The sequence below is a fragment of the Cupriavidus sp. SS-3 genome, assembly GCF_035818815.1.
Taxonomy (GTDB): Bacteria; Pseudomonadota; Gammaproteobacteria; order Burkholderiales; family Burkholderiaceae; genus Cupriavidus; species Cupriavidus taiwanensis_C.
Genome location: NZ_JAYLVT010000028.1, coordinates 1 through 55,806 on the forward strand (window position 1 = coordinate 1; position 55,806 = coordinate 55,806).

Annotated in this window: 51 protein-coding genes (1 of these 51 only partly in view); 19 read left to right on the plus strand and 32 right to left on the minus strand. The window is 69.3% G+C overall.

The features are described from left to right. From pgk to U9J39_RS28345, 5 genes are all read left to right on the plus strand, one after another. On the plus strand, positions 1-274 hold a 274-nt coding region (pgk, locus tag U9J39_RS28325; RefSeq protein WP_326348696.1), incomplete at its 5' end, for a phosphoglycerate kinase. A 38-nt stretch (positions 275-312) separates the two neighbouring features. Continuing rightward, positions 313-1,350 carry a class II fructose-bisphosphate aldolase gene (fba, locus tag U9J39_RS28330; RefSeq protein ID WP_116314152.1) on the plus strand — a complete coding sequence of 346 codons (1,038 nt, stop codon included), beginning with the start codon at positions 313-315 and terminating at the stop codon, positions 1,348-1,350. 142 nt (positions 1,351-1,492) lie between these two features. Further along, positions 1,493-3,766: an FdhF/YdeP family oxidoreductase gene (locus tag U9J39_RS28335; protein ID WP_326348697.1), complete on the plus strand. Its 2,274-nt coding sequence runs from the start codon at positions 1,493-1,495 to the stop codon at positions 3,764-3,766. A gap of 114 nt (positions 3,767-3,880) precedes the next feature. Beyond that, entirely contained in the window at positions 3,881-6,670 is a 2,790-nt protein-coding gene (locus tag U9J39_RS28340; protein WP_326348698.1) for an ATP-dependent Clp protease ATP-binding subunit, read from the plus strand. A gap of 58 nt (positions 6,671-6,728) precedes the next feature. Next, positions 6,729-6,926, plus strand: a complete 198-nt coding sequence (locus U9J39_RS28345) for a hypothetical protein (RefSeq protein WP_115713651.1) — start codon at positions 6,729-6,731, stop codon at positions 6,924-6,926. Positions 6,927-6,998: 72 nt separating this feature from the next. Here the strand turns inward: U9J39_RS28345 and U9J39_RS28350 are convergent, their stop codons facing one another. The 5 genes from U9J39_RS28350 to fdnG all read right to left on the minus strand — a co-directional run bounded on the left by U9J39_RS28350 (position 6,999) and on the right by fdnG (position 13,570). Beyond that, a complete protein-coding gene (locus tag U9J39_RS28350; protein ID WP_116314155.1) occupies positions 6,999-7,955 on the minus strand; it encodes a Dyp-type peroxidase in 957 nt (318 codons plus the stop codon). Positions 7,956-8,047: 92 nt separating this feature from the next. Continuing rightward, complete coding sequence (gene fdhE / locus U9J39_RS28355; protein WP_326348699.1) at positions 8,048-8,911, minus strand: formate dehydrogenase accessory protein FdhE; 864 nt, start codon at positions 8,909-8,911, stop codon at positions 8,048-8,050. After that, positions 8,908-9,570, minus strand: a complete 663-nt coding sequence (locus U9J39_RS28360; RefSeq protein WP_442784929.1) for a formate dehydrogenase subunit gamma — start codon at positions 9,568-9,570, stop codon at positions 8,908-8,910. Before U9J39_RS28360 ends, fdhE begins: the two co-directional genes overlap by 4 nt. Further along, the gene (fdxH, locus tag U9J39_RS28365) at positions 9,570-10,484 is read right to left on the minus strand and encodes a formate dehydrogenase subunit beta (RefSeq protein ID WP_326348701.1); all 915 of its coding nucleotides are present in this window, start codon (positions 10,482-10,484) and stop codon (positions 9,570-9,572) included. Before fdxH ends, U9J39_RS28360 begins: the two co-directional genes overlap by 1 nt. Continuing rightward, entirely contained in the window at positions 10,481-13,570 is a 3,090-nt protein-coding gene (fdnG, locus tag U9J39_RS28370; RefSeq protein WP_115713648.1) for a formate dehydrogenase-N subunit alpha, read from the minus strand. The genes fdxH and fdnG overlap by 4 nt, the downstream gene beginning before the upstream one ends. A 461-nt stretch (positions 13,571-14,031) precedes the next feature. On the opposite strand from fdnG, the gene U9J39_RS28375 reads away from it, so the two are divergent. From U9J39_RS28375 to U9J39_RS28385, 3 genes are all read left to right on the plus strand, one after another. After that, entirely contained in the window at positions 14,032-14,961 is a 930-nt protein-coding gene (locus U9J39_RS28375) for an IclR family transcriptional regulator (RefSeq protein ID WP_116314769.1), read from the plus strand. A gap of 48 nt (positions 14,962-15,009) precedes the next feature. Continuing rightward, positions 15,010-15,822, plus strand: a complete 813-nt coding sequence (locus U9J39_RS28380; protein WP_115713647.1) for an SDR family oxidoreductase — start codon at positions 15,010-15,012, stop codon at positions 15,820-15,822. 96 nt (positions 15,823-15,918) lie between these two features. Further along, entirely contained in the window at positions 15,919-16,896 is a 978-nt protein-coding gene (locus tag U9J39_RS28385; protein ID WP_115713646.1) for a Bug family tripartite tricarboxylate transporter substrate binding protein, read from the plus strand. Between the two features lie 97 nt (positions 16,897-16,993). Here the strand turns inward: U9J39_RS28385 and U9J39_RS28390 are convergent, their stop codons facing one another. The 3 genes from U9J39_RS28390 to U9J39_RS28400 all read right to left on the minus strand — a co-directional run bounded on the left by U9J39_RS28390 (position 16,994) and on the right by U9J39_RS28400 (position 22,572). Beyond that, complete coding sequence (locus U9J39_RS28390; protein ID WP_115713645.1) at positions 16,994-18,385, minus strand: MFS transporter; 1,392 nt, start codon at positions 18,383-18,385, stop codon at positions 16,994-16,996. Positions 18,386-18,517: 132 nt separating this feature from the next. Further along, entirely contained in the window at positions 18,518-21,913 is a 3,396-nt protein-coding gene (locus tag U9J39_RS28395) for an ATP-binding protein (RefSeq protein WP_326348702.1), read from the minus strand. 11 nt (positions 21,914-21,924) lie between these two features. Beyond that, positions 21,925-22,572, minus strand: a complete 648-nt coding sequence (locus U9J39_RS28400) for a response regulator transcription factor (RefSeq protein ID WP_115683365.1) — start codon at positions 22,570-22,572, stop codon at positions 21,925-21,927. Positions 22,573-22,992: 420 nt separating this feature from the next. Between U9J39_RS28400 and U9J39_RS28405 the strand changes: the two genes are divergently transcribed. Together U9J39_RS28405 and U9J39_RS28410 are read left to right on the plus strand one after the other, a co-directional pair. Further along, positions 22,993-23,157: an FmdB family zinc ribbon protein gene (locus tag U9J39_RS28405; RefSeq protein ID WP_018008406.1), complete on the plus strand. Its 165-nt coding sequence runs from the start codon at positions 22,993-22,995 to the stop codon at positions 23,155-23,157. A 144-nt stretch (positions 23,158-23,301) separates the two neighbouring features. Next, complete coding sequence (locus tag U9J39_RS28410) at positions 23,302-23,556, plus strand: hypothetical protein (RefSeq protein WP_115714270.1); 255 nt, start codon at positions 23,302-23,304, stop codon at positions 23,554-23,556. An 18-nt stretch (positions 23,557-23,574) separates the two neighbouring features. On the opposite strand, the gene U9J39_RS28415 is transcribed toward U9J39_RS28410, so the two are convergent. Together U9J39_RS28415 and folE are read right to left on the minus strand one after the other, a co-directional pair. Further along, positions 23,575-24,018: a BLUF domain-containing protein gene (locus U9J39_RS28415; protein ID WP_326348703.1), complete on the minus strand. Its 444-nt coding sequence runs from the start codon at positions 24,016-24,018 to the stop codon at positions 23,575-23,577. A 51-nt stretch (positions 24,019-24,069) separates the two neighbouring features. Further along, positions 24,070-24,828, minus strand: a complete 759-nt coding sequence (gene folE / locus U9J39_RS28420) for a GTP cyclohydrolase I (RefSeq protein ID WP_326348704.1) — start codon at positions 24,826-24,828, stop codon at positions 24,070-24,072. A 297-nt stretch (positions 24,829-25,125) separates the two neighbouring features. Here folE and U9J39_RS28425 point away from each other — a divergent pair, with 297 nt between their 5' ends. Further along, positions 25,126-25,317: a hypothetical protein gene (locus U9J39_RS28425; protein ID WP_062803446.1), complete on the plus strand. Its 192-nt coding sequence runs from the start codon at positions 25,126-25,128 to the stop codon at positions 25,315-25,317. A 10-nt stretch (positions 25,318-25,327) separates the two neighbouring features. Here U9J39_RS28425 and U9J39_RS28430 read toward each other — a convergent pair whose 3' ends face one another. From U9J39_RS28430 to U9J39_RS28440, 3 genes are read right to left on the minus strand one after another with little or no spacing between them, the layout of a single operon-like run. Continuing rightward, complete coding sequence (locus tag U9J39_RS28430) at positions 25,328-26,581, minus strand: arsenic transporter (RefSeq protein ID WP_326348705.1); 1,254 nt, start codon at positions 26,579-26,581, stop codon at positions 25,328-25,330. A gap of 34 nt (positions 26,582-26,615) precedes the next feature. Continuing rightward, complete coding sequence (locus U9J39_RS28435) at positions 26,616-28,733, minus strand: penicillin-binding protein 1A (protein WP_326348706.1); 2,118 nt, start codon at positions 28,731-28,733, stop codon at positions 26,616-26,618. A gap of 44 nt (positions 28,734-28,777) precedes the next feature. Continuing rightward, positions 28,778-29,743 carry an alpha/beta hydrolase gene (locus U9J39_RS28440; RefSeq protein WP_116314160.1) on the minus strand — a complete coding sequence of 322 codons (966 nt, stop codon included), beginning with the start codon at positions 29,741-29,743 and terminating at the stop codon, positions 28,778-28,780. A gap of 190 nt (positions 29,744-29,933) precedes the next feature. Here U9J39_RS28440 and U9J39_RS28445 point away from each other — a divergent pair, with 190 nt between their 5' ends. Further along, entirely contained in the window at positions 29,934-30,176 is a 243-nt protein-coding gene (locus U9J39_RS28445; protein ID WP_010812795.1) for a hypothetical protein, read from the plus strand. Between the two features lie 166 nt (positions 30,177-30,342). Here the strand turns inward: U9J39_RS28445 and U9J39_RS28450 are convergent, their stop codons facing one another. The 4 genes from U9J39_RS28450 to U9J39_RS28465 form a co-directional block, all read right to left on the minus strand. Beyond that, a complete protein-coding gene (locus tag U9J39_RS28450) occupies positions 30,343-31,437 on the minus strand; it encodes a CaiB/BaiF CoA transferase family protein (RefSeq protein ID WP_326348707.1) in 1,095 nt (364 codons plus the stop codon). Between the two features lie 78 nt (positions 31,438-31,515). After that, positions 31,516-32,508 (minus strand): tripartite tricarboxylate transporter substrate binding protein, encoded by a 993-nt coding sequence (locus U9J39_RS28455; protein WP_326348708.1) that lies wholly within the window; start codon positions 32,506-32,508, stop codon positions 31,516-31,518. Positions 32,509-32,585: 77 nt separating this feature from the next. Then, positions 32,586-33,767 (minus strand): acyl-CoA dehydrogenase family protein, encoded by a 1,182-nt coding sequence (locus U9J39_RS28460; RefSeq protein ID WP_115713635.1) that lies wholly within the window; start codon positions 33,765-33,767, stop codon positions 32,586-32,588. A gap of 27 nt (positions 33,768-33,794) precedes the next feature. Beyond that, complete coding sequence (locus tag U9J39_RS28465) at positions 33,795-35,348, minus strand: acyl-CoA synthetase (protein WP_326348709.1); 1,554 nt, start codon at positions 35,346-35,348, stop codon at positions 33,795-33,797. 133 nt (positions 35,349-35,481) lie between these two features. On the opposite strand from U9J39_RS28465, the gene U9J39_RS28470 reads away from it, so the two are divergent. Beyond that, a complete protein-coding gene (locus U9J39_RS28470; RefSeq protein ID WP_326348710.1) occupies positions 35,482-36,375 on the plus strand; it encodes a LysR family transcriptional regulator in 894 nt (297 codons plus the stop codon). 9 nt (positions 36,376-36,384) lie between these two features. Here U9J39_RS28470 and U9J39_RS28475 read toward each other — a convergent pair whose 3' ends face one another. From U9J39_RS28475 to U9J39_RS28490, 4 genes are all read right to left on the minus strand, one after another. Next, on the minus strand, positions 36,385-37,386 hold the full coding sequence (locus U9J39_RS28475; protein WP_326348711.1) for a tripartite tricarboxylate transporter substrate binding protein: 1,002 nt from the start codon (positions 37,384-37,386) through the stop codon (positions 36,385-36,387). 62 nt (positions 37,387-37,448) lie between these two features. Then, on the minus strand, positions 37,449-38,615 hold the full coding sequence (locus U9J39_RS28480; RefSeq protein ID WP_116314178.1) for an acyl-CoA dehydrogenase family protein: 1,167 nt from the start codon (positions 38,613-38,615) through the stop codon (positions 37,449-37,451). A gap of 18 nt (positions 38,616-38,633) precedes the next feature. Then, complete coding sequence (locus U9J39_RS28485) at positions 38,634-39,827, minus strand: CaiB/BaiF CoA transferase family protein (RefSeq protein ID WP_326348712.1); 1,194 nt, start codon at positions 39,825-39,827, stop codon at positions 38,634-38,636. An 11-nt stretch (positions 39,828-39,838) separates the two neighbouring features. Further along, positions 39,839-40,609 (minus strand): enoyl-CoA hydratase/isomerase family protein, encoded by a 771-nt coding sequence (locus U9J39_RS28490; RefSeq protein WP_326348713.1) that lies wholly within the window; start codon positions 40,607-40,609, stop codon positions 39,839-39,841. Between the two features lie 148 nt (positions 40,610-40,757). On the opposite strand from U9J39_RS28490, the gene U9J39_RS28495 reads away from it, so the two are divergent. Beyond that, complete coding sequence (locus U9J39_RS28495) at positions 40,758-41,555, plus strand: IclR family transcriptional regulator (protein WP_240987797.1); 798 nt, start codon at positions 40,758-40,760, stop codon at positions 41,553-41,555. Positions 41,556-41,560: 5 nt separating this feature from the next. Here the strand turns inward: U9J39_RS28495 and U9J39_RS28500 are convergent, their stop codons facing one another. The 3 genes from U9J39_RS28500 to flhC all read right to left on the minus strand — a co-directional run bounded on the left by U9J39_RS28500 (position 41,561) and on the right by flhC (position 43,808). Next, positions 41,561-42,439 (minus strand): lipid A biosynthesis lauroyl acyltransferase, encoded by an 879-nt coding sequence (locus U9J39_RS28500; protein WP_116314181.1) that lies wholly within the window; start codon positions 42,437-42,439, stop codon positions 41,561-41,563. A 356-nt stretch (positions 42,440-42,795) separates the two neighbouring features. Continuing rightward, a complete protein-coding gene (locus U9J39_RS28505) occupies positions 42,796-43,176 on the minus strand; it encodes a hypothetical protein (RefSeq protein WP_116314182.1) in 381 nt (126 codons plus the stop codon). A 113-nt stretch (positions 43,177-43,289) separates the two neighbouring features. Next, positions 43,290-43,808, minus strand: a complete 519-nt coding sequence (gene flhC / locus U9J39_RS28510) for a flagellar transcriptional regulator FlhC (RefSeq protein WP_240987798.1) — start codon at positions 43,806-43,808, stop codon at positions 43,290-43,292. A gap of 402 nt (positions 43,809-44,210) precedes the next feature. Between flhC and U9J39_RS28515 the strand changes: the two genes are divergently transcribed. Both U9J39_RS28515 and U9J39_RS28520 read left to right on the plus strand, forming a co-directional pair. Continuing rightward, positions 44,211-44,414, plus strand: a complete 204-nt coding sequence (locus tag U9J39_RS28515; RefSeq protein ID WP_062803430.1) for a hypothetical protein — start codon at positions 44,211-44,213, stop codon at positions 44,412-44,414. Positions 44,415-44,622: 208 nt separating this feature from the next. Beyond that, a complete protein-coding gene (locus U9J39_RS28520; RefSeq protein ID WP_326348714.1) occupies positions 44,623-45,465 on the plus strand; it encodes a BON domain-containing protein in 843 nt (280 codons plus the stop codon). A gap of 7 nt (positions 45,466-45,472) precedes the next feature. On the opposite strand, the gene U9J39_RS28525 is transcribed toward U9J39_RS28520, so the two are convergent. The 8 genes from U9J39_RS28525 to U9J39_RS28560 form a co-directional block, all read right to left on the minus strand. After that, on the minus strand, positions 45,473-46,312 hold the full coding sequence (locus U9J39_RS28525) for an SDR family NAD(P)-dependent oxidoreductase (RefSeq protein WP_326348715.1): 840 nt from the start codon (positions 46,310-46,312) through the stop codon (positions 45,473-45,475). A gap of 61 nt (positions 46,313-46,373) precedes the next feature. Beyond that, positions 46,374-46,646, minus strand: a complete 273-nt coding sequence (locus U9J39_RS28530) for a hypothetical protein (protein WP_062803427.1) — start codon at positions 46,644-46,646, stop codon at positions 46,374-46,376. A gap of 84 nt (positions 46,647-46,730) precedes the next feature. Continuing rightward, positions 46,731-47,222: an NAD(P)H-dependent oxidoreductase gene (locus U9J39_RS28535; protein ID WP_115683345.1), complete on the minus strand. Its 492-nt coding sequence runs from the start codon at positions 47,220-47,222 to the stop codon at positions 46,731-46,733. A 77-nt stretch (positions 47,223-47,299) separates the two neighbouring features. Beyond that, positions 47,300-48,322 (minus strand): Bug family tripartite tricarboxylate transporter substrate binding protein, encoded by a 1,023-nt coding sequence (locus U9J39_RS28540; protein ID WP_116380469.1) that lies wholly within the window; start codon positions 48,320-48,322, stop codon positions 47,300-47,302. Positions 48,323-48,390: 68 nt separating this feature from the next. Next, a complete protein-coding gene (locus tag U9J39_RS28545; RefSeq protein WP_326348716.1) occupies positions 48,391-49,371 on the minus strand; it encodes a Bug family tripartite tricarboxylate transporter substrate binding protein in 981 nt (326 codons plus the stop codon). Next, the gene (locus tag U9J39_RS28550; protein WP_326348717.1) at positions 49,368-50,684 is read right to left on the minus strand and encodes a DUF1254 domain-containing protein; all 1,317 of its coding nucleotides are present in this window, start codon (positions 50,682-50,684) and stop codon (positions 49,368-49,370) included. Before U9J39_RS28550 ends, U9J39_RS28545 begins: the two co-directional genes overlap by 4 nt. A 12-nt stretch (positions 50,685-50,696) precedes the next feature. Next, positions 50,697-52,010: a DUF1254 domain-containing protein gene (locus U9J39_RS28555; protein WP_326348718.1), complete on the minus strand. Its 1,314-nt coding sequence runs from the start codon at positions 52,008-52,010 to the stop codon at positions 50,697-50,699. Then, positions 52,007-54,193: an acetate--CoA ligase family protein gene (locus U9J39_RS28560; RefSeq protein ID WP_326348719.1), complete on the minus strand. Its 2,187-nt coding sequence runs from the start codon at positions 54,191-54,193 to the stop codon at positions 52,007-52,009. The genes U9J39_RS28555 and U9J39_RS28560 overlap by 4 nt, the downstream gene beginning before the upstream one ends. Before the next feature lie 153 nt (positions 54,194-54,346). Here U9J39_RS28560 and U9J39_RS28565 point away from each other — a divergent pair, with 153 nt between their 5' ends. The 3 genes from U9J39_RS28565 to U9J39_RS28575 all read left to right on the plus strand — a co-directional run. Further along, positions 54,347-55,084 (plus strand): GntR family transcriptional regulator, encoded by a 738-nt coding sequence (locus tag U9J39_RS28565; protein ID WP_115683339.1) that lies wholly within the window; start codon positions 54,347-54,349, stop codon positions 55,082-55,084. A 113-nt stretch (positions 55,085-55,197) separates the two neighbouring features. After that, positions 55,198-55,551 carry a DUF2880 domain-containing protein gene (locus tag U9J39_RS28570; protein ID WP_326348720.1) on the plus strand — a complete coding sequence of 118 codons (354 nt, stop codon included), beginning with the start codon at positions 55,198-55,200 and terminating at the stop codon, positions 55,549-55,551. Between the two features lie 144 nt (positions 55,552-55,695). After that, a protein-coding gene (locus tag U9J39_RS28575; RefSeq protein WP_115683338.1) for a DUF1579 domain-containing protein crosses the window boundary here: on the plus strand, positions 55,696-55,806 show its start. It continues 372 nt past the right edge of the window; only the first 111 of its 483 coding nucleotides appear in the window; the start codon lies at positions 55,696-55,698; its stop codon lies beyond the right edge, outside the window.

The following is a 55,806-nucleotide window of genomic DNA, read 5'->3' on the forward strand; positions in this document are numbered from 1 at the left end:
GCTCAAGGCCGCCGGCACCATCGTCTGGAACGGCCCGGTGGGCGTGTTCGAGTTCGACCAGTTCGGCAACGGCACCAGGGTGCTGGCCCAGGCCATCGCCGAATCGAAGGCGTTCTCGATCGCCGGCGGCGGCGACACGCTCGCCGCCATCGCCAAGTACGGCATTGCCGACCGCGTGGGCTACATCTCCACCGGCGGCGGCGCGTTCCTGGAATTCCTGGAAGGCAAGACGCTGCCCGCGCTGGCCGTGCTGGCGCAACGCGCCGCCGCCTGATCGCTCACCCAATCCGCATCAAGCCAAGGAGACTCATCATGGCACTCATATCCCTGCGCCAGCTGCTCGACCACGCGGGAGAGTTCGGCTACGGCGTGCCGGCCTTCAACGTCAATAACCTGGAACAGATCCACGCGATCATGGAGGCGGCGGAGGAAACCGACAGCCCCGTGATCCTGCAGGCCTCGGCCGGTGCTCGCAAATATGCGGGTGAGGCCTACCTGCGCCATATGGTGCTGGCCGCCGCCGAGACCCATCCCGACATTCCCATCGTGCTGCACCAGGACCACGGCTCCAGCCCGGCCGTGTGCCAGGCGTCGATCCGCTCCGGCTTTACCAGCGTGATGATGGACGGCTCGCTGCGCGAGGACATGAAGACGCCGTCCGACTACGACTACAACGTCGACGTCACGCGGCGCGTGTGCGAGATGGCGCATGCGGTCGGCGTCTCGGTGGAAGGCGAGCTGGGCTGCCTCGGTTCGCTGGAGACCGGCCAGGCGGGCGAGGAAGACGGCGTCGGCGCGGCGGGCACGCTGTCGCACGACATGATGCTGACCGACCCGGCGCAGGCGCGCGACTTCGTCGCTCGCACCGGCGTGGATGCGCTCGCCATCGCCATCGGCACCAGCCATGGCGCCTACAAGTTCTCGCGCCAGCCTACCGGCGACATCCTGGCGATCGACCGCATCCGTGCGATCCACGAGCAGATTCCCGACACCCACCTGGTCATGCACGGCTCCAGCTCGGTGCCGCAGGAATGGCTGGAAATCATCCGCCAGTACGGCGGCGACATCAAGGAGACCTACGGCGTGCCGGTCGAGGAGATCCTGCGCGGCATCCGGAACGGCGTGCGCAAGGTGAATATCGACACCGACATCCGCCTGGCCATGACCGGCGCCATCCGCAAGTCGCTGGCCGAAGACCGCAGCGAGTTCGATCCGCGCAAGGCGTTGCTGGCGGCGAAGAAGGGCGCGCGGGGCGTGGTCAAGTTGCGCTTCGAGGCCTTCGGCTGCGCGGGACAGGCGGCGCGGATCAAGCCCGTGGCGATGGAGAGGATGGCGGGGCTCTACCGCTAACGGTGCTCGCCGCGGAGTGCCACGGACCCACGCATAGGCTCCCCTCTCCCGCTTGCGGGAGAGGGGAGCACACCAGCAGCAAGCGGTAACAGTAACGCGCGTGATCCACTGCAACGCCGCCCCCTTCGCACAAGGAGCAATCATGGCCAAGCTACGCGATGTACCCGGTATTCGCAAATACGACGGCCCCGCCGGAGGATGGGGAGCGCTGAAGGCAACCGCCACGGCGATCCGGCTGCAGATGGATACCGTCAAGGCCCCGATCACGCTGCTGCGCACCAACCAGCCCGACGGCTTCGACTGTCCCGGCTGCGCGTGGCCCGACAAGGAGCACCGGTCGACCTTCCAGTTCTGCGAAAACGGCGCCAAGGCCGTCACCTGGGAAGCCACGACCAAGCGCGTGACGCCGGAATTCTTCGCGGCCAACACGGTGTCGGCGCTGCTGAACCGCACCGATTTCGAACTGGAAGACCAGGGCCGCCTGACGCATCCGCTCGTCTATGACCGCGCCACCGACACCTTCAGGCTGGTGGAGTGGGAAGCTGCGTTCGCCCGCATCGGCGAAATCCTGCGCGGCCTGGCGCCGGATCAGGTCGAGTTCTATACGTCCGGCCGGGCCTCCAACGAGGCCGCATACCTGTACCAGCTGTTCGCGCGGGAGTACGGCACCAACAATTTCCCTGATTGCTCGAACATGTGCCACGAGCCGACCAGCGTCGGCCTGCCGCGCTCGATCGGCATCGGCAAGGGCACCGTGTCGCTGGACGACTTTGACCAGTGCGAGCTGATCATCTCGATCGGTCACAACCCCGGCACCAACCATCCCCGCATGATGGGAACGCTGCACGAGGCATCGCGGCGCAACGTGCCGATCCTGGTGTTCAACCCGTTGCGCGAACGCGCGCTCGAGCGCTTCGCCGACCCGCAGAATATGCTGGAGATGGCGACCTACGGCTCCACCCGGATCGCGTCGTCGTACTTCCTGGTGCGGGCCGGGGGCGATGCCGCCGCCATCAAGGGGGTCATGAAAGCACTGCTGGAACTGGAAGCCAGCCAGGGCAACGTGCTGGACCACGACTTCATTGCCGGCCACACCCAGGGCTTTGCAGCGCTGGCGGAGGACCTGGCGGCGACCGAATGGGCGGATGTCGAACAGACCAGCGGACTTGCGCGTGCCGACCTGGAACGGGTCGCGGCGGCCTATGCGAAGTCGAACGCCACCATCGTCACCTATGGCATGGGCGTGACGCAGCACAACGAAGGCACGGCCAATGTCCGCCTGCTGTGCGACCTGCTGATGCTGCGCGGCAACTTCGGCAAGCCCGGCGCCGGCATCTGTCCCTTGCGCGGCCACTCCAACGTGCAGGGCAACCGGACCGTCGGCATCACCGAGAAGCCCTCTGCGGATTTCCTGCAGCGGCTCGCGGACACGTTCGGCTTCCGTCCGCCGGCGGCGCACGGGCACGATGCCGTCCGGGCCATGCAGGCGATGATCGACGGCAGCGCCAGGGCGCTGTTTTGCCTGGGAGGAAACTTCGCGGTCGCGCTGCCTGATCCGGACCAGTGCTTCCCTGCCATGGGCAAGCTTGACCTGAGCGTCCATGTCGGCACCAAGCTCAATCGCACGCACCTGCTGGTGGCCAGGGAGACCTACCTGCTGCCCTGCCTCGGCCGCACGGAACTGGATTTGCAGGAAACCGGGCCGCAATCGGTCACGGTGGAGGATTCGATGTCGATGGTCCATGCCTCGGCCGGCAAGCTCACGCCGGCATCCGCGTTGCTGCGCTCGGAGCCGGCCATCGTTGCGGGCATTGCCACCGCAACCCTGCCGGACAGCAGGGTTCCGTGGCTGGAGCTGGTTGCCGACTATGACCGGATCCGCGACCTGATCGAGCAGACCGTGCCGGGCTTCGACGACTTCAACACGCGCGTGCGCGTGCCTGGCGGATTCCGCATGCCGTTGCCGCCCACCGAACGCAGATGGGAAACACCGTCGGGAAAGGCGGAGTTCTACGTGTTCAAGGGACTGCAGGAAGACAAACAGGTCCAGGCCCACGATGTGCTGCGGCTGGTGACGATCCGCAGCCATGACCAGTACAACACCACGATCTATGCCATGGATGACCGCTACCGGGGCGTGTTCGGGCGCCGCGATGTGCTGTTCATGAACGCGGCCGACCTGGCTGCGCGCGGCCTGGAACATGGGGACCTGGTTGATATCGAGACCATTGCAGCGGGCCGGCAACTGCGCTTCGACAAACTGACCGCGATCGAATACGAGATTGCGCCGGGATCGGTCGCCGCCTACTATCCGGAGGCCAACAGGCTGGTGCCGCTCGACTACATTGACGAGGACAGCGGCACGCCGTCCTACAAGTCCGTCCCGGTGCGCGTGCTGCGCTCGACGGTGACGTAATGGCACGTCACGCCTCTTTTCCTTGATTCCACGCGCCGTTGCAAGCCGCGCAGGCGGCGTGCCGCGGCATTTCGTTGACGCTAAACGCGACCTGTCTGTGGAGGAAAGCCCATCATGCCGACCCTATGTGAAATCTGCAATGCGCGCCCGGCCGTGGCGCGCGTGACGGTGGTTCAGGACGGCCAGCGCAAGTCCATGTCTATTTGCGACTACGACTACCGGCAGCTGCTGCGCCACCAGGACATGCTCAACCCGTTCGATTCGCTGCTGGGCGGGGGCGGCCTGTCGCGCTTCTTCGGCGGCCTCGGCAATGGCGCGGACGACGAGGCGCAGGGCGGCTTCGCGGCCGAAGTACCGCGTGAATCCGTCGACGTGACCGACGCCTTCAGCGAACAGACGCTGGAGTTGCTGCAGCGCGCGGCGGAAAAGGCCCATGAGCTGCGGCGCAATGAACTGGACACCGAGCACCTGCTCTATGTGCTGTCCGATACCGATGTCTGCGTTGCGCTGCTCAAGGAGCTCAAGCTATCGCCGCAAGACCTGCGCGGCTATATCGACGCGCATGCGCAAACCGGCAGCGCCGCGCCGGACGCCGCGGTCGACCGGATGACGATCTCGCCGCGCCTGAAGAAGGCGTTCCAGTATGCGTTCCAGGCGTCGCGCGAGCTGGGGCATTCCTATGTTGGCCCGGAGCACCTGCTGATCGGGCTGGCCTCGGTGCCCGACAGTATCGCCGGGACGCTGCTGAAGAAGTACGGCGTCACGCCTGAGGCGCTGCGCCAGAAGGTGGTGAAGGTGGTGGGCAAGGGCGCGGAGGATGGTCGCGTCGACACGCCAACGGGCACGCCCACGCTGGACAAGTTCGGGCGCGACCTGACGGCGATCGCGCGTCAGGGCAAGCTTGACCCGGTGCTCGGCCGGGCACAGGAGATCGAGAACACGATCGAGGTGCTGGCGCGGCGCAAAAAGAATAACCCGGTGCTGATCGGCGAGCCCGGCGTGGGCAAGACCGCCATTGTCGAGGGGCTGGCGCAGCGCATCGTCAACGGCGACGTGCCTGAAGTGCTGCGCGGCAAACGCCTGGTCGAGATCAACCTCAATGCCATGGTGGCGGGGGCGAAGTACCGGGGCGAGTTCGAGGAACGTGCCAAGCAGCTGATCGATGAGGTCACTGCCAGGAACGATGAGCTGATCCTGTTTATCGACGAACTGCACACCATCGTCGGCGCGGGACAGGGCGGCGGCGAGGGCGGCCTGGACATTGCCAACGTGCTCAAGCCCGCGCTGGCGCGCGGCGAACTGAGCCTGATCGGCGCGACCACGCTGAACGAATACCAGAAGTACATCGAGAAAGACGCGGCGCTGGAACGGCGCTTCCAGCCGGTGCTGGTGCCGGAGCCCACCGTGGAGCAGACCATCGTCATCCTGCGCGGCCTGCGCGACAAGCTCGAGGCGCACCACCAGGTCACCTTTGCCGACGATGCATTCGTGGCCGCGGCAGAAATGTCGGACCGCTACATCACGTCGCGCTTCCTGCCAGACAAGGCCATCGACCTGATCGACCAGGCCGCGGCGCGCGTGCGCATCGGTTCGACCTCGCGGCCAGCCGACATCCAGGAACTGGAGGCGGAGATCACGCAGCTCAGGCGCGAGCAGGACTATGCCGCGTCACGCAAGCGCTTTGACGAGGCCAAGGCCTTCGAGGACCGCATCACCGACCAGCAAAAGCGGCTCGATGAGCTGACGGAGGCGTGGCAGCGCAAGACCGGCTCGGAGACGCTGGAAGTCACGGTCGCGGCCATTGCCGAGGTGGTGTCGCGCCTGACCGGCATCCCGGTGACCGACCTCACGCAGGAAGAACGCCAGAAGCTGCTGAAGATGGAGGAGCGGCTGCGCGAGCGCATCGTGGGCCAGGATGACGCGGTGGTCGCGGTGAGCGACGCGGTGCGCCTGTCGCGCGCGGGGCTCGGCCAGGCCAACCGGCCGATTGCGACCTTTCTCTTCCTCGGGCCGACTGGCGTGGGCAAGACCGAGCTGGCCAAGGCGCTCGCGGAAACCGTGTTCGGCGACGAGCAGGCCATCATCCGCATCGACATGTCCGAATACATGGAGCGCCATGCGGTGGCACGGCTGATTGGCGCGCCCCCGGGCTATGTCGGCTACGACGAGGGCGGGCAGCTGACCGAGCGCGTCCGCCGCCGGCCCTATAGCGTGATCTTGCTGGACGAGATCGAAAAGGCCCACACCGACGTGTACAACGTGCTGCTGCAGGTCTTCGACGACGGACGCCTGACCGACGGCAAGGGCCGCGTGGTGGATTTCAGCAACACCGTCATCATCGCCACCAGCAACCTGGGCGCACCGATCATCATGGAGAACCTCGAGAAGCCTGATGCATCCCGCATGGACGACAAGGCGCTGCACGAAGCGCTGATGAAGGTTCTGAAGGGACATTTCCGGCCGGAGTTCCTCAATCGCATCGATGACATCATTGTGTTCCATGCGCTCTCGCGCGAGAACATCCGCGCGATCGTGCAGATCCAGCTTGATCGCGTCGCGCGCACCGCCGCCGCGCAGGACATCGCGGTCAGGTTCGATGAGGCGCTGATCGATCATCTGGTGGAGGTGGGCTACCAGCCAGAATTCGGTGCGCGCGAGCTGCGGCGCCAGATCCGCCAGCAGGTCGAAACCGCGCTGGCGCGGCAGATACTGGGCGACAAGCTGAAGTCCGGGGACAGTGTCGAGGTGGGCTTCGACCGCGAGCGCGACGCGGCGAGCTTCAGGAAGCTGGAAGCGGCGCGCAAGCCGAAGGCCGGCAAGGCGAGTGCCAAGGCTGCTTCGCCCGGTAAGGGGAATGGCGGAAAGGGGGATGGCGCCGTTGCTGCCGGTGATGCCGCAGCCTGAGCGCGGCAGGCAACAACGCAGGCGATAGTGCAGGGACTTTTACGCCGGAGGTTCAACCATGCAGGAGTTCGACTTTTACCTCAACCTGAAGAAGCCGACGCTGGGACTCTATGTGCGCAAGGGGGCGGGGCTTCCCGACCTTGCCGATGCCGCGCAGTGGCGGCTTGAAGGAACCGTCGCCGAGACCGATGTGCCGCCCGATGTCCTGAAAGGACTCGGTGCCAACGGTCACGCCTTCCAGGAACTGGGCGGCTGACCGCGCCAGGCGCGGCCGCGATGGGCCCGGGGGATCGCGGCCGCCAATCGGAGGGGAGGGCAGGCGGCCACGTCAATGCCCGGAGCCGCTGCGGTCCGCCAGCGCTTCGAGCAGGTCGGCCGAGGGGACAAAGAACAGGCCGCCGGTGACAGCCCGGCTGAAATCGAGCAGCCGGTCGTAGTTGCCGGGCGGCCGGCCGACGAACATGTTCTCGAGCATTTGCTCGATCGGGGCCGGCGAGCGGGCGTAGGCGATGAAGTAGGTGCCGAATTCGCCCGCACCGGGGCGGCCAAACACCATGTTGTTGCGCAGGATCTTGACTTCCTGCCCGTTGTCGTCGAGCGTGGTCAGCGCGCTGTGCGAGTTCGATGGCTTGACACTGGCGTCCAGCTCGATGTCCGACAGCTTCCTGCGGCCAATGATCAGTTCCTGCGCCTCGACCGGCAACGCGTTCCACCCGGCCATGTCGTGCAGGTACTTCTGCACCATGACGTAGCTGCCGCCGGCGAACCCGGCGTCTTCTTCCCCGATCACCGTGAAGCCCGCGGCTTCGCGGCCGGTCGGATTTTCTGTGCCGTCCACGAAACCGATCATCGCGCGCATGTCGAAGTTGCGAAAGCCATGCACCTCGTCGACCACCCGCACCGCGTCGCCCAGCTTGCCGAGCAGCTGCGTGGCCAGCTCGAAGCAAAGGTCCATCGCTTCGGCGCGGATGTGCAACAGCAGATCGCCCGGCGTTGCCGGGGCCATGCGCTCGCCGGCACCGAACTCGCGGAAGCGGTGCAGCGCAGCGGGACGGGGCGCGCCGAAGAGCCGGTCCCAGGCGTCCGAGCCGAAGCCGCAGACACAGGACAGGTTGCCGTCCGGTACGCGATGGCCGACTGCACGCACCACCGCCGCGACGTCGGCGCACCATGCACGCACGGTTTCGGCGTGGTCATCGCCATCGGCAAGCGTTGCGACGAGGAATATCGCGCTGCGGGTGACGGGGTTTGCAACGGCCTGGGGTTCGGGGAGACTGGTGGGCATCGGTATCTGTTGTGTTCGGGCCAATCCGTCGGTGCGCAGACGGGCGAGAATTCCGCGCATAAGCGTACACGAACTGCGTGCCTGCCCGGGTCTCATCCCGGCAAGGCGAACGGGTTTAACCCGGTACGTTGAAAGCCTTCGCCCGCCACGGCATCGTCCAGCGCCAGCGTGGCCAGATCATCGGCCACCGCTTCGGCATGCGGATCCCGCTCCAGTGACACCACCTTCAGATAGCCGTGGCACACGCCGCAGCTCTCCGCCCGCACCGTGGCTTCGACGGTATCGAGGCTCAGGTAGTCGAGCTCGGCGGCGGAGCCGCAGTTGCTGCATTTGGCCCGCACCATGTGCCACGCGCTCTCGCAGAGCGGGCAATGCAGGTAGCGCATGCCGTGGCGCTCGCCGGTCAGGATCAGGCTTGCCACCGGGGCGGTGCCGCACAGCGGGCAACCTGGCGGCTCGGCGCTGCCGCCGACGGGCACCGGCGCCGCGCGCGCGGCGGTGGCGCATTGCAGCGACAGCGCGGCCCAGAGCAATGGTGCGATCGCCGCCGGCACGGCGTCGAAGCGGCCCGCGGCCAGCGCCTGCGCGGCCGCCAGGCGTTCGACCGCGGCCAGGCCGCGCAGTGCCGTGAGATGGGGTGCGGCCGGCGCGGGAATGTCATGCGCAAGCCGCTCGATCAGACGGTCGAGCAGGGCAATGCAACGCCCCGCATGCGCAATCGCGCCGGCTGCCAGCGGCCCGCATGCGCCGGCGTCGGGCAGCACGGTTGCCTGCGCCTCGGTCACGCGGGCGGCCCAGTGCAGGTAAGCGGCATGGTCGTGGCCTTCGGCCAGCGCATGCAGGCGCGCGGCGCGCCGGCTGTAAAGCTGGAACAGGTCGGGCTGGATCAGCGGCGTGAAATGCCGCGATGCCTCATCCGGCGGCAGCGCCCCCTGCATCTTCGGATGCGGGTTCATTGCCCATGCCCCCTTGCGCTTGCCGCCTGCGCGTCTTTCGCTTCCAGTTCGCCATGCCACCGGTCATGGTGTTGCCTGGCCCACGCGCGCGAGACGTAGCCCGTCACCATGCCGGTGATCGAGCCGCGGACCCAGATTGCCAGATAGATATGCCCGATGATCAGCAGGATCAGCCCGATCCCGACCACGGCATGGGCCAGGATCGCCAGGCGCAATACCGGAATCGGGAAAAATTCGGCGAAATACGCGCGCCACATGACCAGCCCGGAGACCAGCAGCACCAGTATCGAAGCCATGATCAGCCAGAACAGCACCTTCTGGCCGGCGTTGTACTTGCCGATCTGCAGCGGTTCGCCACCATGCCGGTTCATCAGGACGTCACGGATGCGGCGAAACCAGATCGCATCCGTGCGCGCCGGCAGGTTGTAGCCCACGAAGCGCGCGAACATGTAGCAAAGCCCGCCAAATACCGCGATGCCGAGGAACGGGTGCAGCAGCCGCGCCAGTTGCGGCGTGCCAAGCAAGCCGCTCATCCAGCTCACAGTGGGGAAGAACCATGAAATCCCCGACACCGCGGCAAGGAAGAAGCACAGCACGACCGCCCAGTGGCACAGCCGCTCGGCGAGCTTCGTGCGCAGGATCCTGCCTTCGTGGCGCATCATTTGCCGTCTCCGTTTGCCGTGTCGTCGGTGGCGGGGTCACTCGCGCCGTCGTGGCTGGTGTCGGTGGTATTCGGGCCGACCGCCATGAAATGCGCGGCCATGCCTGCGACCGCGGCTGCGCCGATGACCGCGGCGGCGGGTTTCAGGTCATCCTTCCACCCGGCGACCAGCGCGCTGATCTCGGGGTCCTTCGGCAGGCCCGCGTAGCGCTCGGCATCGTCGGCATGCTGCAGCACGTACATCACGTGGGTGCCGCCCACCCCCGCCGGGTCATACACGCCGGCATTGGCATAGCCGCGCTCGTTCAGCTCGGCCACGCGCTCCGCGCCAAGCGACTGCATCTCCGCCTTCGAGCCGAAAGCGATGGCGCCGGTGGGGCAGGTCTTGACGCAGGCCGGCTCCTGTCCGACCGCGACGCGGTCGGAGCACAGCGTGCATTTGTAGGCCTTGTTGTCCAGCTTCGAGATGCGCGGCACGTCGAACGGGCAGCCGGCGACGCAATAGCCGCAGCCGATGCACAGGTCGGACTGGAAATCGACGATGCCGTTCGCATACTGCACGATGGCGCCGGGCGCGGGACAGGCTTTCAGGCAGCCGGGATCCTCGCAATGCATGCAGCCGTCCTTGCGGATCAGCCATTCCAGCTTGCCAGCCTGGTCCTCATGCTCGGTGAAGCGCATCAGGGTCCAGGTGTTGGGCGACAGGTCGCGCGGATTGTCGTAGATGCCGACGTTTTCCTGCACGTCGCCGCGCAGGTCGTTCCATTCGTTGCAGGCGACCTGGCACGCCTTGCAGCCGATGCAGATCGACACGTCGATCAGCTTGGCCACTTGCATCTGGTGGTCGCGGATGCGCGGCGCCGGCGTCAGCTCGGACGAGGCCGAGCGGCGGATGATGTTCTGTGAGTTCATGCCCGGGCTCCGGCCATCTTTTCAATATTGACGAGGAATGCCTTGAATTCCGGCGTTTGCGAGTTGGCGTCGCCCACGCCGGGCGCCAGGGTGTTGGCGAGATAGCCCTTGCGGGTCGCGCCTTCGAAGCCCCAGTGGCAGGGGATGCCGACCTGCTCGACCGTTTGCCCCGCCACCTGCAGCGTGCGCATGCGCTTGGTCACCACGGCCTTGGCCGTGATGTAGCCGCGCCGGGTGGTGATTTTCACGGTATCGCCGTGCGTGATGCCCTTGTCCGCGGCCAGCTTCTCGCCGATTTCGACGAACTGCTCGGGCTGCAGCATGGCGTTCAGGTGCGAGTGCTTGGTCCAGTGGCGGAACAGCTCGGTCACCGAATAGGTCGTGGCGACATAAGGAAAATCGGTGCGGTTGCCCAGCCGCTGCGCATCGTTCTGGAAGATGCGCGCGGTCGGGTTGTGGGTGACCCTGGCATGCAGCGGGTTGTTTGCGATCGGGCTCTCCACCGGCTCGTAGTGCTCGGGGAAGGGGCCGTCGATCATGCCGCCGGCGGAGAACAGCCGGCCCACGCCTTCGGGCAGCATGATGAACGGCCCAACGGGTGTGCCGGGCGCCGCGGTCAGCGGAAAATCGGGCACGTCGGCGCCCGTCCATTGCTGGCCGTTCCAATGCAGGATCTGGCGCCTCGGGTCCCAGGGCTTCCCCATCTCGTCCATCGAAGCGCGGTTGTAGAGGATGCGGCGGTTGGCGGGCCAGGACCAGGCCCAGCCGGGCGTATTGCCGAGCCCGGTGTCGGTGTTGTCGCGCCTGGCCATCTGGTTGCCGGCCTCGGTCCAGGAGCCGCTGAAGATCCAGCAGTAGCTCGAGGTGGTGCCGTCGTCCCGCAGCTGCGCGAACGAATCCAGCAGCTGGCCTTTGCGCAGGATCTTGTTGCCGCGCTCGTCGAAAACGTCCGCCAGCGCGTAGCCGTTGGCCTCCTTGGCCATTTCCTCGGGATGCGGGTGGTGGGGATCGTGATAGGTGTCGGCGTCCCAGGTCATGTGCAGCACCTGCTCGGGACACGCGCCGCCTTCGGTCTGGTACAGCCTGCGTAGTTCCATCATGATGCCGGCGAGGATGGCGGGGTCGTGGCGCGCCTCGCCCGGCGGCTGCTGGCCGGCGTAGTGCCATTGCAGCCAGCGGCCCGAATTGACCACGGTGCCGTCCTCTTCGGCAAAGCAGCTCGACGGCAGCCGGAACACCTCGGTCATGATTTCCTCGGTCCTGACGTCGTTGAACTTGCCCTCGTTGCGCCAGAAGTTGGAGGTCTCGGTCACCAGCGGGTCGATCACCACCAGGAACTTCAGTTTCGACAGCGCGGCGGAGGACTTGTTCTTGTCCGGCATCGCCGCCAGCGGGTTGAAGCCCTGGACGATATAGCCGTTGACCTTGCCCTCATACATCAGGTCGAAGTACGCCAGCATGTCGTAGCTGCGGTCCCATTTCGGCAGCAGGTCATAAGCCCAGTCGTTCTGCGCCGTGGCATGCTTGCCGAACAGGTTTTTCTGCAGCGAGACGAAGAACTTGGGCAGGTTCTTCCAGTAGTTGACCTGGTCGGGCAGCAGCGCCCTGGGCGTGGCATCGGCCAGGTATTTCTTCAGGGTCTGCTGTCCGTCCGTGGGCAGGTCCATATAGCCCGGCAGCCGTACCGACAGCAGGCCCAGGTCGGTATAGCCCTGGATATTCGAGTGCCCGCGCAGCGCGTTCACGCCGCCGCCGGCCATGCCGACATTGCCCAGCAGCAGCTGGATCATCGCCGCGCCGCGGATGATCTGCGCGCCGCCGGTGTGGTGCGTCCAGCCCAGCGCATACAGCCACGTCAGGGTCCTGTCCCGCGCCGCGCACGTGCCCACGATCTCGGCGATCCGCAGGAAGTCGGCCTGCTTCACGCCGGTGATTTCCTCGACCTTCTCCGGCGTGTAGCGCGATACGTGCTGCTTCAGCAGGCTCAGCACGCAGCGGGGATGGCGCATCGACGGATCGCGCCGGGCGTTGCCCGCGCCGTCGAGTTCATAGGTCCACGACGACTTGTCGTAGCGTTTGGTTTCGGCATCGAAGCCCGAGAACAGCCCCTCGTCGAAGCTGAAGTCCTCGCGCACGATCAGCGCTGCGTTGGTGTACGCGCGCACGTAGTCGTGCTGGATCTTGTCGTGCTGCAGCAGCCAGTTGACCAGGCCCATCAGGAAGGCCGTGTCCGAGCCCGCGCGGATCGGCGAGAAGATGTCGGCCACCGCGGCCGTGCGGTTGAAGCGCGGATCGACGACGATGACCCTGGCCTTGTTCTTGATCTTGGCTTCGATCACCCACTTGAAGCCGACGGGATGGGCCTCGGCGGGGTTGCCGCCCATGATCATGACGACATCGGCGTTCTTGATGTCCACCCAGTGGTTGGTCATCGCGCCGCGCCCGAACGACGGGCCCAGTGCGGATACCGTGGGCCCGTGGCACAGCCGTGCCTGGCAGTCCAGCGCCAGCATGCCCAGCGAGCGGGCAAACTTGAAGTCGAGCACGCCGGTTTCGTTGGACGCCGCCGACGAGGCGAGCATGCCCGAACTGAGCCAGCGGTTCACCAGCTGGCCTTTCTCGTTGCGCGCGATGAAGTGCTGGTCGCGGTCGTCCTTGAGCAGGCGCGCGATGCGCCGGGTCGCGTCGTCCCAGCTGATGCGCACCCATTCCTTCGACCCCGGCGCACGGTATTCCGGGTACAGCAGCCGGTTTTTCGAATGGACGATGTCGAGCAGCCCCGCGCCCTTGGGACACAGCGAGCCGCGGCTGACCGGATGGTCGGGATCGCCCTCGATGTGGAAGATGCGTGGCTTTGCGTTCCTGGCACCATCCCCCAGCGAATACATCAGCAGGCCGCACCCGACCGAGCAATAGGTGCAATTGTTGCGCGTCTCCTTGGCACGCAGCAGCTTGTAGGGCCGCACGCCCGCCGGGGTTTGCGCCCATGCCGGCGCCATGCCCAGGGCCGCGGCCGAAGCGGCGAACGAACCGGCGCCAAGGATCTTGAGGAACCGCCGGCGTCCAATGCTGGTGGGTGTAGTCATCGTGGTCTCATCGTCATTTTTTCCGCCGGCCCGCGGATGAACAGGCCGGGGGTCTCCGCCTTTTTTATGTCCGACAAGGAATGAACGCGCGCGCAGGCCCGCTGCGCGGGGTGGGCGCAGTGGCGGTGAGAGCCATCCTTGATGGGAATTGCCGCCTTGGGCAGCGTGTCAGGTCGTCTCCGGGCGTCGGGTCAGCGTTGCCGTGACGGGCAGCGTCGCCGGCATGATCCGCGCCTTTTGCGCAAAGATATCCGCGTGCCAACCGAAGGACAATTCAGCGATTCTTTGCCAGCCCATAAGCAATCCGTTAAGTGACGCCTCTGGCGCCACAGATGTGACAGGCGCCGGCCTGTCGAATGGTGTCCATGAACACCGTTTCTAGGGCACATGCTTTCCCTACATAGCGCCCCTGCGGCCGCCGCCTTTGCTGCAATCTAATGGGCCTGCCCGAACCGCTGCCCATGAGACGCACCACCACCATTCCCACGCCGCCGCCCGATGCCGCGCACATCCTGGTGCCGGCCGACGTGCCGGGGGGCAATGGCTGTGCCGATGACCGCAATTTCGTCACGGCGCTGGCGCGCGGCATGGAGCTGCTGCGCGCGTTCGGGCCGCAGGACGATTACCTGGGCAACGCGGAGCTGTCGCGGCGCACCGGCATTCCGCGGCCGACGGTGTCGCGGCTGACCTATACGCTGGCCACGCTCGGCTACCTGACTTATATCGAGGCGACGGAAAAATACCGGCTGGGGCAGGGCGCGATGGTGCTGGGACATCGCTATGTCGGCGCTGCCGGCATCCGCGAGATCGCGCAGCCGCTGATGCAGTCGCTGGCGTTTGCGACGGATTGCACGGTGGCGCTGGCGATGCCGGACCGCCATGCCATGGTCTACCTGGAAAGCTGCCAGCCGCGCGGCGCGCTGGTGATCCGGCTGGCGCCGGGCGCGCGGCTGCCGATGGCCACCTCGGCGATCGGGCGGGCGTGGCTGGCGGGTCTGGATGCGGATCACCGCGAAGCCGCGCTGGCGGAACTGGCCCGGCACTACGATGCACGCTGGCCGGCGGTGCGCGCGGGCGTGGAGCGTGCGCTGCGTGACCATGCGCGGCGCGGCTTCTGCGTGGCGCATGCCGAATGGGACCGCACCGTCAGCGGCGCGGCCGCGCCGCTGCGGCTGGCAGGCAGCAGCGAGGTGCTGGCGCTGAATATCGGCGGCGCCGCGGCGCGGCTGTCGCCGGAAATCCTGGAAGCCAACCTGGGGCCGCGCGTGCGCGAGCTGGCGCAGACCCTGCAGGCGCGGCTGTGGCAGCCGGGCGGTGCGCGCGCGACCGCGCGCTTTGCCTCGGCGCAGCCAGAACCGGGGCCCGAGCCCGACGCGGCGAAGCGGGCCTGATGCGTCCGGCGCAGATGCCGGCATTCGAATTCAACGAGGAGACCACCCATGGAAGTACGCAACAAGACCGTCGTGGTGACTGGCGCGGCTACCGGCATCGGCCGCGCGCTGGCACTGGCCTTTGCGCAGGCTGGCGCGCGCGGCGTGGCCGTGGCTGACCTGAACGCGGCCGGCGCCGCCGCGGTGGCGGCCGAGGTCCAGGCCGTCGCGCCCGCCTGCCAGGTGTTTGCCCAGCCGGTCGACGTGGCCGACGCAGCCGCGGTGCAGGGGCTGGCCGACCTGGCCACGCAGCGCTTCGGCCAGGTCGATATTTTCTGTTCCAACGCCGGCATCATCCTGCGCAAGGGCCTGGACGCCAGCGCCGGCGACTGGCAGCGCATCTGGGAAATCAACGTGATGGCGCACATCCATGCGGCAAAGGCGGTGCTGCCGCAGATGCTGGAGCGCGGCGACGGCTACTTCGTCAACACGGTGTCGGCGGCGGGCTTGCTGTCGCAGATCGGCTCGGCACCGTATGCGGTGACCAAGCATGCCGCCATCGGCTTTGCCGAGTGGCTGTCGATCACCTACGGCGAGCGCGGCATCAAGGTCAGCTGCATCTGCCCGCAGGGGGTGCAGACCAATATGCTGTTCGGCGAGAACGGCGAGCGCAAGGGCTTCCTGCAGGAAGGCTCGGTCACCGCCGAGCATGTCGCCGCGGTGACGCTGGAGGGCGTGGCCGACGAGCGCTTCCTGATCTTGCCGCACCCCGAAGTGCTTGAGTACTATCGCCGCAAGGGCCAGGACTATGACCGCTGGCTGCGCGGCATGCGCCGCCTGCATGACAAGGTGATGCAGGAGTTCGGCGGCATCGCGGTCTGAAAGAGGCGGGCAGCCTGGCAGGTTCCGGCGGCGGCATTGCCGCCGCCTTCACAATGCGCGCGGCCACGCAGCCGCGCGCAACCGGAGGAGCATCCCATGCGTTTCGGTACCGTTGCCGCGGCGGCAGTGCTTGCCGCATCCGTCCTGACCGGCCCCGCTGCCGCGCAGGCACAGGGCTATCCCGCCAAGCCCATCCGCATCGTGGTGGGCTTTCCCACCGGCGGCGCGCCTGACACGCTGGCGCGCATCGTCTCGGAGAAAATCTCGCCCGCCTGGGGCCAGCCGGTGGTGGTCGACAACAAGCCCGGCGCAGGCGGCAATATCGGCGCCGAGGCCGTGGCCCACGCGCCGGCCGACGGCCATACGCTGGCGCTCGGCACTGTCGGCACGCATTCGATCAACGGCGCGCTGTACAGCAAGATGCCGTACGACATGGTCAAGGACTTCACGCCGGTGATCCTGATCGCCTCGACGCCCAACGTGCTGGTGGTCAATCCGGGCGTGCCGGCGAAGAACGTGGCGGAGCTGATCGCGCTGGCCAAGGCCCGGCCCGGCGGCCTGACCTTCGGCACGCCAGGCATCGGCACCTCGCCGCATGTGGCCGGGGAAATGTTCAATACGATGGCGGGCGTCAAGATCACGCACGTTCCCTACAAGGGCCGCGCCATGGCCATTCCCGACCTGCTTGGCGGCCATATCACCATGATGTTCGACAACCTGCCCTCGGCCCTGCCCGTGGTGCGCGAGGGCAAGCTGCGCGCGCTCGGCATCACCAGCGCGAAGCGCTCGGCCTCGGCGCCGGATATCCCGACGCTGGCCGAGCAGGGCCTGCCGGGCTTCGAGGCGGATTCCTGGTTCGCGGTGTTCGCGCCGGCGAATACGCCGAAGGAGGTGGTGGCCAAACTGAATGCCGAGCTCAACCGCATCTTCACGCTGCCCGAGGTGCAGGCGAAGCTGAAGACGCTGGGACTGGACCCGGTGCTGGGCACGCCGGAAAAGCTGGCGGCCTATCAGCGCCAGGAAATCGCCAAGTGGGCGAGGGTGGTGAAGGAGTCGGGGGCGAAGGCGGAGTAACACCATTTGCCACCGGCTTTCCAACTACTGCTGGTGTACTCCCTCTCCCGCAAGCGGGAGAGGGGAGCAAACCGGCCGCGTCTCAGCGCATTCCCATCTACGCATCCGGCTCCACCGCCTCCCGCACCGCCGTCTCTCCTCCGGGATCGCGCAACCGGCTCAGGCTGATCATCGCCCCCACCGCCGCCACCGCCGCCGCCACATACAACGCCATGCGCGCCGCGCTGTCCGGCGACAAGCTGAACAGCAGCGCCACCAGTGCCGTGCCGGTGGTCTGGCCCAGCAGTCGCGTGGTGGCCTGCGCGCCGCTGGCGCCGCCGCTGCGCTCCGGCGGCGTGGCGCCGATCATGGCGCGGTTGTTGGGGGACTGGAAGAAGCCGAAGCCGGTGCCGCACATGGCCATGCGCCAGGCGATGTCGAAGCTGCCGGCGTCGGGGCCCAGCGTGGCCAGGCCGACCAGTCCGCCGCCCAGCATGGCCAGCCCGATGCCGGCGAGGATGCTGGCCGGATAGCGGTCCGACAGCCGGCCCGAAACCGCCGCCATCACCGCCACCATCAGCGGCCACGGCGTGATCAGCAGGCCGGTCTCCTGCAGCGAGCGGCCGAGCTGGTATTCGAGAAAGAACGGCAGCGCGATAAAGGACAGCATCTGCGTCATGAACGAGCAGAACGAAGTCCCCACCGCCAGCGCAAAGGCGCGGCTGGCAAACAGGTCGACCGGCACCAGCGGCGCGGCGCGGCCGCGCTGGCGCCGCACCAGCAGCCAGCCCAGCCCCACCGCGAGCGCCACGCCCGCGCAGCCGGCCAGGCGCCAGCCGGGATGGCCGAGGCCGTCGACGCTCAGGATAAACATGCCGAACACCAGCGCCGACAGCAGCGCGCTGGGGTAGTCGAACCCGCGCGGCTGCGGCGGCGTGTTCGGCAGCGCGGTACGGCTCAGCGCCAGCGCGGCGATGGCCACCGGAACATTGACCGCGAACAGCCAGGGCCAGCTGGCCACCGCCAGGATCAGCGCGCCCAGCGACGGCCCCACCGCGATGGTCACGCCCACCACCAGCGCATTGAGTCCGATGCCGCGGCCCAGCCGCGTGGGCGGGTAGATAAAGCGCACCAGCGCGGTGTTGACGCTCATGATGCCGGCGCCGCCGATGCCCTGCAGCACGCGCGCGGCCACCAGCATCGGCAGGTTGACCGACAGCGCGCACAGCAGCGACCCCACCAGGAAGGTGGCCAGCCCCGCGCGGTAGACCCGCTTGTAGCCCAGGATGTCTCCCAGCGACGACAGCGGCAGCAGGCATACGGTCACCGTCAGCTGATAGGCGTTGACGACCCAGATGGTGCTGGCGGGATCTGCCTGCAGTTCGCGCGAGATCGACGGCAGCGCGATATTGGCGATCGAGCCGTCGAGCACGGCCATGATCAGGCCGAAGAAAACGGTGAGGATGGCCCAGGTGCGCTGGGGCTGGGGCAGGCCTTGTTCTGGCGGCATGGGGGAGACATTGGAGACAATGCCGCGCCCGGTCGGATCGGCCAGGCGGGCCACGGCGCGGCGTTGCCATTATGGTCGCGCGTGCGGCTGCTCGCAAATCCGCCAATTGTGGTAAGGCGCTGCCGTCAGCGGTCAGGGCCCCGCCGCGGCGCCGAGCGCGTAGCGCTGCAGCCGCTTGTAAAGGATGTCTGCCGCTTCGGCCATGGCCGGGGCCCAGCCTGGGGCCGCCTCGCACAATGCCTCGAGGTCCTGGCATTGCCTGACGATGGACTGGCGCCGCACGATCATGAAGGCGCCTGCCGCGGCATGCACCCAGTGGCGCAGGCCGGCCGGGTCCTGCTGCGCGAGGATGCGGGCCAGTGCCGGCAGGTCTTGCTGCAGCTGCCGGCGCAGCATGTCTTCGTAACGGCGGCGCGGGGTCTCCACTGTGGTGGCCGGGTCGCGCGGTTGCGCGCAGGCGGCGGCATCGGTCGCGGCGCGAGGCAGGCCGCGCAGGCAGGCGTCGAGGTCCTGCAGCGAGGCGGGCTTGGCCAGGTAGCAGGAAAAGCCGCGCAGGCGCCAGTCGTGCTCGGGATCGCTGCAGGCCACGGCGCTGAAGGCAATGACCGGCAGGCCCGGATACCTGGCCTGCACGGCATGCAGCAAGGCGTGGCCGTCCATTTCCGGCATATGCAGGTCGGTCAGCAGTGCGTCGACGCGTGTGCGCGCCAGCACCGCCAGTGCCTGCCTGCCGTTGCCCGTGACGATGGGGTGGCAGCCGATTGCCTGCAGTTGCTCGGCGACCAGGGACTGGTTCAGCGGGTTGTCCTCGGCGACAAGGATGGTCAGGGGCGCCGCCGCCGGCGCGGGCAGCGCTGGCGTGGGGGCCGCGGGCATGGGCATGGTCGCCTGCTGGGTTGCGCCGGTGGCGGCCGCCACGGCGTCGAGCAGCGCGCGATGGCTGAATGCCGACGCCTCCAGCATGCCGGCGCCATGCTGCCGCGGGCGATGCGGACCGTCGGCCGTCAGCCACACCAGCGGCGCGGTCTGGCGCAGCGCATCCAGCGCCGCTGGCGCAAAGTCTTCGGTCGCGACCACGGCAGCGGGCGCATTGCGCTGCACGCTGTCCTGCACCACGGCGATGGAGGCCACCGCCTCGGTGTGCCACCCCGCGGACTTGAGCCATCCTTCGATCGACGCGCCGGTGCGTTGGTCCTGCGATAGCACCAGCACACGGCCGCTGTGCGTCACGCTCGCCGCCGCTGGTGCGTGCGGCGCTGCATCGGCCGGCGCCAGCGGCACCGACACCGTGAACGCGCTGCCAACGTCCGGCACGCTGTTGACGACGATGCTGCCGCCCATCAGCTCGCACAGCCTGGCGCAGATCGACAACCCCAGCCCGGTGCCGCCATAGCGGCTGTCGGCAGCGGCATCGCCCTGCACGAACGGCTGGAACACGCGCGCCGCCAGTGCTGGTGTCATGCCGATGCCGGAATCGCTGACGCGGCAGACCAGCCGCTGCGTGCCATGCGCATCGGCTTGCAGCTCGCCGCTCAGCGTGATGCGGCCGCTGGCGGTGAACTTGAAGGCGTTGTTCAGCAGGTTGTTGAAGACCTGCACCAGCCGCGTGCGATCGCCCACGACTTCCGTGTCCAGCGTCGGCGACAGCTGCAGGCAGAAGCGCAGCGGGCGGCCCGCGACCATGGGCGCATAGGCGAGCGCCAGGCTCTCCAGGGCCTCGACGGGACGGAATGGCGCATTGACCAGCGCCAGCTGCCCCGCGTCGATCTTGGAGAAGTCCAGCACATCGTTGACGATGCGGCGCAGCGAGCCGGCGGCGGTCTCCAGCGCGCGCAGCCGCGCCACGTGCGGCTCCATGGCGCCGCTGCGCGCCAGCAGTTCGAGGTTGCCTAGCAGCGCGTTCAGCGGCGTGCGGATCTCGTGGCTCATCGCGGCAAAGAAAGTCGAGCGCACCCGCAGCATCGCTTCGGTGGCCTGCTGGGCGGAGCGCAGCTGCTGCTGCAGCGCCTCTTGCGCGGTGCAGTCCAGCACCGCGCAGAACAGCACGGCTTCATCGCGGTAGCGCGCCGGGGCATAGGTGACCTGCAGGAAGCGCGGTGCCGCCGCGGTGGGGCCGGGTGCTTCAGCGGCCGCGACGGTGACGCTGCAGACCGATGCAGGGCCGCCGCCGGCGCCGCAAGGCAGCCGCGCCAGCGCCCCGGCCACCGCGGCGGGCAGCGGTTCGTGCGGCCGCGCCGGTAGCAGCGATGCCGCCAGCGGATTGCAGGCCAGCACGGCGTAGTCGTGCTGGCGCACGATGCACAGGCCGACCGGCGTGGCACTGACCAGCACCTGGTTCATCAGCTCGCTTTCCAGCGCGCGCCTCGCTTCGGCATGCGAGCGCCGCAGCAGGTGCCGGCTCCAGTAATGCGCCGCGAGCACGATGGCAACGGTCAGCAGCAGCATGGCGGCGCCGATCACCGCGAGTTCGGCCGCCAGCGCGTTGAACAGCAGCCGGTATGGCAGGTGGTAGACCAGCAGGCCGAAGCCGGGCTGCAACGGCTGCACCAGCACCACGCCCGAGCGTGTCAGGCGCAGCGCGTTGTGCGGCAGGCCGCGGACCCGCGCAGCGATGTCGCGGGCGCTGGCCGAGGTCAGCGTGCCGGCATGCGGCCACACATCGATCAGGCGGTCCGCGTCATTGAGCAGCGCCAGGCCGGCGTGGTCCTGTGGCGGCGGCAGGCCGGCCAGGAACGCCTGCAGCGGCACGCAGGCGGCCACCAGCATGCTGGCTGAGTCGCCGGCATAGGCGGCGCTGGCCAGGACCATGATCGGGCTGTCGTCCACGGGGTCGCGCAGCGGCCCCAGCCAGACGGTCTGGTCGCGCGCCGGCACGGCGTGGCCGGTGCGGTCAAGCAGCGCGCCAGTCAGCTGCGCGCGCAGGCGCGGGATCAGCGCCGGATCGAGCGCCAGTGGCGCGCGCGCGCCGGCTTCGGGCTGGCGGATCACGACCGCGCTGTCCTCGTCCAGCGAGACCGCGTAGGCGCCATGGTCCAGGTCGAAGGCCTGCTGCGTGGCCACCGCTGCCAGCGCGACCTGGCGCAGCCGCGCGAACTCGGTCGGCAGCCTCGCGCCCCAGGCCTGGCGCGTGGCTTCGCCGGCCAGCAGATGGTAGTCCTTGCGCACGGCCTCGACATGGACCCCGGCCGCGCCGGTGCGGCGCAAGGCCTCGACGTCGGGGTCGCGCGAAGGGGCCGCGACGGCGGCGCGCAGATGGTAGCGGATGCTGAGCGCGGTGCGGCGCACGAACGAGGCTTCGTTATGCAGCCGCTGCGATACCGTGCCGACATACTGCGCAACCTGGCTGCGCCGGTAGTCCAGGTGCTGGTCCGCCGCCAGCCCGGCCAGCAGCGTGCCCGAGCACAGCACGATGGCGATCAGCGCGGCAATGGTCACCGAGTACAGGTGCTGCTGCCGGCGGGCGTGGTCGGCCAGCGCGTCGAAGGTGCCGGCCAGGGTGTCGCGGGTGCGGTCGGGGTCTTGCTGCATCGCCCGCGCGGTCAGATCAACCCGCTTTCATAGGCGTAGCGGATCAGGCCAGTATTGGTCTGCACGCCGAGCTTGCGCATGGCCACGGTCTTCTGGCTGGAGATGGTGCTGACCGAGCGGCCCAGCTTGGCGGCGATCTCGGTCAGCTGCGCGCCCTGCGCATAGAGCCGGATGACTTCGAGTTCGCGCTGGGTCGGCTCCCGCGCGGGCGTGCCGGGCAGCGCCGCGCGCTGCAGCACCGCGTGCACCGCGGGCGAGCAGAAGCAGCCTCTGCCGAACGCGGCGTGGGCGCAGGCGCGCACCACTTCCTCGAGCGGATCCTCCTTGCTGACGAAGCCGCGCACGCCCAGCTTCATCGCGCGGCGGACGATGGCGGCATTGGAGCGGGCGCTGATCACCACCACCCGGGTCGCCGGATGGCGCCGCGCCAGCCGGCTGAGCAGGTTGAAGCCGTCCAGCGAGGCATCGCCTTGGCCCATGCAGAAATCGGTGATGGCGATATCGGCCGGGTGCCGCGCCAGCGTGCCGAGCAGCTCGGTGCCGTTGCGGCATTCGGCGCTGATCTGGACGCGCGCGCTGCGCTGCAGGCAGTCGCGCAGCGCAGCCACCACCAGCGGGTGGTCGTCGGCCAGGGCAACGCGCAGGACTTGGTCGTTCATGGGCAATCTCCGGGTGAGACGGCAACCGGGTTGCGGCTGCGGGCGCCGTGCGGTGGCGTCATCACAAGACTCGGATTCTGGCCAGATTCAGCGCCTCGCTGAATCGGAATTCGGCTAGTTCGCGGATGCCGTGGGATCGCGCAAAGGACCAGATCCGGCCAATGCAATGACATCTCTGGAAGATAAGCGGCAGTCCGCGCCGGCTTGACTCGGGTTTGCGCAGCAATCCGGCCCTTGTCTTGCGATACAGCCATTGCGGGAAATCAATGCACGCCAAAGTGCCGCGGTGGCGACATCGCCGGTCACACGCGCCACGCACATGCCGGTGGAGCGGGATTTTGGCGTTTGGCGGCACGGACCGCTGTCCTAGAATGAAGCTGACACGCGCCCCGCGGCGTGTGCACCGCGTGGGGGAATGCCATGCCCGTCTATCAATACCGCTGCGAGAAGTGCGGCCATGTGTTCGAAAAAACCGAACATCTCGCGGAACATGCCTCTGCCCATCCACCGTGCCCGAATTGCGGCAGCCAGTCCGTGCAGCACGCACCGGCGCCGTTCGTGGCGGTGACCCAGCGCAAGAGCTGAGTCTCGAACAACAAGATCCCAGGAGGGTGCGCGCGCGCCGCCGGCCGGATGCCGGCGCGCGTGTTGCTTCATGCGTGGCGCCTGCGGCGCCACGCGCGTTCGCGCTGCGCGCAAGCGGCGATCTCAACCTTGACGGAGGATGCCATGGCAACGAGACCGTTCACTGAATTTCCCGCCGACGAGCAGCAGCAGGTCCTGGACGCGTGCAGGCATGTCGGGCTGGCGGCGGAGATGTTCGATATTACCGACGAGCACGACGGCGACGGCGTGCGCCGCGTCAGCGTGCGCCGCGTCGGCACCGACAAGACCAGCGTCTATGAAGCCGGCGCCGGCACGTCATGGATGGAAGAGTTCGAAAGCGACCTCGAGTGCGGCCTGTACGGGCCGATCACGGTGTAGCGGCGCCGCCGGCGCGGCTCAGTGCCGGCCGCGCTCGCCGGTGCGCGACACCACCGAGGCGCCGGCGATCAGCTCCTTGAGCAGCGCCAGCGAGGCCGCGCCGCCGGTGCGGTACGGGTCGAGCTCGGCGCGCGCGGAGAACTTGAGCAGGGTGGCGGCATTGAGCCGCGCGGCATTGACCTGCCCCATCGCCCAGCCGGCAAAGTCGCGCGTGCAGGTTTCCTCGAAATGCAGCAGGGTCACGTCGTGGTGGCGCGGATCGCGCGCGATCGACTGGAACAGCTGCGAGACCTCCTGCCGGTCGCCCTCCAGCGCCTGCAGGAAGATGCCGTTGCCATGGCACAGCACGCCGGTGATGCCGTGGCGCGGATTGCGTTCCAGGCTGGCGGCCAGGATGGCATCGAGCAGGGCGGCATCGATGGCCTGGCGGGCACGGCTGGCATAGAGCAGGCGGACTAGCATGGTCGTGGCGCTCCGGTAATGGCGCTCCGTGTGGCGGCAGGGCCCGGGCCGCTAGCCGCGGTTATGGTTCAGCAGCGTGAGGAATTCGCGGCGCAGGCTGTCGTCCTTCAGGAAAGAGCCGCGCATCACGCTGTTGGTCATCTTGGCGTCGGTGTCGCGCACGCCGCGCCAGTGCATGCAGAAGTGCTCGGCCTCCATCACGATGGCGAGGCCGTCGGGACTCATCTTTTCCTGCAGCAGGTCGGCCACCTGCGCCACCGCCTCTTCCTGGATCTGCGGACGGCACATGATCCATTCGGCCAGCCGAGCGTACTTGGACAGCCCGATCAGGTTGGAATGCTGGTTCGGCATCACCCCGATCCACAGCTTGCCGATGATCGGGCACAGGTGGTGCGAGCAGGCGCTGCGCACGCGCAGCGGGCCCACGATCATCAGTTCATTGAGCTGGCCGACGTTGGGGAATTCCGTCACCGGCGGGGCCTTGGCATAGCGGCCGGCGAAGATTTCCTTCAGGTACATCTTGGCCACGCGGCGCGCGGTTTCCTGCGTGTTGTGGTCGTTGTCGACGTCGATCACCAGTGCCCGCAGCACGTCCTGCAGCCGGGACTGGACTTCGGCCTGCAGCTGCTCCATTTCACCCGGCTCGATATAGCGGGCGATATTGTCGTTGGCGTGGAAGCGTTCCTGCGCGGCTTCCAGCCGCGCGCGGATGCGGGCCGAGACACTGGCGGCGGCGTGACCGGCCTTTTCGCCGACCCTTTCGTCGGCGTTGCTGTCCTTTGCGCGGTGCGCTGCGTCCTTGCTGTTCATGGATTGGGTTGGTGATGACGTGAATGGCTGCGCAGCGGGTGTGTGCCGGATTCACTATATGGCAGATGCCGTGGCCTCACAACCCGCGCGGTGGCCGGAAAACGAGCTCCCGGTGGGTCGGATACGCCACAGCGAAAGGGCTTTCCATGAAGAGTTCGTGACATCGCTCAAGCCCGCCACGCAGGGCGACGACAACCCCACATAATGTCTGCACAACACCCAGGCAGCCCGTCGCAGGCTGCCGGCACCCGGCCGCGGCCAAGCGCGGCCTGACGCTTTGTCGGGATCCACCTCATCATGCCGATCGCCTTTCCGTGCAGCAGCCTGATGTTGCTCCATGTGGTGACAGTGCCGGTACCGGCCACGCCGGTGGAAACCGGTGTCGCGGAACACCATGCCAGTGCCGTGCGCCACGGCGCGGGCGGACTGCGCCGGCCATTGTCGCCGGCGCCGCGCAGTCCCGCGGCGCAGGTTCCCGCCAGCGGCTGAGGCCGACCGCCTAAAGCAGCAGCAGCGCCAGTGCCGGCAGCATCGCCGCCGGCATCACCACCGCGCCCACGCGCAGGAACTGGCCGGCGCTGACCTGCAGCCCTTCGCGGCGCAGCGCCGTCAGCCACAGCAGCGTGGCGAGCGAGCCGGTGACGGACAGGTTGGGGCCCAGGTCGATGCCGACCAGCACCGCGCCGCTGACCGCGTGCGAGGCATGTCCGGCGTCGAGCGCAGACGCCGCGATCAGACCGGCCGGCAGGTTGTTGGCCACGTTGCCCGCCAGTGCCACCACCGCGCCCACGCCCAGCAGCGCCACCGCGCCGCCGTCGCGCGAGGCGGCCGCCACGGCGTCGGCAAGAAGGCGGATCACCGCGGTCTGCTCCAGCGCCGCCACCAGCACGAACAGGCCGGCCACCATCGGCAGCACGCCCCACGACACCTCGCGCAGCGTCGGCCACAGCAGTTCGCGCCGGGTGGCGCAGACCAGCAGCAGCGTGGCCACGCCCGCGGCGCAGGTGGGCCAGCCCAGCGCGTCGCCGCGTAGCGAGGCCAGCAACAGCACCAGCCCGGTCAGCACGATGCCCAGCGCGCTCAGCCGCGCCTGCAGCGACAGCGGCGGCACCGGCACGTCAGCGGCGATGGGCTCGGCCAGCGCCGCGCGCTGGGTCCACCACAGCGCTGCCAGCGTGGCCAGGATCGCGGCCAGCGACGGCAGGGCGAAGCTGGCCAGCCATCCGGCCAGCGGCGGCATGCGCTCGCCGAAGATCACCAGGTTGGCCGGGTTGGAGATCGGCAGCACGAAGCTGGCCGCGTTGGCGATAAAGGCGCAGGCGTACAGGTAGGGCAGCGGCTGGCGCACGCGTGCGGCGCGGGTCGCGGCCAGCACCGCGGGCGTCAGCACCACGGCGGTGGCGTCGTTGGACATGAACGCCGTCACCAGCGTGCCGAAGCCGTACACCAGCAAAAACAGCCGCGGCGCCGAGCCGCGCGCCAGGCGCACGGCGAGCGCGGCAACGTGGTCGAACAGCCCGGTCTTGCGGGCCAGTTCCGCGATCAGCATCATGCCGGCCAGGAACAGGTACACGTCGTAGCCGCGCAGCACCGCGGCGAAGGCCTCGGGCAGCGCCATCAGGCCGGTGGCGCACAGCAGCAGGGCGCCGCCGGCAGCCCAGAAGGCTTCGGGCAGGCGGAAGGGGCGGAACAGGACGCCAGCGGTGGTTAGCGCGGCGACCGACCAGATCAGCAGCGGGCTGTGGCTGGACATCGGGTACGGGGCGGAATTCGGGAAAGCCGCAAGTCTACAGCGGGTTGCCGGCCGGCGCTGCCGACGTGGCGGCGCCTGGCGCCGCGCTGGTGACGGGGGTGGGTGCGGCCGGAGCCGCCGGAGGCGTCGGAGGCGCCTGGGAGGTGCCGTCGAGGTTGCTTGCGAGCGGATCCATCAACGGCTGGCTGGCCGGCGCGATGGGGGGCGCCGGCGGCGGGAAGCCGATAGCGGCGATGCCCTGGCTGCCGTCGGCATTCTCTGCGTACATCCAGTCGCCGCCCGCCTGCACGAGGCCGGCGGGCGCCTGCACGTCGGCCTCCGGCACGCCGGCCAGGCGGCCTTCCATGTAGGCGGCCCACACCGGCAGCGCAGTGGTCGCGCCGAACTCATGCTCGCCCAGGCTGCGGTTGTCGTCATAGCCCATCCACGCCACCGTGACCACGCCGCCGCCATAGCCGGCGAACCAGCCGTCGACCGAGTCGTTGGTGGTGCCGGTCTTGCCGGCCACGTCGTGGCGGCGCAGGTAGCGGCGCACGCCGGTGCCGGTGCCGGTCTCGACCACGCTGCGCAGCAGGCTGTCCATCACGAAGGCGTTGCGCGCGCTGATCACAGGCGGCGGCGCGGGGCGTTCCTCCGTGTCCTGCGCGGCGCTGAACAGCACCTTGCCGTCGCTGTCGGTGATGCGCTCGATCAGGTAGGGCTCGACGCGGTGGCCGCCGTTGGCGAATACGCCATAGGCCGCGGCCAGGCGCAGCGGCGAGGTGGTGCCGGAGCCCAGCGCCAGCGGCAGGTAGCGTGGCAGCCGCCTGGGCGAGAAGCCGAAGCGGCTGGCGAATTCCACCGCATAGGGGATGCCGATCGCCTGCAGCGTGCGGATCGCCGGCAGGTTGCGCGATTCGGCCAGCGCCTGGCGCACCCTGATCGGGCCCACAAAGCGCCCGTCGTCGTTGGACGGCTGCCAGCGCGAACCGGCCGGCAGCGGCGCGTCGTTGATCAGCGTGCCGGGCGACACGCCGCGCTCCAGCGCCGCGGCATAGACGAAGGGCTTGAAGGTCGAGCCCGGCTGGCGCAGCGCCTGGGTGGCGTGGTTGAAGCGGCTGGCGGCGAAATCGGCGCCGCCGACCATGGCCTCGATCGCGCCGGTGCCGGTGTCGAGCGACACCAGCGCGGCCTGCGGCCCTTGCGACAGGTCCTTGACGAACTTGCGGTGGCGGCGCGCGTAGCGCTCCAGCCCGCCGTGCACGGCATCGTAGGCCAGGGTCTGACGCACCGACGACACCGTGGTGTAGACATTGAGGCCGCGCGTGTAGGCGTCGTCGCCGAAGCGCTCGCGCGCGAGCTGGCGCGCCAGTTCGGCGACGTACTCCGCATGGCCGGCAAAGCTGCCGGGGCTGTCGTCGCTGATGGCCAGGCGCGCGCCGCGGGCTTCGCGGTAATCGTCCTGGCTGATCATGCCCAGCGCCAGCATGCGCCCCAGCACATACTCCTGGCGCCGCTTGGCGCGCGCGAAATTGACCACCGGGTTCACCGCCGAAGGCGCCTTCGGCAGGCCCGCCAGCATTGCGGTCTCGGCCAGCGACAGCGCCGCCAGCGGCTTGCCGAAGTAGGCGTGCGCGGCGCTGCCGAAGCCATAGGCATGCTCGCCCAGGTAGACCTGGTTCATGTACAGCTCGAGGATGCGGTCCTTGGGCAGCGCGTGGTCGATGCGCCAGGCCAGCAGCATCTCGTACCATTTGCGCGCCAGCGTCTTCTCGCGCGACAGGTAGAAGGCACGCGCCACCTGCATGGTGATGGTGGAAGCGCCCTGGGCGTAGCCCTGGCCGAGGTTGGCCAGCGCGGCGCGCAACACGCCGGGGATGTCGATGCCCTGGTGCTGGTAGAACTGGTCGTCCTCGGCCGCGAGCAGCGCCTGCACCATTTGCCTCGGGATCTGCTCGAAGGGAATGAACTCGCGGTGCTCGCTGCCGAACTCGCCGATCTGGACGTTGTCGCTGGTGTAGATGCGCAGCGGCACATCGGGCCGGTAGTCGCGCAGCGCATCGACGGGGGGAAGCTGCCGCAGGCTGACTACGGCGGCAAAACCGGCCAGCAAGGCACCGGCGGCAGCCAGCGCCAGTGCGGCGCCGCCTGCCTTGACTGCGAATTTTTTCATGGGCCGCATTTTACCCGCTGCAACTGACCGACCCGGCGGCCGGCTCAGCGGTTGGCCGCCAGCGGCAGCGGATTGCCCAGCTCGTCATGGTCGACCGGCTGCGGTGCGGGCACCGCTGGCGCGGCAGGCTGGGCCGGCCGGGCCGGTGGCGCTGGCTCCACCGGCTGAGACCCGGCCTGGACCGCGGCCATGCGCAGGCGCGCCTGGCTGTGCTGGCGCGCGAAGTCGCAAAGCGACAACCAGGTTTCCTCGCGTTCGATGATGGTGAAGTGATCGGTATCCGGCACGGTCTGCAGCGCCACCGGGCCGGGCCAGGCCGCCATCAGCCGTTCGGAGCAGGCGTGCGGCACCACTTCGTCGGTGGCGGCCAGCAGCACCTTGGTGCTCTGCACGACCTTTTTGCAATGCGAGATAGAGTCGAAGTGGTGGCGCATCAACTGGCGCAGCGGCACCAGCGGAAAGCGCTTGCGCACCAGCTCGAGCAGCGAGTCGTAGGGGGTGATCAGCTGCAGGCTCTCGAAATCCTGCAGGTCAGCCAGCTGGATCGCCACGCCGGTGCCCAGGCTGCGGCCCACCACATGCACGCGGGTGTCGGGGAACACGCGCCGCACATGCAGCAGGAACTGGCTGGCGTCGGCCACCGCCGCGCCCTCGGACGGGCGCCCGTCGGAGTGGCCCAGGCCGCGGTAATCGTAGGTGGCGAAGCCCATGCCGGCAGGCAGCCAGCGCGCGTATTGCAGCGTTTCCAGCACATCCTCGCCGCGGCCGGGCAGGTAGAACAGCAGGTCGCGCACGGTGTCGCCGGGCGCGTGGTAGATATAGCCGCGCACCACGCCGCCGGGAATCAGGTGCGAATAACCGATGATGCCGTCGGGCAGGTCGCGCGGCGGCCGCCGGCGCGCGTCGAACAGCAGCCGGTCCTGGTTCAGCGTCAGGTAGGTCCAGTAGCAGGCGAAGCCGCTGGCGGTCATCAGCGCGGCCGCCAGCGCGCGGCGGGTGGTCAATGGCATGGCATTCGTCAGTGGCTTCGGCCAGGCGTGGCGCGTGTGCGCCGGCCTTGCCGCCCAGCCGCGCAGCCTACCTTATTTTTGCCGGCGGCGTGGCCGCGGCGCAAGCCGGCCCGCGCAGTTCTTGTACGATATGCCTCATTCGGGCGCGCGCACCCCACCGAGACGACGCGCCTTCAGGGAGCCAACCGGCATGAGCGAACAGAAACACGAGCAATACCGCGCCGAAGAGGCGCAGGCCATGGAACGCGTGGTTGCGGCCACGCGGCAGGTGCAGGTCGCCTTCACGGCGCTGCAGGCCCACTATCCGCCGCAGGGCAGCGGCAAGCCGTCGAAACTGGCGCTGCAGACCTTCGACGCGGCACTGCAGGCGCTGGAGGACGCGCAGGCGACCTTCGACGAGATCCTGAACGACCTGCTCGACGAGAAACGCTGAGCCGCAGGGCCGCAGGGCCGGAGGGCCTTTTGGGCTTTTGGGCTTTTGGGCCCGCATCGGTCTTGCAGGCTGCGTAGTACGCGGCGGCGGCCTCGCGGAAAAGCATCACGACCGTCGTTCCCGCCTTCGCGGGAACGACGGTCATGAGCGGAACGGCGTGACGCCGCTACCGCGGATTGTGTTGCCCAACCTCCGCCACAAAATCGTCCCCCTCCGGCAATCCCAACGAAAACTTCACCGGAAAACTCACCGTAATCCCGCCCTCAAGCTGCCGCACCACCCCCCGCGCCCGCACATGCGCATCCTCGAACAACTCGGCAGATCCCAGCACCGGCGAGAACGGGATATCCAGCGGTGCAAAGAAGCCCGCCCATTCCGCCAGGTCGCGCGTGCGGAACACCGCCGCCAGCAGGTCATTGACCTCCACCTTGTGCCCACCGCGCCCGGCGCGCGTGGCGAAGCGCGGATCGCGCAGCGCCGGGAACGCGTCGCCCAGCGCCGCGCACAGGTTGTCCCAGAACTTGTTTTCCAGGATGCCCAGCGCCAGGTGCCGCCCGTCGCGGGTTTCGAACAAATCGTTTTCCGGCATCACGGTGGATGAGGCCCGCGGGCAATCCTCGTGTGCGCGCGCAGTCCACGCACCAGGGGCGGTCCACGACAGCACGGCATCGTGGATCGACACATCGAGATGCTGCCCCTGTCCGTGCTGCCGCGCGCTCATGATCGCCACGGCCAGCGATAACGCCGCGTAGCCCGACGCTGCGTAATCCGACACCCGCACGCGCGGGCGCGAGACTGCATCGTGGACCTGCACCGGCGTGGCCCAGTACCCGGCCAGCGCCAGGTAGTTCAGGTCATGCCCGGCGTGGCTGGCGTACGGTCCGGTCTGGCCGAAGCCTGAGACCGAACACAGCACGATGGCCGGATTGACCGCCGCCAGCGCCTCATAGCCCAAGCCCAGGCGCGCCATCACGCCGGGGCGGAAGCCTTCGACCACGGCGTCGGCATCGCGCACCAGGTCCAGGAACGCCGCGCGGCCGGCGTCCGATTTCAGGTCCAGCGCCACCGAGCGCTTGCCGCGATTGAACTGCGCATACACATGCGCGCCCAGCTGGCGCGCGGTGTCGCCGCTGCCGGGCGGCTCGACCTTGATCACCTCCGCGCCAAGCTGGCGCAGCAGGCTGCAGGCGTGCGGGCCGGGCAGCAACTGGCTGACGTCGAGGATGGTGACGTCGTTCAGGCAAGACCATGCTGGCTTCATGCGGAGCCTCAGGAAAGGAGAAAACACAAGCGCCGCATGCGCGGCGTGGCGCGCGATGCAGGGAGCAGGCCAGCTGTATCAGCCCAGGTCGCCGGTCATGCCGATCGACTTCATCAGGTCGCCATAGCGCGCGTTGTCGCTGGCCACCATGGTGCCGAACTGCGCCGGCGACGCGCTGCGGCGCAGCTCGCCGGCATTGGCCTTGAGCTGGGCGTCGAACACGCCGGCGGTCTGCAGCGCGCGCACCGCGGCGTGCAGCTTCTGCGCCAGCTCGGCCGGGAAATTGGCCGGCGCGAACAGGCCGCTCCAGTTGTCGATGACAAAGCCCGGCGGCAGCGCTTCGGCCATGGTGGGCACGTCGGGGAAGTAGGGCGAACGCGCGGCCGCGGTGACGGCCAGCACCCTGACCTGGTTGTTGCGCACGTACTGGGTCGCGGTGCCCAGCACCGGCATGCCGAACTGGGTCTGGCCGGTCAGCATCGAGGTGAGGATCTCCGGCGCGCCCTTGTAGGGAATATGCACTGCGTCGCAGCCGGTCTGGTGCAGCATGGTCTCCACCGCCAGATGGGCGATGCTGCCCTTGCCGCCGGAGCCGTAGTTCAACTTGCCCGGCTCCTTCTTCATCGCCGCGACCAGCTCGGCGACGGTCTTGTAGGGCGAGGACATGGGCACCACCAGCGCCGACGGCCCGCCCGACAACGCCGTGATCGGCGTGAAGTCATGGGTCGGGTCATACGGCATCTTGCGGTACATGTGCACGTTGATGACGTGCGAATTGGCCAGGATGCCCAGCGTGTAGCCATCGGGCGCGGCGCGGCGCAGCGCGCCGGCGCCGATGATGCCACCGGCGCCGGGCATGTTCTCGACCACCAGCGGCTGGCCGAGCTTCTTGCCCAGCTCCGCCGACAGCGTGCGCGCGATATTGTCCGGCGTGCTGCCGGCGATAAACGGAACGATCAGCCGGATCGGGCGGCTGGGATAGGGGGATGCGGTGCTGGCGGCGCGGGCCGGCAGCAGCAGGCTGCCCAGCGCGGCGGCGCCGGCGGTGGCAAGCCAGTTTCGGCGGTTCATGCTTGGTCTCCGTGGTCTTGTCGTATTGTGCTGTGGCCGGGATCCGGATGCCGGCGGCGACCGCGCCGCCGGCACGGTCAGGCTTTCTGCTGCAGCGGTTCCAGGATAGCCCGCGCAATGGTGTTGCGCTGGATCTCGCTGGTGCCGGTAAAGATGCGGAACATGCGCAGCTTGCGGAAGGTCTGCTCGACCGGATGGCCGCGCGTGACGCCGACATTGCCGTGGATCTGCACGGCCTTGTCCGCTACCTCGAAGCAGCGCTCCGAGACGAACAGCTTGCACGCCGCGGCCTTCATGCGCAGGTCGGCGCCGGCGTCGGCCAGCGCCGCGGTGTGCGCGATCATGCTTTCGCAGGCCCACAGCGCCGCTGCCATGTCGGCCAGCATGTGCTGGATTGCCTGGAAGCGCGCGATCGGGCCGCCGAACTGGCGGCGCTGGCCGGCATATTCCACCGATGATTGATAGGCCCGCATGGCCAGCCCCAGCATGCTGGGGCAGTGCAGCAGGCGGTTCACGTTGATGCGCGACATGCCCAGCTTGAAGCCGTTGCCTTCGCCGCCGAAGACGTTGGCGCGCGGCACGCGCACATTGTCGAAGCGGATATCGCCATCGATATGCTGGCCGGACATCGGCACGTATTCGTTGGTCACCGTCACGCCGGGCAGGTCCAGGTCGACCAGCACCGCGGTGATGGCCGGCGGCGTGGCGGTGGCGTCGGTCACGCACATAACGATGGCGAAGTCGGCGAAGGGCGCGCCACTGATGTAGTGCTTGCCGCCGTTGATGACCAGCTCATCGCCGTCGGCCACGGCCGCGGTCCTGATGCTTTGCGCATCGGAACCGGAATGCGTTTCCGTCAGTGCGAAGCAGGTCGACTTCTCGCCGCGGATCACCGGCTTGAAATACCGCTCGAGCTGCTCGGGCGTGGCGTACTTCAGCATGTTGCCCACGCGCGGCGGGCCGCCCAGGTCGCCCAGCACGTGCGCGGCCAGGGTCGAGCCGCTCGCGGCCAGGTCGGCCTTGAGCGCGCATTGTTCCTGGATGTTCAGGCCCTTGCCGCCGAGCGCGGTGGGCAGGCAGGCGGCGTAGAAGCCCAGCTCGCTGGAGCGGCGCCAGACCTGGCGCAGGGTCTCGCGCGGCCACGGGTCCTCGGAGCCCAGGCCGAGCTCCTGTTCGAGCGGGCGCAGCTCTTCGTCGATAAAGCGGCGGATGCCGGCGCGGGTTTCCAGCAGGACGGGGTTGGTCAGGTGGTCGAACATGGCGGTTTCCTCGGTGCGTTTCCGGGTTCAGTTGACGCGGCGTCCGACGCCTTGCCAGTAGCGTTCGCGCACGATCTTGCGGGCCAGCTTGCCGCTGGCGTTCTTGGGCAGCTCGGCGACAAAGTCGACCGAGCGCGGCGACTTGTAGTCGGCGATGCGCTCGCGGCAGTGCGCGATCAGCTGCTGCGCGGTGGCCTCGCGGCCGGGGCGCAGCGTGACCACGGCCTTGACGCTTTCGCCCCAGGTGTCGTCCGGCACGCTGATGACGCAGGCCTCCAGCACGTCGGGGTGCTGGTAAAGCGTGGCCTCGACCTCGGTCGGGTAGACGTTGAAGCCGCCGGAGATGATCATGTCCTTCTTGCGGTCGACCAGGTAGAGATAGCCGGCCTCGTCCACGCGCGCCATGTCGCCGGTATGCAGCCAGCCGTCGACCAGGGTCTCGCGCGTCAGCGCGGGCTCGTTCCAGTAGCCGCGGAATACGTCGTCGCCGCGGATCACCAGTTCGCCGATCTCGCCCACGGCCACTTCCTTGCCGTGCTCGTCGACCACGCGCACTTCGGTCTCGCCCAGCGCGCGGCCGCACGAGGCCAGGCGCTCGGGATGGTTGGCAATGGCGTCGGCATGGTCGCTGGTGGACAGCCGCGTGACGCCGGAGGTCGATTCGCTGGCGCCATAGCCCTGCGACAGGATCGGGCCGATGCGCTCCCAGGCCTCGCGGATGCGGGCCGGGGCCATCGGCGCAGCGCCGTAGGCCAGCGTCTTCAGGCTCGACAGGTCGGCCTGCGCCAGCGTGGGCTCGGCCAGCAGCATGTTGATCATGGCCGGCACCATGAACACATGGGTAATGCGCAGGCGCGCGACTTCGGCCAGGAAGTGCGCCGGCTCGAATTTTTCGAACAGCACCAGCGTCGCGCCCACATACAGGTAGGGCTGCATCAGCATGCCGGAGGCGTGCGTGACCGGGCCGATCAGCGCCAGCCGGTCGCCCGGGCGGGCGGGGCGGTCCATGCCGGACACCATCTTGCGCAGCGCCGCGATGCGGTTGCCGTAGCTCTGCATGGCCGCCTTGATCTTGCCGGTGGAGCCCGACGAGAAATGCAGCACGGCCAGGTCGTCGGCCGCCGGGGTGATGTCGGGCGCGCTGGTGCCGGCGTTGGCCAGCAGCGCCTCGTATTCGACGTAGCCGGCGGGCGCCGCGCCGATGGCGATAAAGGTCTCGATGCTGCCGAAGCCTGCCGTGGCGCGGTCGTAGCCGGTATAGCCGGGGCCTGCGATCAGCACGCGCGGGGTGCAGTTGTCGACCACGTCGCTGGCTTCGGCCGCGGTAAAGCGCGGGTTGAGCGCGGCCTTGACCAGGCCGGCCTTGTACAGCGCGCATTCCAGTTCGACCAGCTCGGGCCGGTTGCGCGACTGCACCGCGACGCGGTCGCCGGGGCGCAGGCCCAGCGCCAGCAGCGCATTGGCCAGCCGCGTCGAGCGTTCGTCGAGCTGGCGATAGGTCACCACCTGGTCCTGGTAGAGGATGGCGGGCTGGTCGCCCCAGTAACGCGCGGCGCGGCGCAGGAAATACGCGAAACCCATGCTGTCTCCGTGTAGGCTGAATGATCTTGCTGCACGCTCGGTGGTGTGCTCGTGCGCTGTAGTCTGTAAGATGGCGGGCATCACCACAATGAGGTATTGGCTATAAAGCCATAACCGTCGGGAATGTGAGGCAATGGAGACGCGGGATATCGAATACATCCTCGCCGTGGCGGCGCACGGCGGCATCGGGCGGGCCGCCGAGGCGCTGGGGATCAGCCAGCCGGCGCTGACCAAGGCGGTGCAACGGGTGGAAGCGCAGGCGGGGCTGCCGCTGTTCGAGCGCACCGCCAACGGCATCGCCGCCACCTACGCCGGCACCCGCTTCCTCGAGCGCGCGCGGCGCATCCAGCTGGAGTACCAGGACGGCATCAAGGAGATGCTGGGCATCCGCACCGGCGAGCAGGGCATTCTGCGCGTAGGCTATTCACCGTCGATCCCGGGCGATGTGATCCTGGGCGCGTGCCAGCAGCTGGTGCGCGAGCGGCCGGTGGCGCGGTTGCGGCTGCGCCGCCGGCTGGCGCGCGACCTGCTGGACCTGCTCGCCGCCGGGGAACTGGACATGGCCGTGGCGCCGACCCCGTCCGGCGCGCTGGCGGACACTTTCGCGGTGCAGCCGCTGTTCGACGACCGGCTGGTGGTGGTGGCCGACCAGGGCCACGCGCTGCTGCGGCGGCGCAAGCTGCGCCTGGCCGACCTCGCCGACCAGGAATGGCTGCTGCCCGAACGGCATATCACGCTGCGCCAGCAGGTCGACGCGGCGTTCCGCCAGCGCGGCCTGCCGGAGCCGCAGCCGCGCATCGAGATCGACTTCGGCAGCAGTTCGCTGTTCGCGCTGATGCAGGGCACGCAGATGCTGAGTATCGCCAATGCCGGCGGCGAGGCCATGCAGCGCGGGCTGCGCGAGCTACCGCTGGGCGTGGAAGAGCTCGACCTGCGCCGGCGCATCGGCGTGGTCACGCGCGCAGGCGCCTACCTGTCGCCGCTGGCGCAGCGCCTGACGGTGCTGCTGCGCGAGCACAGCGGCTAGGGGGCGCGATTACTGCAGCGGGATTTTGGCCACGGCCGCGAGCCGCTTCCAGCGCTCGATCTCATCCTTCTGGTATTGCCGCATCTCGGCCGGCGACGACAGGATCAGTTTGGTCGACTGGCGCGTGTAGTACTCGCGCACGTCCGGGGCATTGCCGGCCTGCGTGAACAGATCCCGCAGCCGCTTCACCAGCGCCGGCGGCGTCCTGGCCGAGACCGCTGCCGCGACCCAGTTGTAGGCCAGGAAGTCCGGCAGGCCGGCTTCGACGATGGACGGTACGTCCGGCAGCAGCGGCGAGCGCTGCGGCGCGGTGTAGGCCAGCGCGCGCGCCTTGCCGCCGCGGGCCAGCTCGATCGCGCCAGTGGCATCGACCACGGCGAAATCGACATTGGCCGCCATCACGCCATTGATGGCATCGCCTGCGCCCTTGTACGGCACCGCCGTGGTCTTGATGCGGGCCAGCTCGTTGAGCCATTCCGAATACAGCGTGTATGAAATCGAGCCCGTGCCGTAGTTCAGCGCGCCGGGACGTTTGCGCGCGTCGTCCAGCAGCTCGGCCAGCGTGCGGTAGGGCGAGCCGGCGGGCACGATGATCACGCACGGCCCGCGCGACAGCAGCGTGATTGGCGCAAAGTCCGTCAACGGGTCATACGGCAGCTTGCGGAAGGTGGCGGCATTGGTCGACAGCGTGGAATTGCTGCCGATAAAGACGGTGTAGCCGTCGGCCGGCGCATTCAGCGCGGTCTGCACGCCGATAAAGCCGTTGCCGCCGGGCTTGTTTTCGACCACCACGCCCTGGCCGGTCAGCTCGCCGATCTTCCTGGCGAACATGCGCGCGGTGGTGTCGGTGCCGCTGCCCGAAGGGAAGGGCACGATGAAGCGGATCGGCCGCGCCGGAAAGGCGTCGGCATCGGCGGCGCGCGCCGCCGGCAGCGCGGCCGCGCCGAGCAGCGCCAGCGCGGCCGGAAAGAGTTCGAGGAAGCGGCGACGGGAACGGAAAGCCTGTTGCATGGTGGTCTCCTGACAGTGGCATGCCCGGCGTGTTTCCGCCGGTGCAAGGGATCGATGCGGGCCTAGCGGCGCAGGCCGAGCAGGTCGCGCGCAATGACCCAGCGATGCACTTCGCTGGGACCTTCGTAGATGCGCATCAGCCGGGTCTCGTTGGCCATCTGCTGCAGCGGCAGCTCCTTGGTCATGCCCATCGCGCCGAAGGTCTGCATGGCCTGGTCGATCACGTCCCAGGCCATTTCGGTGGCGAACACCTTGATCATCGACACCTGCGTGCGGGCTTCGTCTCCGGCGTCGATACGGGTGGCGGCTTCGTAGGTCATCAGCCGGCAGGCGTGGATGCGCGTGGCGGCGTCGGCCACCCACCACTGGATCGCCTGGCGCTGCGCCAGCGGCGCGCCGAAGGTCTGCCGCTGCGGTGCGTATTCGCAGATCATGTCGAGCGCGCGCTGGGCGCGCCCGATGCACCACGCCGCCATCTGCACGCGGCGCGTCGACAGCCGCGCCTGCATCGGCGCGAAGCCTTGCCCCTCGGCGCCGAGCAGTTGCGTGGCGGGGATGCGGCAGTCTTCCAGCACCACTTCATAGGTCGAGGCGCCGCCGATCATCGGGATGCGCCGCTCGACCCGCAGGCCGGGCGTGCCGCGCTCGACGATAAAGGCCGAGATGCCGCCGCGCGCGCCACGGGCCTTGTCGGTCACGGCCATGACGATGGTCCAGTCGGCGCGCGCCGCGCGGCTGATCCAGATCTTGCGCCCGTTCAGCACCCAGTGGTCGCCATCGCGTTCGGCGCGCGTGGCCATCATGGCCGGATCGCCGCCGGCGCCCGGTTCCGAGATGGCGATGGCCGAGACGGTCTCGCCGCGGGCATACGGCGCCAGGTAGCGCTCGCGCTGGGCCGCGCTCGCGGTCAGCATCAGCATGCGCAGGTTGGGCGAATCCGGCGGCAGGTCATAGGGGGTGATGGTCTTGCCCAGTTCTTCGTTGACGCCCACCATCGCCACCGTCGGCAGGTCGGAGCCGCCCAGCTCGGCGGGGGCGTCCAGGCCCCACAGGCCCAGCTCGCGCGACATCGCGTCCAGGCGTGCCTGCTCTTCTGGCAGCAGCGCCATCTGGCCGCCGGCGGCTTCGCGCGCCAGCACCGTGGGTTCCAGCGGGATCAGCTGCTCGCGCACGAAACGCGCGACCAGCTCCTTGAGCATCCGGTGTTCTTCGTCGAGGTCGAAATGCATGGCGGTGTTCTCGGCTGTTTATCGGGATCGGCGCGCATCCTGCGCCATGGCCAGTTCGCGCAGGACCTCCTCGGTGTGCTCGCCCAGCGCCGGCGCATGGCGGCGCAGCGACAGCGGCGTGGCCGAGAAGCGCGTGGCCGGGCGCAGTTCGCGCAGGGGGCCCTCGGTAGGGTGGTGCGTTGGCTGGAACAGCCCGACCGCTTGCAGGTGCGGATGGTCGGCCAGGGCATCGAGGCCGTAGATCGGCGTGGCCGGAATGTCGAGCGACTCGAACAGCTGCATCCATTCGCCCGTTGTGCGTGCCGGCGTCAGTTCGGCCAGGTGGCCGTACAGCGCGCGGATATTGGCGTTGCGCTGCGCGCGGTCGCCCACGTCGTAGCGCTCGGCCAGGTCGTCGTGGCCCACCGCGCGGAAGAAGGCCTGCCAGTGGCGTCCGGTGTAGGGCAGCGCGCAGATCCAGCCGTCGCGGGTGGGCGCGGGGCGCCGCCCGCCTTGCAGCAGGCGGGCGTAGCCGGCGCCGGCCGGTGGCGGGTCGAAGGTCAGGCCGCCCAGATGCTCGGTCATCACGAAGGCAGTCATGGTTTCCAGCATCGGCACCTCGACCATCTGGCCCACGCCGTGGCGCTCGCGGTACAGCAGCGCGGCCAGCACGGCATTGGCCAGCGCCAGCCCGGTGGTCTTGTCGGCGAGCAGGCTGGGCACGTATTGCGGGCGCTCGCCGCCGGCGCAGCCCAGCGCGACCAGGCCGCAGCCGGCCTGGATGATGTCGTCGAAGGCCGGCTTGTCGCGGTGCGGGCCGTCCTGGCCGAAGCCGGTGGCCAGGCAGTAGACGATGCGCGGGTTGATGCGCGCCACCTCGGCATAGCCGAAGCCCAGCCGCTCGATCGCGGCAACGCGCATGTTGTGCACCAGCACGTCGGCGCCGGCGATCAGGCCGCGCAGCGCCGCCGCGCCCTCGGCGGTCTTCAGGTCGAGCACCACCGAGCGCTTGTTGCGGTTCAGCGCCAGGTAGATGGAACTCATGCCGGCATGCTGCGACACGCCATTGGCGCGCATCAGGTCGCCTTCGGGGCCTTCGACCTTGATCACGTCGGCACCGAAGTCGGCCAGCACCTGCGTCGCCAGCGGGCCGAGCACGACCGCGGTCAGGTCGAGCACGCGGATGCCGTCGAGCGGGCCGGCGGGTGCCGCGCGCTTGTCTGCTTCGCTCATGGATCTCTCCTTCAACGGCGCCGGAACACGGGGGCGCGGCGCGCGGCCATGGCGGCGACGCCCTCGCGGAAATCCTCGCTGCGGAACTGTCCGCGCTGGATCGCCAGTTCGCGCTGGTTGACCTCGGCAATGCGGTCGGCGAGCCCGTCGCGCAGGGTGGCGCGCGTGGTTTCCACCGCCAGCGGGGCCGACGCGGCGATCTCCTGCGCCAGCGCCATGGCGCGCGCGTCGACCTCGTCCCCGCCCACCAGCTCGTCGGCAAGGCCGATCCTGACCGCCTCGGTCCCGGTGATGCGCCGGCCGGTGTAGAACAGCAGCGCTGCCTGCTGCTCGCCCACCAGGCGCGGCAGCGTCAGGCTCAGGCCGAAGCCGGGGTGGAAGCCGAGCCGGTTGAAGTTGGCGCTGAAGCGGGCCTCGGCGCAGGTCACGCGGAAATCCGCCACCAGCGCCAGCCCGAGCCCCGCGCCGATGGCGGCGCCTGCCACCGCGGCGACGATGGGCTTGCGGTTGCGGTACAGCTTCATCGCATGCACGTAGAAGGCGGCGGGGTCGCTGGCGACTTCGCCCTGGCCGGCGCCGCTGAAGTCGGCGCCGGCGCAGAACGCGCCGACGCCCGAGGCCAGCACGATGGCGCGGCAGTGGTGGTGGTCGTCCAGGGCCAGCAAGGTGTCGGCGAGGCGCCGCATCACGTCGACATCGACAAAGTTGTGCGGCGGGCGGGACAGCACCACGCGGGCCACGTGGCCGTCGCGGGTGACATGGATCTCGGCATCGGATGACATGCGGGGGGTGCTCCTCTGTGGTCGGCCGGCTCGGGGCCGCGTGCCCACAGTATTCGCGCCGCGCCGCCGCACCGCTATACTCGAATTTCACTTACTGAAATTGCCAGCGATGCCTGACGCCATCCCGCCCCAGGGATCCAGCCGCAGCGTGACCCATCGGACCGGCCGCTTTACCCGGGACACCGCGGGCAGCCAGTCGCTGGAGCGCGGGCTGGTGCTGCTGCGCGCCTTCCGCGTCGGCACCACCAGCCTGACCAATGCCGAACTGGCCGCGCGCACCGGCCTGCCGCGTCCGACCGTGAGCCGGCTGACGCGCTCGCTGGTCGATGCCGGCTTCCTGCGCTACGACGTCAACGAACGCGCCTACCGGCTCGCGCCGGTGGTGCTGAGCCTGGCGGATGCCTTCCACCAGTCCAGCCGCGCGCCGGAGATTGCGTTGCCGCTGATGCGCAAGGTGGCCGAGGCCGGCAAGGTCAACGTGGGACTGGCGGTGGGGGACCAGCTGGAGATGGTGTACCTGGCGTCGATCCGGCACAGCCGCGACAGCGTGTCGCGCACGCGCCGCGTGGTGCCGGGCTCGCGCGTGCCGATGGAGCTGACCGCGATCGGCCTGTCATGGCTGGCGGCGCAGCCCGAGGAGGTGCGCAGGGACCTGCTGGCCGGTATCGCTGCCCGCCAGGGCGAGGCCTGGCCCGGCATGCGCGCGCGTGTGCTGCGCGGCATCGCGCAGGCTCAGCGGCACGGCCATTGCACCGCGGCCTACCAGCCGGGGCATCTGCTGGCCGTGGGCGCGGCGTTTTCCGGCCCGGACCAGCAGCTGTACGGGCTGAATATCAGCTACCCGTTCAACGACACCGAGCGCCGCCGCGACCACGCCCGCTATGCCGCACAGCTGGAGCGGCTGGTGGCCGAGATCCAGCAAGCCTGGCGGCGCGCCGCGGGCTAGCCGCGTCAGTACACCGGCGGCATGCCTTCCGGGCGGTTCTTGAAGCGCCGGTGGATCCAGTAATACTGCTCCGGCATGGTGGCGATCTGGGCTTCGAGGAAGGCGTTCATGCGGCGCGAGTCCTCTTCGACGCTGCCGGAGGGAAAGCCCTCCAGCGGGTCGAATACGCGCAGCCGGTAGCCGCGGTAGTCGGGCAGCACTTCGGTGGTGAACGGCACCACGCGCGCGCCGGTCAGGCTGGCCAGGCGCGAGGCCGAGGTCAGCGTGCACGCCGGCACGCCGAAGAACGGCACGAACACAGAATCGTTGATGCCGAAGTCCATGTCCGCGGCCAGCATCACCGGGCAGCCGGCGCGCAGCGTGCGCACCACCTGCTTGCCGCTGCCGTTGCGCGGGATCATCTCGGCGCCGAAGCGCCCGCGCTGGGTGCGCGAGATCTGCTCCAGCAGCGGGCTCGACATGCGCGTGTACAGCGATGCCACCGGGTGGCGCATCGAATAGAACATGCAGCCGGCCTCGATGCCGACGAAATGAAAGCCCATGAAGATGGTCGGATGCTCCGCGCACGAGGCCAGGTCGATGCGCGAATCCAGCTCTACCAGCTTGCCCAGCCGCTCGGCGTTGCCGAACCACTGCACGCCGCGCTCCAGGTAGCTGCGCAGCACATGGCCGAAGTGGTCGCGCGCCAGCCGCTCGCGCTTGCCCGGGTCCATGTCCGGGAAGCACAGTGCCAGGTTGGTATGGACGATGCGCCGGCGGCGGCTGGGGATGCGGTACAGCAGCTTGCCGAGGGCGTCGCCGAGCCGGGCGGTCACGCCGTAGGGCAAGGCGGCAAAGAGCTTGAAGGCGGCGATGGTGAGCGCAGCCTGGAGCTGGTGCGTCATGAAGATCCTGGGGGCGGCAGCGGCGGTCGGGGCGGACCCGCGGACAGGCGGCTGCGCGGCAATGGTTCGGCGCCAAAGGGGTGGCGAGCGGCAAGCGCGCGCTACGCTGGCGCGCCATCCCCGCGGCGCCCGGTTGCGGGCCGCTGGAGTGCGCTATGCGTCGCTGCGCAGCTTTGTGCTGAGGGCGCACTGTAGCACGATGGCAGGGGGCCAGGAATGGCCGTTACGACCGGTATCAAACCGGCAACAGAAGTCGGTTGCGCAACCTCACCGCGCGGGGATAGCGAGCGGATAGTGCGGACCCGGCGCGGCCTGACAGCAAAACCGGCCGGGGCAACGCGCACGGCGCGGGGCCGTCAGCGTTGCTTCAACTCGCCGAGGTAGTAATTGACCTCGGCCAGCAGCGCCGTGTGGAATTCGGCCGGCAGCACGTGATCGTCGGTCAGCGACAGCAACTGGTCGATGCGCTGCCGGAACTGCCGCTGGGCGCTGGCGCGCGCATCGGGCGGCAGCGCCACCGCCATGGCGCACAGCATCTCGCGCATCACCAGCAGCCGGGCGCCGTACTGGATCATGGCGTCGCCCTGGGTCTTGAGGTTCTGCGCAAGCTGTTCCGGCATGCCCTTGCGCGGCGCGCCGGCGCCGGACGGCGCCGGCGGCGGCTCGGCGCGGGCCTTGCCGCCGGCCTCGGGCGCGGGTGTGCCCAGCATCTTGCCGAGCATGGGGATCTTGAACATGGGCGAGGCTCCGGATGCGCCGGGGGCGGGGTGGTCGGGTGCATCCATCATGGAAGGGTGCGGGTGGCCGGACTGTGCGGCAGCAGACAATGGAGCCGGTGCGGCACCGGCGTTCATGCGCCGGCGGGTCCGGATTTGCGGCACTTGCCCGCGCGTGCCGGCGGCAGGCACAGGCCGCAGGTGTAGCGCTGGCGCGCATCGTGGGCGCACACCACGAACTCGCCGCGGCAGCACTGGCAGCGCGCCAGCCGCAACATGCCGCGCTCATAGAAGCGGACCAGCATCCAGGCGCGGGTAAAGCTGAGCTGGGCGGTCTCGCCGGTGGCGCTCAGGTGCTCGCGATACATGCGGAAGCCAGCCAGGGTGGCACGGATGCCGTCCAGGTGGCCGGCGCGGATCATGAAGCGGTAGGCGCCGAGCAGCATCGAGGCATGGGCGTTGGGGCGCCAGCTCAGGAACCAGTCGGTCGAGAACGGCAGCATCCCCTTGGGCGGCGACGCCCCGCAAAGCTCCTTGTACAGGCGGGTGAGCCGCTCGCGCGGCAGCGACACCTCCGCCTCCAGCACCTGCAGGCGCGCCCCCAGGCCGATCAATTCGATCGCGAGCCGGGTTTGCTCCAGGTCGTGCAGCATGCTTTTGCGGGCGGGGGCCGGTACAGGTGCAAGTAAAGGGCGGGAAGCCGCCGCGCCGGGGCCGCCAACGGCGGCGACAGGGTTTGCGTCCATGGTCTCCTCCTGCCGGGGCGTGCCACAGTGCGGCGTTGTCCGCCTGCGTCCCGCGGGTCCGGTTTTGCGTGATGGAGGACGATTCTTCGATCGCAGTCGGCTTATATCCGTGATTCTTGTCAACAATCGCAATTCCACGATCGACAGCATCAAGTTTGCCGGGGCCTGTTGTTGGCGCAATTTGTCGGTGTCCGGCACGCCATCCAGGACGACTGTAGGAGAAGCGCCCACAAGCTATCGGACAGACGCCGATTTAACGGTTCTGCCCATCGGCTACGCTGCAAGAACACCAACGACAGGGAGCAACCCATGGCTGCAAACTTCCTGATCAGGCAGACCGCTCAGGGCTGGGAACTGACGGTCGAAAGCGCGCGCAAGGGCCTGGTCCAATGCGACGACCGCGACGTCGCCGTCAACATCGGCATGGCCGCGGCCAAGCGGCGCGGTGTGGTGCTGATCGTGCATGAAGACGAGGACGATGCCCCGCGCGGCCTCACTCCCCTGGCCGCATGACGAGGTAACCCCAGAGGCAATCCCGCGGCAACCCGGTTGCGTGACAAAGGCGGGCGCCCTTTACTGGTGGCGCCCGCCTTTGCTTTGGCGCGCGGCGCGCGGCAGGCGTGCCGTCCTCCATGCCCGCCAATGGTATGGAACTTGCGCCCCGGTGACTGGCGGCGCGGCCCGCCGGGCCGCGCCGGAAGCTCAACCCTTGGAGACAGCGATGCATCCATTCCGAAATGAAGGCGGCGGCTCCTGGTGGCGCGAGGACCGCGACGCCGATGAATCCCGCCGCAATCGCGGCGACCCGCGCGGCGGCGATCCGGGCGGCTACGGCGAGGGGCGCTACGGCCAGCGCGGCGGCCCCGCGCGCGACTACGGCGAAGGCCGCTATGAAGGCCGCCAGCGACACGACAGCGACGTGCGCGAGTCCGGCTACTACGGCGGCCGCTCCAGCCCGGCGCAGCGCGTCTGGGAAACCTCCGCCCGGCGCCCGCCATGGGAAGAGGACGAAGCCTGGCGCCGCGGCAGCGAGGTGCGCGACGAGTGGGGCGACAGCGGCGGCGACAGCCGCGGCAATGCGTCGCGCGAGATGCCGCGCGGGCGCGACCGCGTCGGGCCCAAGGGCTACCAGCGCAGCGACGAGCGCATCCGCGAGGACATCTGCGAACGGCTCGCGCATGCGCGCCATGTCGATGTGCGCGAGGTGGAAGTCGAAGTGCAGGGCGGCGTGGTGCGCCTGACCGGCAACGTGCGCGACCGGCGCCAGAAGTACTGCATCGAGGACATCGTCGACGATGTCTTCGGCGTGCGGGAGATCCATAACGCGGTGCGCCTGGGCGCGCCGGGCGCGTTCGGCGTGTCGGGGATCACCGAAGGAGCGCAGTCTGGCGGGCAGGCCGGAGCGCAGTCCGGCGGGTCCGGCCAGGGGCGCGTCAGCGGCATCAGCAGTTCAGGCAGTGCCACGGGCTCCAGCGCCAGCAGCTATGGCGGCGGCATGGAAACCGGCAGCGGCGGTCCCGGCCAGGGACGCGACGGCACCGGCGGCACCACGCGCATGGGCTGATGCGGAATTACGGCGCCGGCGGCTTGTCCGCCGGTGCTGCCGGGGCGCTCCCCGGCGCGTGCTGCGGCTCGGCCATGCGGCGATGCTGCTCGGCCAGCACGTCGGCGGGCGTCACCATGGCGATTGCGGCGCGCAGCTTGTTCTGCCAGCCCGGCACCACCTCGCCCTCGCCGCGCATCATGGCATCGAAACCGATCCGCGCCACCTCGGCGGGATCGGCCTTTTTCTGTTGGCCGAGCCGGGTATCGAGCAAATCCGCGCGTTCGAAGAAATCGGTTTCGGTGGCGCCGGGCATCAGGCAGGTGACCGACACGCCGGTGTGCCGCAGCTCGTGCCGCAGCGCGTAGGAGAAGGAGTCCAGGAAGGCCTTGGTTGCGTTGTACACGGCCTGGCAGGTGCCCGGGACGAAACCGGCGATCGATCCCGTGATCAGGATGCGCCCCTCGTGCTGCGCGCGCATGAGCTGCCCGACCCGGTGCAGCAGGTGCAGGGTGCCGGTCACGTTGGTCTCCACCACGCGCTGGATTGCCGCGAAGTCCTGGTCCAGGAAGGCGTGGCCCAGGCCGCGGCCGGCGTTGGCGCACAGCACGTCGACGCGGCGGCTGCCCAGTGCCGCGCAGACCTGTTCGACGCCGTCGGGCGTGGACAGGTCCGCCAGCAGCGCCGTGACCTCGGCGCCTTGGTCGCGCAGTTGCCTGGCGGCGACCTCGATCTGCGGCTCGTCCGCGGCAATCACCAGGTCATAGCCACGCTGCACGCAGCAGCGCGCCAGTTCGTAGCCGATGCCGGACGACGCACCGGTGACGACGGCAAGCAGGCTGGTGCGGCGAAGCGAAGTGTCAGGCACCGCATGTCCTCTGGGGTTTGTGGCGAGTTTTTACTGTGGCGTTGTAAGGATTAGCGACGCATCACCCTACGCGCCGCCAGGTGCGCACGCCCATCCAGACCCCCAGCAGCGCCACCAGCGTGACCAACACCGCCAGCGTCACCGCGGTGCCGGGGCCGAGCCCGCCGAACCACGCATAGGCATCGGAACGGCGCCACAGCGCCCAGGCCAGGGTGGCGGTGGCCACCACCAGCGCGGTCTGCGTCAGCGCATCGACCACGCGCATCACGCCGCGCGCCGTGCCGGCAAGCGGATCGCGCCGGGCTTCTGAAGCGGTAATTTCGGGGTCTTCCATGGCGAGGGTTTGCAAAGGGAATGCGTGGGACGTGCAAGTCCCGTTCCCGCTCCGCGCCCCGGTTGCCCGATGGCCGGGACGGCCTTAGAACACCCCCAGGCCGAGCCCCGCGGCCAGGCCCTCGCCAAGCTCGGCGCACCGCGCCAGGTCGGCGGCTTCGATCTGCTTGGGGGCGAGGATGCGCTCCGGCGTCTGCGCATGCGTGCAGACGATCAGGCCGGGCGCGACGCGGTTCAGGCGCCAGCCGGTGGCGATGCGCTCGAGCTGGCGCAGCGCGTTCTGGCCGTCGCTGCCGGCGCAGATCATGGCGGCGTATGGCCGGCCGTTGATGCGGTCCAGCGCGGGGTAATAGCAGCGGTCGAAGAAGTCCTTCATCATGCCCGCGATCGCGGCCAGGTTCTCCGGGGTGGCGAACAGGTAGCCGTCGGCGGCCAGCACATCGTCGGGGCCGGCCTCGGCGGCGGTCTTGAGCACGACCGTGACGCCGGGCTGCCGGCGTGCTGCATCAGCGGCGGCCGCGGCCATCTGGCGCGTGCCGCCGGTCATGGTGTGGTAGACGATCAGCAGCGTTTTCATGCGGGCGGTAGGGCTTGCGCGGCCATGTGCCGCGCCCGGGCACTGTATCACGCCGCTGCCGACGCCTCTCCACTCCCTCAGTCGAGCGTCACCCCCGTATCAGCCGTCAGCTTCAGCACCACCGGCAGGTAGGCCTTGTAGGCCGCCTCGGCCTGCGCCGGGGTGGTGCCGAGCGGCTCCGCGCCCATGTCGACGATGCGCCGCTGCATGTCGGCGCTGGCGACCAGGCTCGCGGTTTCGCGGCCGAGGCGGTCGATGATGTCCTGCGGCGTCTTGGCGGGCGCCATCAGCGTGATCGGGCCGGTCAGGCGGAACGGCTCGTCGGCGTAGCCGGCCTCGGTGAAGGTGGGCACGTCCGGCAGCGCCTGTGCGCGACGCGTGCCGGTGACCGCGAGCGGACGCAGCTTGCCGGTGGCGAAATGCTGCTTGAGCGCGGTCACCGAGCCCACCGTCACGTTGACCTGGCCGGCCAGCAGGTCGGTCACCATCGGCCCTTCGCCGCGGTAGGGCACGTGCAGCATGTCGACCTGGTATTGCCTGGCGAAATAGGTCTGGATGGTATGCGGCTGCGTGCCCGCGCCCCATGAGCCCATGCGCAGCTTGCCGGGCGAAGCCTTGGCATAGGCCAGCAGTTCGGCGACGGTCCTGGCCGGCACGCTGCTGTTGACCGCCAGCACCGTGCGCGCGGTGGCGATGTCGGAGACCGGGCGCAGGTCGGTGCGCGGGTCGTAGGGCAGCTTCTTGTACAGGGCCAGGTTGGAAGTGATCGGGCCCGGAATGGTCATCAGCAGGGTGTAGCCGTCCGGCGCCGCCTTGGCGACATAGTCGGTGCCGATGATGCCGCCGGCGCCGCCCTTGTTCTCGACCACCACGGTCTTGCCGAGCTGGCGCGACAGGCCGTCGCCGACGGCGCGCGCCAGCGTGTCGGTAAGGCCGCCCGGCGGATAGGCGACGATCAGGTGGATGGGCTTGGCCGGGTAGGCGCCCTGTGCCGGCGCGGCCACGGGCGCGACGGCGAGCGCCGCGATGCCGAGCCAGGGCAGCGCGGTCCGCAGCAGCGTGCCGCGCAGCGACGGCGAAAAACGGGCAACGGTCTTCATGATGGCGTGGTCTCCTGTTTTATGCGATGTCACGGTTTGCCTTTGCTCGGACGCTGTGCGTTCGTACGCTAGTCCAGCTTGATGCCGCGCGCCTGGATCAGCTTGCCCCATTTGCCGATCTCCTGGTCGATGAAGGCCGAGAACGCGCTGCCGCGCTCGGGATGCGGCTCCAGGCCCAGGCCAAGCAGCTTGTTGCGCGTTTGCGCATCGGCCAGCACGGCCGACGCCTCGCGGTTGAGCCGCTCGGTGACGGCGGGCGGCGTGCCGGCCGGCGCGACCAGCCCGAACCAGCCGTAGCCGACCATGCCCGGATAGCCCTGTTCGGCGAAGGTTGGCGCATCGGGATAGACCGGCGTGCGCTGCTCCGACGCCACCGCCAGCACGCGCAGCTTGCCGGCCTTGATAAAGGGCAGCGCCGAGGTGATGGCGGTCAGCGTGGCGTCGGCACGGCCGGCCAGCAACTCGGTGTAGGCGGTGGCGTCGCCGCGGTAGTGGACGCTCAGCAGCTTGAACTTGCCGACCTGCCCGAATAGTTCGGCGCTCAGGTGCGGGCCCGAGCCGGCGCCCGGCGAGGCCACCGTCACGCCGTCGGGCTTGTCCCTGGCCATACGCACGAAGTCGGCCACCGTGCGCGCCGGCGAGCTGGCATTGACGATCAGGAAGATCGGCCCCAGCACGCGCGGCCCCACCGCGACGAAGTCCTTGTGTACGTCATAGCGCTGCGCGATGCCGGCGGCGGTGTTGATGGCGAAGGGCGCGGCCGCCCACAGCAGCGTATAGCCGTCCGGCGCGGCATGCGCCACCTGCTCCGTGGCCAGGCGCGTGCCGGCGCCGGGCTTGTTCTCGACCACCACCTGCTGGCCGAGCTTGCCGCTCAGCGCCTCGGCCAGGATGCGCGCCGAGATGTCGTTGGAGCCGCCTGCGCCGTAGGGCGACACCAGCTTGACCGGCCGCGACGGATAGGTTTGCGCCTGCGTCGGGCTGCCCAGGCACAGCAGCGCCACGCCGGCCGTCAGCACGGCCCGGGCGAAGACTATGGTTCGCTTCATGATGCTTCCTTGATGTGGCGGATGGCGGGGTAGCGGAAGGTGCGTTCCAGGTGCGCGCGGCCGGGGACGTACAGGCGCAATGCCACGTAGAACGGTTCGGGCGGCGCAGGCAGCCAGTTGCCGGTATCGGCGGCGTCCGCCGGCGCGCGCGCGCCCAGCACGATGCGCAGGCTGCCATCCGGCGCCGCGCGCAGGCCTGGCGAGCGGTCACCGAGCGAATAGCGCTGCAGCGGATTTTCCGCCAGCATGCAGTCCGATTTCCGGTACATGGTCAGCGACCAGAACGCGCCCACCTGCGGCAGCCCTTGCGCGGGGAACACCAGTTCGTACTGGTGCGTGCCGTCCAGCGGCAGGCCGTCGGCATCGCGATCGGCCATCAGGTACATGGCTTCCTCGATCCCCAGCGCGCCGATGTAGTTGCGCGCCACCTCGGCGCGCAGCGCGTATTGCGCGCCGAACGAAGTGCGGATTTCCACCGGCAGGGACCAGCCGCCGCCCAGCGCGGAAGCTTTGGGCGCGGACAGTTCGGCATCGACGTGCGCCAGCGCGGCTGCCAGCGCAGTGCGTTGCGCCGGCGTCAGCGGCGTCGCGCTGCCGATGCCGGCGGTGGCGAAGCTGCGCACCAGGTCCGCTTCGGCGGCGGGCGGCGGGTTCTCGGCCAGCATGCGCCGGATGATGGCGGCGTAGCGGTCCGGGTCGCCAGGGCGCTCGCCGGCATGCATGCCGGCGTCGATCACGCTCGCGGCGGCGGTGCCGTCGGGCCGGCGCAGGCGGATGCCGTCCTGCAAGGCATGCGCGCCAGCCAGGTCGGCTTCGCCGTCGGCCAGGATGCGGCCGATGATCCAGACCGCATCGGTGGGGCAGGGCAGCGGCGTGGCGCCGGCCGGCACCTCGCCGCGCCAGGCCGGCCCGTGCAGCAGCCAGGTGCCGCCTTGCATGCCGGTGGTGCGGGTGCCGATGTAGCCGAACGGGTTGGTATAGGCGTCGAGCAGCCCGAGCACGTAGTAGCGGCCGTGGCAGTCGGGCACGTCGAGCAGCAGCGGGCCGCGCGACAGGTCGAGCCAGGCGTTGGTGTAGAGCGTGTCGTTGTTCGGTGTGACCACCTGCCGGTGTTGCGGGCCGAGCAGCGCGCGCACGTGCGTGACGGTGTTGATCCAGCGCAGCGTGGAATCGGGGCCATCGCCGGCAAAGGTGCCGGCGCTGTCGCGGCGCGGGCAGGTGGCGGCGCGCATGCGCGCCATTTCATACAGCGGCAGCGTATAGCGCACCGCGTCGCGGGCGAGCGCGTCGAGGGAGTTGTCGTGGGTTGTCATGGGCGGCCTCCTTCAGGCGATGCGCCGCAGCGGCGGGATCACGTAGTCGCCGGCGATGAAGCCGTCGGTGGGGTGGTACAGACGCAGGATCAGGTAGAACGGGGCGTCCGGTGCCGGCAGCCAGTTCTCCTGTGCCTGCGCGGGGCGCTGGTGCGAGATCGTCAGCGTGAGCGCGCCATCGGCGTCGTATTGCAGCCCCGGGCTGCGGTCGCCGAGCGCATAGCGGCCGATCGCGTTGTCGGTGAAGAAGCGGTCGGCGCCGTAGAGCGAAACCGACCAGAACGCCTGCGCCGGCGGCAGGTGCCCGGCCGGGAAGTGCAGCGCGTAGCTGTGGCGGCCATGCAGCAGTTCGCCGTCGGCATCGTAGTCGGCGGCGGCGTAGACGGCTTCGTCGGCGCGCAGCGCGCCCAGGCCTTTCATCGCGGTCACGGCGCGCTGCATCCAGTCGTCGCCATAGCGGCCCAGCAGCAGGCTGTAGGTCCAGCTCTTGCGCGCATGGCTGCGGGTATTGGCTTCGATCAGCGCCATGCCTTCGCGCCACGCACGCACCAGGCCCTGCTGCACCGCCGGCCGCAGCGCGCCCACGTCGACCGGCTCGCCCGCACGGATGCCGCACTTGCGCAGCAGCGACAGCAGGCCAGCCATGGAAGGCTCGGCCGGATACTCACGCAGCGCGTTCAAGACGTTGGCGAAGAAGTCGAGCGCCGGCTCGCCGCTGTCCTGCCAGTCGCGCACGCAGGCGGGTTGCCGCGCGCTGCCGCCGGACAGGCGGAAGCCCTGCTCGAAGGCGCTGGCGGCGGGCAGGTCGTCGGTGCCGGTCACCAGCACGCGGCCCAGCAGCCAGACTAGCGACGTGGGGCAATGCACCACGTGCGCGCCGTCGGCATGCTGGCCGGGGCCGGCCAGCACGATGTCGGCGCCCGCGGCGGGCACGTTGCGCGGGCCCAGGTTGTCGAAGTTGTTGGTCCACGCGTCGAGCAGTTCCACCACGTAGTAGCGGCGCGCATCCGGGAGTGCCGGCACGTGCAGCGTGACGGGACCGTCAGCCAGGTTGACCCAGGCGCAGAAGTAGAGCAGGTCATTGGCCGGCGTGACGATGTCGCGGTCGCGGTGCGTCCACGGCTGGGTGCTGGCCGACAGCGTGTTGACCGGCGCGCGCCCGTAGCCGGTGGCCTGCGCCACCGAAGTCTGCAGGCGGCAGGTGCGCAGGCTTTCGAACAGCGGGTAGGTGGCCAGCACCAGCGGCAGTGCCGCGGCGGCGGTCAGGGCTTCCTGCGGGGTGTCGATGGGAGCGCCGGCAAGGAAGGGCGCAGCGGGTTGGTTCATCGGGTGGTCTCCTCGTTGGGTCTGTTCGTGTGGCTGTCGGGCTCCGCCGCGAGCAGGGTCACCACGGCATCGGCGGCGACCACGCCGCGCGCGGTGACGATCAGCGGGTTGATTTCGAGTGTGTCCAGCCGCGGCCCCAGCGCCGCCGCGGCCTGCGAGACGCGCACCAGCACCTCGGCCACGGTCGCGGCGTCGATCGCGGGATGGCCGCGGTGGCCCGACAGCAGGGCCTCGGCACGGCTCGCGCGCAGCATGGTGCGCGCGCGAGCATGGCTCAGCGGTGCCAGGCCGAACGCGGTCTGGCGAAAGATCTCCACCGCGGTGCCGCCGATGCCGGCCAGCGCCACCAGCCCGAACACGGGGTCGCGCCGCACGCCGACCATCAACTCGCCCCAGCCGCGCACCATGCCGGCGACCAGCGCGCCGTCGAAGCGCGCGGAGGTGCCGTGGCTGGCCGCGGCGGCCTGCACCTGGGCAAAGGCGGTGCGGGCCGCCTGCGCGTCGGCCACGTTCAGCACCACGCCGCCGACATCGCTCTTGTGCAGGATGTCCGGCGAGCACAGCTTGATCGCGACCGGATAGCCGATGGTGTCGGCGATGCGCGCGGCCTCGTCTGCATCGCGCGCCAGGCCGTGCGGCGCGGTGGGGATGCCGCAGGCGGCCAGCCATTGCATGGCTTCGAACTCGGACAAGGCGGTGGTGCCGGGCGGGACATCGGGAACGGGCAGGCTGTCGGCGGCGGCCGCTGCGGGGATGGGCTCCTGTGCCGCCGCGGCTTGCGCCGCGGCCCTGGCCAGCACGGCCACGGCCTGCACCGCGTGCGCCGGTTCGCGGAACACCAGCGCGCCGCGCGCTTCCAGCCAGCGGCGCTTGTCTTCATCGGCGAGGCCGCTGAACAGCAATGGCGCCGCGGTGCCGCTGCGGTGCAGGGCGTCGACGGTGTCCTGCAGTCCGGGCCAGATTCGCGGCGAGCCTACGCCGCCGGCCAGGAAGGCCACCACGCTGCCGTAGTCCGGGCTTTGTGCGGCAGCGGCAATGGCGCCCAGCAACACCTCGGGCTGTGCCACCACCTGGCCGGTGACGTCGATCGGGTTGGCGGTGCTGGCGAACGGAATCGCGCTGCGCAGCGCCGCGGCCGGGGCTTCGGGCATCGGCGGCAGCGGCAGGTCGAGCGCCTCGGCCTGGTCGGCCATCATGATGCCGATGCCGCCGGAGACAGTGACCAGCGCGACCGGGGTGACGGCGTTGGCCGGCTCCTTCGCCGAAGCCTGCCATCGCGTCGGCCGGCGCCCGCGCGACAGCACGTAGCCGAGCCGGAAGAATTCCTCCAGCGTATCGGCGCGGAACACGCCGTATTCATCGAACACCGCCTGGTAGACCGCGTCTTCGCCCGCCAGGCTGGCGGTATGCGATTGCGCGGAGCGCGCGCCGGCTTCAGTCGTGCCCACCTTGGTCACCACCACCGGCTTGCCCGCTGCGCGCGCCGCCGCCAGCGCGCGGCGCAGGCGGGTGCCGTCGCGGCAGCCTTCCAGGTAGGCCAGAATCACGCGCGTGGCATCGTCCCGGGTTAGCCATTCGATCACGTCCGCCACATGCAGGCCGGCTTCGTTGCCGGTGGTGACCCAGTGGCTCAGGCCCAGCGCGGCCTCGCGCGCCAGCGCGAAGGCATAGGCCCCGAACGCGCCGCTCTGGCTGACCAGCCCGACCTCGCCGACCGGCGGCAGCCCGCCGAGCGGGATCGGCGAGAAGGTGGCGAACACGCGCTCGCGCAGGTTCATCGCGCCCAGGCAGTTCGGTCCCAGCAGCGTGATGCCATGGGCCTGCGCCAGCGCCGCCAGCTCGGCCTGCAGCGCGATGCCATTGCCGCCGGTCTCGGCAAAGCCGGAGGTAAAGAACACCGCGGCGCGCGTGCCGTTGCGCGCCAGCTGGCGCATCGCGTCAAGGCTGGCACTGACCGGCAGCGCCACGATGGCCAGGTCGGCCGGCGCATCCAGCGCGTCCAGGGTCGGCACCGCGGCCAGCCCCTGCACTTCGCTGGCGGTGGCGTGGACCGGGACGATGCGGCCGGCGTAGCCCAGCTCGGTCAGCAGCCGCACCGGCATGCCGCCTACCTTGTCGGGCTGGGTGGATGCGCCGATCACGGCGATGGTGCGCGGTTGCAGCAATGCGCTTAGGTCTGGCATCGGTTGTCTCCGTATGCGTGCGCCGTCACGTGGAGGCCCTTGCAGGCCGGCGCGACTGGTCTTGTCATGGATGATGCCCGGCCGATGTTGTCATAACATGTTATGATGAGTCAACGTTGTTATGATAAGTAGATGCCCGCATGGGCCGTCCCCATGAATCCCTCGAATCTCGTGACAACCAGCTCATTGCCCCGCTTCAAGCAGATCGAAGGCGCGCTGCGCCAGCGCATCGTCAACAACGAATGGACGCCGGGCATCAAGCTGCCTTCGGAAGCCGAGTTGATGGCGGAGTTCGGCGTCAGCCGCATCACCGTGCGCCAGTCGCTGGCATCGCTGCTGGCGGAAGGACTGATCGAAACGGTCCACGGCAAGGGCAGCTTTGTCAGCCGCCCTGCGGGGCAGGCCGACCTGGGGCCGCTGACCGGCTTCTACGACTACATGCGGGCCCGTGGCCACGAAGCGCACGGCAAGCTGCTGTCGACGCGGCTGATTACCGCGCCGGCCATCGCCGCCGACGCGCTGCGCATGCCCCCCGGCAGCAAGCTGCTGAGCGTGACCACGCTCAAGTCCGTGGGCGGCACGCCGGTGGCGGTCGGCGTGACCATGGCGCCCGAAGCGCTGATGCGCGCGATGCTCGAGCACGACCTGGAAAACAACGACGCGCTGATGATCGTGGAGGCGCGACTGGGCTATCGCCTCAAGTACCTGCACACGGAAAGCGCGGCGATCCCCGCCAGCGCGGAAAGCGCGCGCCGGCTCAAGGTCGAGCCGGGCGAGCCGCTGCTGCGCATCCGCTTCACGCCGCACGACATCGACGACCGGCCGCTGGCGTTTTCGGAATTCATGTTCCGCGGCGACAAGTTCACCTACAAGGCCTGCGTGCGGCGTTAGGGCCGCTGGCTGTGGCGACAAGGGAACTTTTGCATGCGCGCCGCGGCCTGAACTGCATCGACGCCGGCGCCAGGGTGGTGCGATCCGGCGCCGCCCAGTCGCAGGAGTCCAGGATGTTCTCGCCGCTTTCCCCACGTTTGCTGTCTACCGCGCTCGCGGTAGCGTTGTCCGCGGGCGTGCCGGCCGCGCTGGCCGCGGCCAGGCAGGATGCATCGCGGCCGCCCGGCAAGGAGGGGGCGCCCGAGGCCGCCTGCAAGCAAGCGGTCAAGGCGGCGCTGCCCAATCCCGGCAGCTTCAAGTGGGTGTCCGCCACCGCGCGCCAGATCGACAAGGACAACTACAGCGTGGTGGCCGATGTCGAATACCTGGCTCAGGACGGCGCCGTACGCGAGGCCAAGGTCCAGTGCGACGTACGCCGCGCCCAGGGCAACCGCTTTGCCGTGCCCAAGCTGCGCCTGCCGCAATAAGCTCAGTCTGTCCCCCTCAGTGCCGGCTGTTGCAATTTAATGTGGACGCTGTCCATTTCGTTTGCTAGTCTATGTGTACAGCATCCACAAATGCTCGCGGCAACCGCCGCACCCCGGCCGTTACCCATTCACTGGAGACCGAAAATGCAAATCGAAGCACAAAAGGAACACCGCTGGCTGCAACGCCTGGTTGGCAACTGGTTGGCGGAGGGCGAGGCCGTCATGGGACCGGACCAGCCGGTGCAGACCTGGCAG

What these genes read in the sequence shown, in the direction of transcription:
- folE (WP_326348704.1), bottom strand. Translation starts at nt 24,828, where the DNA reads ATGAACAGCAAGGACGCAGCGCACCGCGCAAAGGACAGCAACGCCGAC.
- fdhE (WP_326348699.1), bottom strand. Translation starts at nt 8,911, where the DNA reads ATGAACCCGCATCCGAAGATGCAGGGGGCGCTGCCGCCGGATGAGGCA.
- U9J39_RS28445 (WP_010812795.1), top strand. Translation starts at nt 29,934, where the DNA reads ATGAGCGAACAGAAACACGAGCAATACCGCGCCGAAGAGGCGCAGGCC.
- fba (WP_116314152.1), top strand. Translation starts at nt 313, where the DNA reads ATGGCACTCATATCCCTGCGCCAGCTGCTCGACCACGCGGGAGAGTTC.
- U9J39_RS28500 (WP_116314181.1), bottom strand. Translation starts at nt 42,439, where the DNA reads ATGACGCACCAGCTCCAGGCTGCGCTCACCATCGCCGCCTTCAAGCTC.
- U9J39_RS28570 (WP_326348720.1), top strand. Translation starts at nt 55,198, where the DNA reads ATGTTCTCGCCGCTTTCCCCACGTTTGCTGTCTACCGCGCTCGCGGTA.
- U9J39_RS28560 (WP_326348719.1), bottom strand. Translation starts at nt 54,193, where the DNA reads ATGCCAGACCTAAGCGCATTGCTGCAACCGCGCACCATCGCCGTGATC.
- U9J39_RS28555 (WP_326348718.1), bottom strand. Translation starts at nt 52,010, where the DNA reads ATGAACCAACCCGCTGCGCCCTTCCTTGCCGGCGCTCCCATCGACACC.
- U9J39_RS28390 (WP_115713645.1), bottom strand. Translation starts at nt 18,385, where the DNA reads ATGCCGCCAGAACAAGGCCTGCCCCAGCCCCAGCGCACCTGGGCCATC.
- U9J39_RS28340 (WP_326348698.1), top strand. Translation starts at nt 3,881, where the DNA reads ATGCCGACCCTATGTGAAATCTGCAATGCGCGCCCGGCCGTGGCGCGC.
- U9J39_RS28535 (WP_115683345.1), bottom strand. Translation starts at nt 47,222, where the DNA reads ATGAAAACGCTGCTGATCGTCTACCACACCATGACCGGCGGCACGCGC.
- fdnG (WP_115713648.1), bottom strand. Translation starts at nt 13,570, where the DNA reads ATGACTACACCCACCAGCATTGGACGCCGGCGGTTCCTCAAGATCCTT.
- U9J39_RS28360 (WP_442784929.1), bottom strand. Translation starts at nt 9,570, where the DNA reads ATGCGCCACGAAGGCAGGATCCTGCGCACGAAGCTCGCCGAGCGGCTG.
- U9J39_RS28425 (WP_062803446.1), top strand. Translation starts at nt 25,126, where the DNA reads ATGCCGATCGCCTTTCCGTGCAGCAGCCTGATGTTGCTCCATGTGGTG.
- U9J39_RS28395 (WP_326348702.1), bottom strand. Translation starts at nt 21,913, where the DNA reads ATGCAGCAAGACCCCGACCGCACCCGCGACACCCTGGCCGGCACCTTC.
- U9J39_RS28520 (WP_326348714.1), top strand. Translation starts at nt 44,623, where the DNA reads ATGCATCCATTCCGAAATGAAGGCGGCGGCTCCTGGTGGCGCGAGGAC.
- U9J39_RS28515 (WP_062803430.1), top strand. Translation starts at nt 44,211, where the DNA reads ATGGCTGCAAACTTCCTGATCAGGCAGACCGCTCAGGGCTGGGAACTG.
- U9J39_RS28375 (WP_116314769.1), top strand. Translation starts at nt 14,032, where the DNA reads ATGAGACGCACCACCACCATTCCCACGCCGCCGCCCGATGCCGCGCAC.
- fdxH (WP_326348701.1), bottom strand. Translation starts at nt 10,484, where the DNA reads ATGAACTCACAGAACATCATCCGCCGCTCGGCCTCGTCCGAGCTGACG.
- U9J39_RS28350 (WP_116314155.1), bottom strand. Translation starts at nt 7,955, where the DNA reads ATGCCCACCAGTCTCCCCGAACCCCAGGCCGTTGCAAACCCCGTCACC.
- U9J39_RS28470 (WP_326348710.1), top strand. Translation starts at nt 35,482, where the DNA reads ATGGAGACGCGGGATATCGAATACATCCTCGCCGTGGCGGCGCACGGC.
- U9J39_RS28545 (WP_326348716.1), bottom strand. Translation starts at nt 49,371, where the DNA reads ATGAAGCGAACCATAGTCTTCGCCCGGGCCGTGCTGACGGCCGGCGTG.
- U9J39_RS28530 (WP_062803427.1), bottom strand. Translation starts at nt 46,646, where the DNA reads ATGGAAGACCCCGAAATTACCGCTTCAGAAGCCCGGCGCGATCCGCTT.
- U9J39_RS28480 (WP_116314178.1), bottom strand. Translation starts at nt 38,615, where the DNA reads ATGCATTTCGACCTCGACGAAGAACACCGGATGCTCAAGGAGCTGGTC.
- U9J39_RS28400 (WP_115683365.1), bottom strand. Translation starts at nt 22,572, where the DNA reads ATGAACGACCAAGTCCTGCGCGTTGCCCTGGCCGACGACCACCCGCTG.
- U9J39_RS28465 (WP_326348709.1), bottom strand. Translation starts at nt 35,348, where the DNA reads ATGGGTTTCGCGTATTTCCTGCGCCGCGCCGCGCGTTACTGGGGCGAC.
- U9J39_RS28435 (WP_326348706.1), bottom strand. Translation starts at nt 28,733, where the DNA reads ATGAAAAAATTCGCAGTCAAGGCAGGCGGCGCCGCACTGGCGCTGGCT.
- U9J39_RS28540 (WP_116380469.1), bottom strand. Translation starts at nt 48,322, where the DNA reads ATGAAGACCGTTGCCCGTTTTTCGCCGTCGCTGCGCGGCACGCTGCTG.
- U9J39_RS28490 (WP_326348713.1), bottom strand. Translation starts at nt 40,609, where the DNA reads ATGTCATCCGATGCCGAGATCCATGTCACCCGCGACGGCCACGTGGCC.
- U9J39_RS28405 (WP_018008406.1), top strand. Translation starts at nt 22,993, where the DNA reads ATGCCCGTCTATCAATACCGCTGCGAGAAGTGCGGCCATGTGTTCGAA.
- U9J39_RS28415 (WP_326348703.1), bottom strand. Translation starts at nt 24,018, where the DNA reads ATGCTAGTCCGCCTGCTCTATGCCAGCCGTGCCCGCCAGGCCATCGAT.
- U9J39_RS28475 (WP_326348711.1), bottom strand. Translation starts at nt 37,386, where the DNA reads ATGCAACAGGCTTTCCGTTCCCGTCGCCGCTTCCTCGAACTCTTTCCG.
- U9J39_RS28550 (WP_326348717.1), bottom strand. Translation starts at nt 50,684, where the DNA reads ATGACAACCCACGACAACTCCCTCGACGCGCTCGCCCGCGACGCGGTG.
- U9J39_RS28430 (WP_326348705.1), bottom strand. Translation starts at nt 26,581, where the DNA reads ATGTCCAGCCACAGCCCGCTGCTGATCTGGTCGGTCGCCGCGCTAACC.
- U9J39_RS28345 (WP_115713651.1), top strand. Translation starts at nt 6,729, where the DNA reads ATGCAGGAGTTCGACTTTTACCTCAACCTGAAGAAGCCGACGCTGGGA.
- U9J39_RS28450 (WP_326348707.1), bottom strand. Translation starts at nt 31,437, where the DNA reads ATGAAGCCAGCATGGTCTTGCCTGAACGACGTCACCATCCTCGACGTC.
- U9J39_RS28505 (WP_116314182.1), bottom strand. Translation starts at nt 43,176, where the DNA reads ATGTTCAAGATCCCCATGCTCGGCAAGATGCTGGGCACACCCGCGCCC.
- U9J39_RS28455 (WP_326348708.1), bottom strand. Translation starts at nt 32,508, where the DNA reads ATGAACCGCCGAAACTGGCTTGCCACCGCCGGCGCCGCCGCGCTGGGC.
- U9J39_RS28565 (WP_115683339.1), top strand. Translation starts at nt 54,347, where the DNA reads ATGAATCCCTCGAATCTCGTGACAACCAGCTCATTGCCCCGCTTCAAG.
- U9J39_RS28485 (WP_326348712.1), bottom strand. Translation starts at nt 39,827, where the DNA reads ATGAGCGAAGCAGACAAGCGCGCGGCACCCGCCGGCCCGCTCGACGGC.
- U9J39_RS28460 (WP_115713635.1), bottom strand. Translation starts at nt 33,767, where the DNA reads ATGTTCGACCACCTGACCAACCCCGTCCTGCTGGAAACCCGCGCCGGC.
- U9J39_RS28385 (WP_115713646.1), top strand. Translation starts at nt 15,919, where the DNA reads ATGCGTTTCGGTACCGTTGCCGCGGCGGCAGTGCTTGCCGCATCCGTC.
- U9J39_RS28335 (WP_326348697.1), top strand. Translation starts at nt 1,493, where the DNA reads ATGGCCAAGCTACGCGATGTACCCGGTATTCGCAAATACGACGGCCCC.
- U9J39_RS28440 (WP_116314160.1), bottom strand. Translation starts at nt 29,743, where the DNA reads ATGCCATTGACCACCCGCCGCGCGCTGGCGGCCGCGCTGATGACCGCC.
- U9J39_RS28380 (WP_115713647.1), top strand. Translation starts at nt 15,010, where the DNA reads ATGGAAGTACGCAACAAGACCGTCGTGGTGACTGGCGCGGCTACCGGC.
- U9J39_RS28410 (WP_115714270.1), top strand. Translation starts at nt 23,302, where the DNA reads ATGGCAACGAGACCGTTCACTGAATTTCCCGCCGACGAGCAGCAGCAG.
- flhC (WP_240987798.1), bottom strand. Translation starts at nt 43,808, where the DNA reads ATGCTGCACGACCTGGAGCAAACCCGGCTCGCGATCGAATTGATCGGC.